The sequence below is a fragment of the Kiloniellales bacterium genome, from assembly GCA_030066685.1.
Classification (GTDB): Bacteria; Pseudomonadota; Alphaproteobacteria; order Kiloniellales; family JAKSBE01; genus JAKSBE01.
This window is the reverse complement of the sequence record JASJBF010000009.1, coordinates 1-51,892: the sequence shown is the minus strand read 5'-3', so window position 1 is coordinate 51,892 and position 51,892 is coordinate 1. Positions and strand designations below refer to the sequence as shown.

General features: G+C 65.6%; 37 protein-coding genes. 12 read left to right on the top strand and 25 right to left on the bottom strand.

The features are described from left to right. The first annotated feature begins 804 nt into the window (after positions 1 to 804). From QNJ30_07780 to QNJ30_07770, 3 genes are all read left to right on the top strand, one after another. Positions 805 to 2,403 (top strand): protein kinase, encoded by a 1,599-nt coding sequence (locus QNJ30_07780; protein ID MDJ0943348.1) that lies wholly within the window; start codon positions 805 to 807, stop codon positions 2,401 to 2,403. Positions 2,404 to 2,542: 139 nt separating this feature from the next. Beyond that, positions 2,543 to 3,517 (top strand): polysaccharide deacetylase family protein, encoded by a 975-nt coding sequence (locus QNJ30_07775; GenBank protein MDJ0943347.1) that lies wholly within the window; start codon positions 2,543 to 2,545, stop codon positions 3,515 to 3,517. After that, positions 3,514 to 4,644: a hypothetical protein gene (locus QNJ30_07770; GenBank protein MDJ0943346.1), complete on the top strand. Its 1,131-nt coding sequence runs from the start codon at positions 3,514 to 3,516 to the stop codon at positions 4,642 to 4,644. The genes QNJ30_07775 and QNJ30_07770 overlap by 4 nt, the downstream gene beginning before the upstream one ends. 220 nt (positions 4,645 to 4,864) lie before the next feature. On the opposite strand, the gene QNJ30_07765 is transcribed toward QNJ30_07770, so the two are convergent. Then, positions 4,865 to 6,283: a LysM peptidoglycan-binding domain-containing protein gene (locus QNJ30_07765; GenBank protein MDJ0943345.1), complete on the bottom strand. Its 1,419-nt coding sequence runs from the start codon at positions 6,281 to 6,283 to the stop codon at positions 4,865 to 4,867. Positions 6,284 to 6,897: 614 nt separating this feature from the next. On the opposite strand from QNJ30_07765, the gene tagH reads away from it, so the two are divergent. The 6 genes from tagH to tagF all read left to right on the top strand — a co-directional run bounded on the left by tagH (position 6,898) and on the right by tagF (position 16,204). Next, positions 6,898 to 8,442 carry a type VI secretion system-associated FHA domain protein TagH gene (gene tagH / locus QNJ30_07760; protein MDJ0943344.1) on the top strand — a complete coding sequence of 515 codons (1,545 nt, stop codon included), beginning with the start codon at positions 6,898 to 6,900 and terminating at the stop codon, positions 8,440 to 8,442. A gap of 4 nt (positions 8,443 to 8,446) precedes the next feature. Further along, entirely contained in the window at positions 8,447 to 8,929 is a 483-nt protein-coding gene (tssJ, locus tag QNJ30_07755; protein MDJ0943343.1) for a type VI secretion system lipoprotein TssJ, read from the top strand. A gap of 104 nt (positions 8,930 to 9,033) precedes the next feature. Further along, positions 9,034 to 10,368 carry a type VI secretion system baseplate subunit TssK gene (tssK, locus tag QNJ30_07750; GenBank protein MDJ0943342.1) on the top strand — a complete coding sequence of 445 codons (1,335 nt, stop codon included), beginning with the start codon at positions 9,034 to 9,036 and terminating at the stop codon, positions 10,366 to 10,368. Between the two features lie 5 nt (positions 10,369 to 10,373). Further along, positions 10,374 to 11,735, top strand: coding sequence for a type VI secretion system protein TssL, long form (gene tssL, locus QNJ30_07745; GenBank protein MDJ0943341.1), 1,362 nt, complete (start codon positions 10,374 to 10,376; stop codon positions 11,733 to 11,735). 165 nt (positions 11,736 to 11,900) lie between these two features. Further along, a complete protein-coding gene (tssM, locus tag QNJ30_07740; GenBank protein MDJ0943340.1) occupies positions 11,901 to 15,470 on the top strand; it encodes a type VI secretion system membrane subunit TssM in 3,570 nt (1,189 codons plus the stop codon). Further along, positions 15,452 to 16,204 carry a type VI secretion system-associated protein TagF gene (tagF, locus tag QNJ30_07735; GenBank protein ID MDJ0943339.1) on the top strand — a complete coding sequence of 251 codons (753 nt, stop codon included), beginning with the start codon at positions 15,452 to 15,454 and terminating at the stop codon, positions 16,202 to 16,204. The genes tssM and tagF overlap by 19 nt, the downstream gene beginning before the upstream one ends. 41 nt (positions 16,205 to 16,245) lie before the next feature. On the opposite strand, the gene QNJ30_07730 is transcribed toward tagF, so the two are convergent. Then, entirely contained in the window at positions 16,246 to 17,088 is an 843-nt protein-coding gene (locus tag QNJ30_07730; GenBank protein ID MDJ0943338.1) for a protein phosphatase 2C domain-containing protein, read from the bottom strand. 272 nt (positions 17,089 to 17,360) lie between these two features. Between QNJ30_07730 and QNJ30_07725 the strand changes: the two genes are divergently transcribed. Continuing rightward, positions 17,361 to 18,146: a hypothetical protein gene (locus QNJ30_07725; protein MDJ0943337.1), complete on the top strand. Its 786-nt coding sequence runs from the start codon at positions 17,361 to 17,363 to the stop codon at positions 18,144 to 18,146. A 29-nt stretch (positions 18,147 to 18,175) separates the two neighbouring features. Here the strand turns inward: QNJ30_07725 and QNJ30_07720 are convergent, their stop codons facing one another. The 18 genes from QNJ30_07720 to tssA form a co-directional block, all read right to left on the bottom strand. Further along, entirely contained in the window at positions 18,176 to 18,961 is a 786-nt protein-coding gene (locus tag QNJ30_07720; GenBank protein MDJ0943336.1) for a hypothetical protein, read from the bottom strand. A gap of 337 nt (positions 18,962 to 19,298) precedes the next feature. Continuing rightward, positions 19,299 to 20,354: a hypothetical protein gene (locus tag QNJ30_07715; GenBank protein ID MDJ0943335.1), complete on the bottom strand. Its 1,056-nt coding sequence runs from the start codon at positions 20,352 to 20,354 to the stop codon at positions 19,299 to 19,301. Position 20,355: 1 nt separating this feature from the next. Next, positions 20,356 to 23,892 carry an RHS repeat-associated core domain-containing protein gene (locus QNJ30_07710; protein MDJ0943334.1) on the bottom strand — a complete coding sequence of 1,179 codons (3,537 nt, stop codon included), beginning with the start codon at positions 23,890 to 23,892 and terminating at the stop codon, positions 20,356 to 20,358. 62 nt (positions 23,893 to 23,954) lie between these two features. Next, positions 23,955 to 24,743 carry a hypothetical protein gene (locus QNJ30_07705; GenBank protein ID MDJ0943333.1) on the bottom strand — a complete coding sequence of 263 codons (789 nt, stop codon included), beginning with the start codon at positions 24,741 to 24,743 and terminating at the stop codon, positions 23,955 to 23,957. 18 nt (positions 24,744 to 24,761) lie between these two features. Then, a complete protein-coding gene (locus QNJ30_07700) occupies positions 24,762 to 25,157 on the bottom strand; it encodes a hypothetical protein (GenBank protein MDJ0943332.1) in 396 nt (131 codons plus the stop codon). Then, on the bottom strand, positions 25,154 to 26,293 hold the full coding sequence (locus QNJ30_07695) for a DUF2169 domain-containing protein (GenBank protein MDJ0943331.1): 1,140 nt from the start codon (positions 26,291 to 26,293) through the stop codon (positions 25,154 to 25,156). The genes QNJ30_07700 and QNJ30_07695 overlap by 4 nt, the downstream gene beginning before the upstream one ends. A gap of 3 nt (positions 26,294 to 26,296) precedes the next feature. After that, positions 26,297 to 27,421 carry a DUF2169 domain-containing protein gene (locus tag QNJ30_07690; GenBank protein MDJ0943330.1) on the bottom strand — a complete coding sequence of 375 codons (1,125 nt, stop codon included), beginning with the start codon at positions 27,419 to 27,421 and terminating at the stop codon, positions 26,297 to 26,299. A gap of 10 nt (positions 27,422 to 27,431) precedes the next feature. Continuing rightward, a complete protein-coding gene (tssI, locus tag QNJ30_07685) occupies positions 27,432 to 29,450 on the bottom strand; it encodes a type VI secretion system tip protein TssI/VgrG (protein MDJ0943329.1) in 2,019 nt (672 codons plus the stop codon). Positions 29,451 to 29,566: 116 nt separating this feature from the next. Then, complete coding sequence (locus tag QNJ30_07680; protein MDJ0943328.1) at positions 29,567 to 30,919, bottom strand: tetratricopeptide repeat protein; 1,353 nt, start codon at positions 30,917 to 30,919, stop codon at positions 29,567 to 29,569. A 30-nt stretch (positions 30,920 to 30,949) separates the two neighbouring features. Continuing rightward, positions 30,950 to 33,709, bottom strand: coding sequence for a type VI secretion system ATPase TssH (gene tssH / locus QNJ30_07675; GenBank protein ID MDJ0943327.1), 2,760 nt, complete (start codon positions 33,707 to 33,709; stop codon positions 30,950 to 30,952). 92 nt (positions 33,710 to 33,801) lie between these two features. Then, a complete protein-coding gene (tssG, locus tag QNJ30_07670) occupies positions 33,802 to 34,836 on the bottom strand; it encodes a type VI secretion system baseplate subunit TssG (protein MDJ0943326.1) in 1,035 nt (344 codons plus the stop codon). After that, entirely contained in the window at positions 34,800 to 36,677 is a 1,878-nt protein-coding gene (tssF, locus tag QNJ30_07665) for a type VI secretion system baseplate subunit TssF (protein MDJ0943325.1), read from the bottom strand. Before tssF ends, tssG begins: the two co-directional genes overlap by 37 nt. Positions 36,678 to 36,681: 4 nt before the next feature. Further along, on the bottom strand, positions 36,682 to 37,191 hold the full coding sequence (tssE, locus tag QNJ30_07660) for a type VI secretion system baseplate subunit TssE (GenBank protein MDJ0943324.1): 510 nt from the start codon (positions 37,189 to 37,191) through the stop codon (positions 36,682 to 36,684). Positions 37,192 to 37,211: 20 nt separating this feature from the next. Next, complete coding sequence (locus tag QNJ30_07655; GenBank protein MDJ0943323.1) at positions 37,212 to 38,042, bottom strand: type VI secretion system accessory protein TagJ; 831 nt, start codon at positions 38,040 to 38,042, stop codon at positions 37,212 to 37,214. A 133-nt stretch (positions 38,043 to 38,175) separates the two neighbouring features. After that, positions 38,176 to 38,676 (bottom strand): type VI secretion system tube protein Hcp, encoded by a 501-nt coding sequence (locus tag QNJ30_07650; protein ID MDJ0943322.1) that lies wholly within the window; start codon positions 38,674 to 38,676, stop codon positions 38,176 to 38,178. A 120-nt stretch (positions 38,677 to 38,796) separates the two neighbouring features. After that, a complete protein-coding gene (gene tssC / locus QNJ30_07645) occupies positions 38,797 to 40,293 on the bottom strand; it encodes a type VI secretion system contractile sheath large subunit (protein MDJ0943321.1) in 1,497 nt (498 codons plus the stop codon). Further along, the gene (tssB, locus tag QNJ30_07640; protein MDJ0943320.1) at positions 40,286 to 40,825 is read right to left on the bottom strand and encodes a type VI secretion system contractile sheath small subunit; all 540 of its coding nucleotides are present in this window, start codon (positions 40,823 to 40,825) and stop codon (positions 40,286 to 40,288) included. Before tssB ends, tssC begins: the two co-directional genes overlap by 8 nt. A 122-nt stretch (positions 40,826 to 40,947) precedes the next feature. Continuing rightward, a complete protein-coding gene (gene tssA, locus QNJ30_07635; GenBank protein ID MDJ0943319.1) occupies positions 40,948 to 42,000 on the bottom strand; it encodes a type VI secretion system protein TssA in 1,053 nt (350 codons plus the stop codon). 369 nt (positions 42,001 to 42,369) lie between these two features. On the opposite strand from tssA, the gene QNJ30_07630 reads away from it, so the two are divergent. Then, on the top strand, positions 42,370 to 43,734 hold the full coding sequence (locus QNJ30_07630) for a tetratricopeptide repeat protein (GenBank protein MDJ0943318.1): 1,365 nt from the start codon (positions 42,370 to 42,372) through the stop codon (positions 43,732 to 43,734). Positions 43,735 to 43,805: 71 nt separating this feature from the next. On the opposite strand, the gene QNJ30_07625 is transcribed toward QNJ30_07630, so the two are convergent. Beyond that, positions 43,806 to 45,893, bottom strand: a complete 2,088-nt coding sequence (locus QNJ30_07625; protein ID MDJ0943317.1) for a protein kinase — start codon at positions 45,891 to 45,893, stop codon at positions 43,806 to 43,808. A gap of 472 nt (positions 45,894 to 46,365) precedes the next feature. On the opposite strand from QNJ30_07625, the gene QNJ30_07620 reads away from it, so the two are divergent. Beyond that, entirely contained in the window at positions 46,366 to 47,187 is an 822-nt protein-coding gene (locus tag QNJ30_07620; GenBank protein ID MDJ0943316.1) for a hypothetical protein, read from the top strand. Positions 47,188 to 47,327: 140 nt separating this feature from the next. Here the strand turns inward: QNJ30_07620 and QNJ30_07615 are convergent, their stop codons facing one another. The 4 genes from QNJ30_07615 to QNJ30_07600 all read right to left on the bottom strand — a co-directional run. After that, positions 47,328 to 48,296: a tetratricopeptide repeat protein gene (locus QNJ30_07615; protein MDJ0943315.1), complete on the bottom strand. Its 969-nt coding sequence runs from the start codon at positions 48,294 to 48,296 to the stop codon at positions 47,328 to 47,330. Then, positions 48,293 to 49,153 (bottom strand): dienelactone hydrolase family protein, encoded by an 861-nt coding sequence (locus tag QNJ30_07610; GenBank protein MDJ0943314.1) that lies wholly within the window; start codon positions 49,151 to 49,153, stop codon positions 48,293 to 48,295. Before QNJ30_07610 ends, QNJ30_07615 begins: the two co-directional genes overlap by 4 nt. A gap of 26 nt (positions 49,154 to 49,179) precedes the next feature. Further along, a complete protein-coding gene (locus tag QNJ30_07605) occupies positions 49,180 to 50,640 on the bottom strand; it encodes a tetratricopeptide repeat protein (protein ID MDJ0943313.1) in 1,461 nt (486 codons plus the stop codon). Between the two features lie 101 nt (positions 50,641 to 50,741). Beyond that, positions 50,742 to 51,892 (bottom strand): SUMF1/EgtB/PvdO family nonheme iron enzyme (locus QNJ30_07600; protein ID MDJ0943312.1); only part of this gene is annotated, 1,151 nt, incomplete at its 5' end.

Here is a 51,892-nt window from a genome sequence, read left to right as displayed (position 1 = left end):
TTATCCGATCAGATGGAATCGCTCTGCGATCCATCTGGTCGGATGTAATGCCCGAACTTCAAGGTATTAGCGCACTACTCCCGGCCAGACGCGAACGCGTCTGATCGGGAAGTGCGCTAGGCTGTTGCCGCCACCGAAATCGCATAGCGAGCCGAATGTTTCAGCCCACGCGGGGTCTTGCGCCTGCACGCATAGCGCACACGCCAAACCCGATCCAACCGATAGATCGAACGAGTGGCGTGACCCCGTCATGGGCCCAAGGCACAATCGATCCGGCTGATACTGCGTCATTTTCCCAGGAGACTCAGAAGCATAAAATGTGAACTTGCGCCCTCAAACTTATCCGAGTTCACGCTTTATCCCGGACCTTCAGTCTGCGACTGCACAAATGGCGCAAACCAAGGCGCTGGTCTCGGCGCAGCGGAAAGGGAACCGGCACCGGAGCCGCCGGCTGGCGATGCGACCGGCTCTTGGCTGGCTCGTGAGCGATGCCGTGGCCGCGGCGTGATCGACAGGTCGGAGACGGTGAGCGCGGTCCTCGCCCGGGCTTTCGACGCCGTCGCCTCGGCCCGGAAGCCCGGCGCGCCCACCGCTGCCTGGCGGGGCGGGCCCGTGCCGCCGGCGGCTCTCCGGCGCTCAGGATGTCCTGGAAATCAATCCGTTAACCTTTTCCGCCGGGGGCCGAACTGGGGTTCCGGGGGCGTCTTTCCTGTTGGAGTTGTGTGTCAAGGACGCTAGGGTACCGACGCCGTCCTTGGCAGGAAACGCAGCTCTTGCCGGCACCGGGGAACGGAGGCCTTTGCGGTGAAGCAAGTCGGCAGGTACGAGGTCGTGGACCGCCTCGGAGAGGGGTCGATGGCCCAGGTCTTCAAGGCCTACGATCCCGAGATAGACCGTTCCCTGGCCCTGAAGGTCCTGAGGGAGGAATGGTGCGCCAACAAGGAGTACGTCCGGCGATTTCTTCGTGAAGCCCGCGCCGCCGGAAACTTTTCGCACCGCAACATCGTCACCGTCTACGACGCCGGGCAGATCGAGGACCGCCCCTACATCGTCATGGAGCTGCTGGAAGGCCGGTCCCTCGCCGAGGTCATGGAGGCCGGCAAGCCGCTGCCCCTGGAACAGATCCTTTCCCTCGGCATGCAGCTGGCCGAGGCCCTGAGCTATGCGCACCGGCACGGGGTGATCCATCGCGACATCAAGCCCAGCAACATCATGCTGCTGGCCGACGGCACCACGATCAAGATCACCGACTTCGGGATCGCCCGGGTCGATGACCCGAGCAGCGATGAACAGACGGTCATGGGCACCGTCCTGGGGACCCCCCAGTACATGTCGCCGGAGCAGGTCAAGGGCCAATCGGTCGACGAGAGGTCCGACCTCTTCTCGGTCGGCGTCGTCCTCTATCAGCTGACCACCGGCCAGAAGCCCTTCGAGGGCGACAGCATCGCGAGCCTGCTCTACAAGATCACCGAGGAGGATCCGCCGCAGCTCACGTCGTTGAGACCGGATCTGCCTCCGGGCCTGCGTCAGATCATCAACAAACTGCTCGCCAAGGCGCCCGACCAGCGCCTCCAGTCTGGCGAAGAGCTGCTCCTCGCCCTGCGGCACGAGGCTCAGATCCTGAGCGAACACGCCAAGGACCGGGAACGACAGCGCTATGTCCCGATCAAGGTGAAGTGGACCGCGCTGATGGCCGGCTTCATCGCCGTGATCATGGCCGTCAGCATCTTCCTGATCGATGCCAAGCAAAGCGACACGCTGAAGCGCTACGCGATGGACTCCGGCTCGTCCTTTGCAAAGTTCATCGCCTCCGAGACCGCGATCCCCCTGCTGAGCGAGGATTGGATTGCCATCGAGATCTTCGTCGAGGACGCAGTCCAGGGGCAGTCCTTCGAATACCTGATCATCACGGATCACGATGGGATGGTGCGCGGCGCCAGCGATAAGGCGCTCATCGGAGAGGCGTTCGGCTTGCGGCCGGACGCCGAGCTGGTCGTCGATCATGAGGGCGTGCGGGCTTCCCTGGTCCGCCAGACCGGGCAGGACGCGATCCTGGATTTCAAGGCGCCGGTCGTCTTCCAGAACCGGCAGGTCGGCCAGGTGCATCTGGGCCTGGCGCAGACCGCTCTGCGCGATGTGATCGATACCACCCGCCTGCTCCTGATCGCCCTCGGCCTCGCGACCGTGGTCGCGGTCGGCGTGGTTTCCTATGTCCTTGGCCGGCTGTTGTCGGGACCGCTGCGCTTGCTCAGGACCTCGATCGCCGAGATCGCGAAGGGCAACTTCAACTGCCGGATACCGGAGGAACGGCGCGACGACCTGGGGGAGGTCTTCGCTGCCTTCAACAAGATGGCGATCGCCCTGGACACGCGCAGCAGAGAGGATGGAGCCAAAGATGCCTGAAGTCTTTCGGACCGACGGCGAGCCAAGCATCGATCCATGGCCGGCCTCCCCGGAATCCACAAGCCCGGGACGACCACGGGAAGCCAGGAGGCGAGGCGGACCGGCGGCTGCCCGGTCGCGCGCTTTCGTTCTCTTGATCGTGTTTCCGCTGGCGGCCCTGCTTCTGTCGGGCTGCGGCGCGGCCTTCCGCGTGTCGGATCCGGCCGTGATCAGTCAAGACCGGGACTTTCTGCTGGTTGCGGCCGGCAGGTCGGACACTTTGCGGTCCCTGGCAGAGAGGTACCTGGACGACCCCTCCCTGGACTGGGTGATCGCGGAGGCCAATCACATCAAGCGGGTCAAGCCCGGCCAGAAGGTCGTCATCCCGCGCCGGCCCTTCAATCGCTCCGCGGTCTTCGGCGACGGCTACCAGACAGTTCCGATCCTGACCTACCACCGCTTCGCGTCCTCCGACAGGAACTGCGGCAAGCTCTCGGTGTCGAAGGCGGCCTTCAGGGCTCAGATGGCCTACCTTCGGGACCGGGGCTTCGAGGTCATCAGCTTCGCCGACTTGGCGGCTTTCATGGCCGGCGATCGGAGCCTTCCCAAAAAGTCCGTCATCATCACCATCGACGACGGCTACCGCTCGACCTACGAGATCGCCTATCCGGTGCTGCGCGAGTTCGGTTTCAAGGCCACCGTCTTCATCTACGCCGACTTCATCGGCGCGCCGGCCGGGCTGACCTGGGATCATATGAGGAAGATGGTGGCTTCCGGCCTGATCGACATCCAGCCCCACTCGAAGACCCATGCCGACCTGACGAAAAAGCTGGAGGGGGAAGGCCAGTCCGCCTACGAGAAGCGGGTCCTGAGGGAGATCCGCTACTCGACGAAGGTCCTCCGCCGTCTCGGCCTTCCGATGCACACCTTCTCCTATCCCTATGGTGCGGAGAACGACTTGGTTGTCGACTTGGTCAAGTCGGAAGGCTTCAAGATGGGAGTCACCGTGACCCGCGGCGGCAATCCGTCTTTCGCCAACCCCTTCATGCTTCGGCGCACACAGATCTACTGCAGCAACAACGTGAAGACCTTCGCGAAGCGTTTGGAGGTCTTCAAGCGAGTCGCTCTTAGATGACCACCAAGGCGCCTCTGCACGGCGTGGCCCTCCTCGGTGCCCTGCTGCTGCTCGGGGCCTGCGGCCTGGCATCGAGGTCCGGGACCGAGGGGCTGGACGAAGGCGCCCTGCAGGACCGCAAGCAGTTGGCGCAGAACCTCGCAAAGCAGGGCGACCTCCACGCAGCGCTGCTGCAGTGGCGAATCGTCCAATCCTTCGGCGCCGATTCCGGAGATGCCGACGCCGCGAGCCGCGCGCTCGAGGCGAAGATCCGAAAGAAGGCCGAGGCGGAATTCCGGCTTGGATCCAGGGCGCTGGAACGGGGCAAGTTGAAGGAGGCGCAACGCCGCTTCCTGGTCGTCCTGAGCCTCGACCCCGAGCACGACGAAGCACAGGAGGGGCTGCGGGCCCTGGAAGCCGAGAAGATCCGACAGACCCGCCGTCGGCTCCTCGGATCGGGCAGCAAGCTCGACAGCCGCAGGGCCTCGACGCCCGCGCCGGACACGGCGGCGTCAGAGCCCCCGCTGCCGCGAACGTCTCCGCGTGCGGATCGGGCAGCCCGGAAGGTGGCCGAGGACGCCCCCAAACCCGTCGCCGCGCCCGGTGGCGATGGCAGCGGCAAGGCGGCGCCGAAGGCCGAGGCCCTGACCGCGATCGCGCAACCGCTGGCGCCGCCTCCGGAGGAAAAGGACGAGAAGCAGGCGGCGTCCTTGTCGCGGTCCGAGGCCCTGATCGAAAAGGCGGCCTACCGGGATTCGATCAAGACCTTGGAATCACATCTCAAGGCCTACCCAAGCGACCGCCAGGCTTTCGAGCTGCTGGCGGTGTCTCATGGCCGGGTCGGCATCGACCTCTACGATCGTGGGAAGCTTCGGGAGGCGCTGCCGCACCTGCAGTCTTCGAGCGACTACGCCTTGCTCTCCGGTCTCAGCGACAACGCCGCGGTCGACTCCCTGCTCCTGCAGACGAGGCGCTCGCTGGCGCAGGACCGCTTCAAGAAGGGCCAGCGCGTCTTCAGCGTGGACCTCGATCAGGCCATCGCCTATTGGGAAGAGGCCTTGACCTATGAGCCCGATCACGAGAGAGCCCAGCTCTTCCTGGAGCGGGCCCGCAGAATCAAGAAGAAGCTGCAAGCGGTTAGCGAGTGAGCCCAGTGGGGGCACGTCGCGCTCACGCCAACCCGTGGCGCGAGGCCGCAGCCTTCCCGGATGGTAGACGTGGCGGGTGAACTCGGGCGATCCCTAGAGCGGGATGATTCGAAGTCTTCTGGACTTCAAATCTGAATCCCGCTCCACTTCAACAGTTTAGAGCACGATTCAGACGTGAGGTCGACTCGACCTCATGTCATCGTGCTCTAGCGGCGCCCCGTCATTCGGTCTCGGAGAGGGTTTCGAGCCGTTTCATCAGATCGATCGCCTGAGCCCGGTTCAGCTTCGCCTGGCTGTGCTCGGGATCGACGTCCTGAAGCACCCGATCCCAGAGCTCGACCGCCTTGGCGAGATCCTCCTGGCGGAAGGCGATCAGCGCCTGGCGATGGTAGGCCTCGGCCACGATGGGCTTCAGGCTGGCAAGTTCCTGCTGCGCGGCCTCGTTCTCCGGCTCCAGCTCGACGATCCGGCCGTAGGCCTGGAAGGCTTCGATCGGCAGGTTCTGGTTCCGGAACCGCGCGGCCTCCGCCATCAGGCTGTCGACCTGCCGGCGCCGCTCGAGACGGGCCAGCCGATTGCTGGCCCCGGCATCGCCCGGCGCCAGCTCCGTCGCCCGGCGCAGCGCCGACTCTGCTTCGTTCAACTGCCCCTGCTGATCGAGCTGATCGGCGAAACTGACGTAGGCGACAACCGCCTTTTCCTTCAACTCTGCCGAATCCGGATATTCGAGCAGACCCTCCTCCAGGTGGTTGATCGCGCCGCTGAAATCCTCGCTGTCCGCGTAGCTGTCGGCCTTCAGGATCGCCAACTTGATGGTCTGCTCCCTGATTTCCGTCGCCGCAGCCTCGGCGGCCTCCTCTGCGGCCGCCTCGGCAGCCGCCGCCTGCTTCTCCGCTTCCGCGGCGGCGGCCCGTTCGGCCGCCTCCGCCTCGGCAGCCTTCTTGGCCGCCTCGGCCGCAGCGGCCTTCTTGGCCTCTTCTTCGGCGGCGGCCTTCTTTGCCGCCTCGGCCGCTGCCGCTCTGGCCGCCGCTTCCTCGGCCGCAGCCTTCCTGGCCGCCTCTGCGGCCGCAGCCTTCGAGGCCGCCTCGGCCGCGGCGGCCTCCGTACCGGCTTGGTCGCTGCTCGGCGAGGGCGTCGCACGCTCGGGCTCGGGCGCCTGCGGCGTCACGGCGGCCGCCGTGGCCGGCTGGCTCGGCTTCCTAGCCGCCAGTGGCACGGTCTTGGGCTGGGCGGTCGGCCGATCGACCTGTCGCTTCCCGGGCACCTTGATGACCTGTCCCACCGTGATCTCGCTCGGGTTCGCAAGATCGTTGTAGCGGGCCAGGATATGGAATTTCAGAGGATCTCCCAGCATCTTCTTGGAGATCGAGGAGATCGAGTCACCGCGCCGTATCGAGTAAAGGAAATGCTCGCTCCCCAGAACCTCAACGGGATCGGCGTCGATCTGCGAGAGCAGGTCCTGCGCCCTTCGGCTGTCTGGCACCTCGGCCAGATAAGCGTTCAGCTCGACCCTGGCGTGCTCGGAGGCCCCCACCTGGAGCAATCCGAGCGCTTTCTTCATCCTTTCGCGCGGCGTGAGGCCGGGCTCGGGCGTGAAAAGGGGCACGGCCGGCGCCGGCTCCAGCGCGGGCTGAGCCACCTCTTCTTCTGGTGTTCCCTGCTGCAACAGCGTGTCGCAAGCGCTCAGAACCACAATGCCGGAAACAAGTAAGACAGCTAACCTAAGACGCATATCGCTCTCGACTCTCGCCCTCGCCCGACGTCTTAGGCCTACGTGACCCTATGTCGGCGACCTTGCCAAACGTCAGTTGCCTGATCCACCCCAGGTGCAGAGCCAAGCTGGTTCTGCGAGACCAGTTGGGTTGATTTTATCATAACAGTTTCCAAAGGCTAGCAGGACGGTCGAGGCCGGTTCGGCGCAAGGTCGGGGCCGGCTGTGCCTTGGAACCGGGACGTCGGGCCCGGCAAGCCGTCAGGCCCCCTGTTGCCCTGGAAACCCGCAAGGAGCCGGGCTTTTGCGAGGGCGTATAACCAAGGGTTCATAGTTGCGTCTTTTTTGGGGCAGAAATGGGGCGTGAACGACCCCTCGCCCCAAGGGCCGAATTCGCGCCAAGGGGCCGGCCACGACATCGGCTTGGCAGGGGCGATGGCGATCCGACGGCCCTAGTCCCTCGATGAAGAACGGCGGCAGCTTCACAGCCTAGACTTGTCCATCACAGGCCGGGCCCGGATTTCGCCTGATTGAGCATTTGGATGCAAGAGGTTACCAGTTACGCTATAGTTTGTTGGTCAAGAGCCTGGACGAGTTGCCGGGCGGTCGAGGATAGCGACTTGCTGATAGTCGAGGTGAAGACCAAGGGCGGTGCAGCCGCCGTTCGGGGCGAAAGGGTCACCCTCGAAGAGGGCGCCCTCGACGTCGGGCGCAGCAGCGACAATGACGTCGTTCTGCCCGACCCGACCGGCGCGATATCCCGGCACCACTGCAGGATCGAGCAGCAGGGCGACCGCTACCGGCTGACCGACACCAGCACCAACGGAGTGTTCCTGAATGCCGCCACGGACAAGGTCGGCCGGGGCAATTCGGTGATTCTCACGGATGGCGACGAGGTCTCGGTCGGCCACTATCGGCTCTCGATCCAGGTGGTCGGCGGCAGCGAGGCGAGAACCACCGCCGGCCCGACCGGTGGTCTGACCGACATCCCGGATTCCGACGACGACCCCTTCGCCGTTCTGTCCGAGGAGGGAGCCTTGGAAGCCGAGGACTGGCTGATCGACGAGCCGGCCGCAGAAAGCGGCGACGATCTGACTCAGGCCGCGAAAGACTTCTCCGACATCAACCAGATCGGCTGTGAGCAGGATTCGCTCGACCCCTTTCAAGCCGTGCCGGACGAACAGATCCCGGAGGACTGGGACGAGAACTTGGCGCCTTCTGCGCCAGCGGCACCCAAGCTTGCCGACTTGGAACCATTGGCGGGCACCGCCGGCGCGGATCCCTTTGCCGACGCCCCCGTGACCCCGCTGGCCGCTGCCGCGCCCGCCACGAGCGCGCCGCCCCAGGGTGACGCAGGCCCGACATCGCCCGCGCGTCCCGGCGGCCCCGCCGCCGGGCCCGAGGGCGTGCGCCCGAGCCGGGCCGTGACGCCGCCGCCGCAACCCGACGATCTCGCCGCCTTGCAGGCTTTCCTTGCCGGCGCCGGACTGAGTCAGGCCGATCTGGGCGATGCCGACGTCGCCGAAACCATGGAGCGCCTCGGCAAGATCTATCGCGACGTGGTGGCCGGACTTCGGAAGCTGCTGGAGGCCCGGCGCGTCATCAAGGGCGAGCTCCGGATGTCGCAGACGATCATTCAGCAGAGCGGCAACAACCCGCTCAAATGGTCCTTGAATGACGAAAAGGCGATGATCGAGCTGCTGGAGAAGGAGCAGCCGGGCTGCCTGACGGCGCAGCAGGCGATAGATGAGGCTTTCGAGGACCTGAAGGCCCACCAGATCGCGATGGTCGTGGGCATGGAGCGTGCGATCGCAACCCTCTTGAAGCGGTTCGATCCCGAGGCGCTCGAGGAACGGATCGATGCGACCAGCCCGATCGGCAAGCTGATGCCCGGCGCCAAGTCCCGATACTGGGAGCAGTTCACTCAGCTCTACGCCGAAATCGCCCGGGAGGCGGAAGAGGACTTCGACAACCTCTTCGGCCGCGAATTCGGCAAGGCCTATGAGGAGCAGGTCCGCCAGATGACCGGCAAGTCCGGCAGGGCGGCCCCACCCCGCATCGGCAGCAGCGAACGCAGGAAGGCTTAGGCTCATGTGGGGGGGCGCCACCCGTTGGATCGGACGAAGCAGCTGCGCCGCCTTGGCGGCGGCATTGGCCTTGGCCCTGGCCGGCTGCGGTTCGAGCCCGACACGGATCGAGGTCACCCTTATCGGTGCCGAGGACTTGAACCCGGATCCCGACGGCCGTCCCAAGCCCTTGGTCGTGCGGATGTACGAGTTGAAGTCCGATACCGCCTTCAAGGGCGCGTCCTTCGACGATTTGATCGAGGGCGACGTCGCCCGGCTCGGCACGGACCTCCAGGACAAGGAGGAAGTCCTGCTCACGCCCGGCCAGGTCCTGGAGTTCGAGCGGGAGCTTAAACCCGAAACGCGCGTCGTCGGCTTTACCGGCAACTATCGTCTCTACGAGCGAGGCGGGCTCTGGCGCGCGGCGGTGGCCGTCCCCGAGGGCGAGACGACGGAGCTTAAGGTCGACTTCAAGCGGTCGGAGATCGTGGTCGAGGCCTATGATTGAGCTTCCCGTGCAGCGCCTGGCGTCCAGAACGTGGCGGATCGTGGCGGCGCCCATCACGGCGCCCGGCCCGCCCCCGACCTGAACGCGCCCGGAGGCCGGCATCTATGACACTTACCAACAAGGTCGTGTGGTCCGAGGGTTTGTTCTTGCGGCCCCAGCACTTCCAGCAGCAGGACCGCTACCTGGAGAGCCTGGTTCGACGGTGCTCCGGCGCGCTCAGGCCCTTCGGCTGGGGGTTCAAGGAGCTGCAGATCGACCAGGACTTGCTGAAGACCGGGAAGCTGGCCATCACCCGCTGCGCGGGCATCATGCCCGACGGCACCTACTTCAATGCACCGGACGAAGCCGACACGCCGCTGCCCCTCGAGCTCAGCGAGGACATGGAGAATCTCCAGGTCCACCTTGTGATGCCGATCCAGGATCCCAGGGGGCTAGACGTCGGGCTCAACGGCGCTTCCCCGGCGGTGACGCGCTTCGGTGTCGACGAGATCGAGGTGCGCGACAACTGCGGCAGCTCGGATGCGCCGGCGCAGCTCCAGGTGGCGCGCCTGCGGCTCGAGTTGAAGCTGGACAACGAAGAGCGCAGCGGGTTCCTCCCCCTCGGCATCGCCAGGATCATCCAGGTCGGCGCAGACAAGGTCGCGCTGTTCGATGACGGCTTCATCCCGCCTGGCCTCGATTGCCGGAACGACAGGAGGCTCGCGGGCTTCATCAGCGAGATCGAAGGCCTCTTGAATCAGCGCGGCGAGAGCCTGGCCGGGCTGGTCTCCGAGTCCGGGCGCGGCGGTGCGGCGGAAATCGCCGACTTTCTCATGCTCCAGACGGTGAACCGCTATCAGCCGGTCGTTGCCCACCTCAGGCAGACCCCGGACCTGCATCCCGAAGCCCTCTACCGGCTCCTGCTGTCCCTGGCCGGCGAACTCTCCACCTTTACCAGCGAGGGCAAGCGACCGCCGGCCTTTCCGGAGTACCGCCACGATCAGCTGAAGGAGACCTTCGAGCCCTTGATGGCCTCGCTCAGACAGTCGCTGAGCATGGTGATCGACAGGCGCGCCATCGCCATTCCGCTGCAGGAGCGCAAGTACGGCATCAGGGTTGCCGTGGTTCCCGACCCTGCCCTGCTGACGGACGCCATGTTCGTTCTGGCCGTCAATGCCGATCTCCCGGCAGAGGCTCTGCGGACCCGCTTTCCCGCCCAGGTCAAGATCGGGCCCGTCGAGAAGATCCGTGACCTGGTCAACCGGGCTCTCCCGGGAGTCGACGTGCACGCCCTGCCGGTCGCGCCGCGTCAGATTCCCTTCCACAGCGGCGTCACGTACTTCGCGCTGGACACGAAGAACGCCTTCTGGAAGGAGATGGACAGGTCCGGCGGACTCGCGGTTCACGTCGGCGGCAAGTTCCCGGGCCTCGAGATGCAGTTCTGGGCAATCAGGCAGTAGGCACGATGTCCGGTCGCGACCCCTTCGAAGACTTTGACCTGGGCGAAGAGGACTTCGAACGGACGATCATCCTGCCAACCCCGGGCGGGAGCCGGCGCGGTACCGAGCAGACCGATGCGCCGTCGACGGCGTTCCAAGGGCGCTTCGACCCGGGCGAGGCCATGGTGGCCAGCGGCAAGAACCCATTGCTGAGCGGCGCCGCGACCGCCTTCGCGCTGGCCCGGCAGCTGCGCAGGACGCCCCATCACGACGACCCGGAGGGACTGCGTGAAGCCGCGCTGCGCATGATCAAGGGCTTCGAGACCTCGGCGCGGCAGGGCGGTGCGAGCGATCAGGCGGTCCACGCCGGCCGCTACGCGCTCTGCGCTCTGGTGGACGAGGCGGTGCTCTCGACGCCCTGGGGCAGCGGATCCATCTGGAGCAAGCAAAGCCTGCTGGGAACCCTGCACAACGAGACCAGGGGCGGTGCCAAGTTCTTCAACATCCTCTCGAAGATGATGCAGAACCCGGCCCACAACCTCGACCTTCTCGAGCTCCTCTACGTGTGTCTGGCGCTGGGCTTCCAGGGCAAGTTCGGGGTCCAGGACCGAGGCGAAGCGCAGCTCGGCGAGATCACGCGGAACCTCAACGAGACGATCCGGCAGATCCGCGGCGAGCCCGAGCGGGAGCTCTCGCCGTCGTGGCAGGGGATCGTCGACCGACGCCCCAAGGCGGCCAGATACATCCCGCTATGGGTGGTCCCGGTTGCCGTCTGCGCGCTGGCCGTGATCGGCTATCTGACCTTCAATCACTATCTGAACCGTTCCTCCGACGCGGTCTTCGTGGAACTCAACGGACTGGTCCGTGCCGCCCCGCCGCTGTCGGAAAGCCAAGCCGCCGTCATCAGGCAGCTGGTGCCCGATCCCCCGCAGCGCGATGCGGCGGCCGAGCCGGGCCTCTACGAGCAGGTCTACGAAGCCATGGCCGCGGAGCGGCGGGAGGGTCTCATGGACGTCATCGACGAAGGGGCGCGGATCAAGATCGTCATCCACAATCAGGGCCTCTTCGGCTCCGGCAGCGCGCGAGTCTCCGGCAGCCACGCACCGGTTCTCAGGAAGCTGGCCCAGGTCCTCCGGGGCGCGCCCAGCCCGATCCACGTGATCGGCCATACCGACAGCCAGCCCATCCGCACCGTGAGGTTCCCGTCCAATTGGCACCTGTCCTCATCGCGGGCGGAAGCCGTGGCGCGGCTGATGGCGGAGACCCTCAGAGCACCGATGGAGCTGGTCACGGAAGGCCGCGCGGACACGGAACCCATCGCAAGCAACGACACGCCGGAGGGGCGGCGGCAGAACCGACGCATCGAGATCAGGGTTCCGATCAGCTAGGAGCCTGTCCGAGATCGCAGAGGTCCCTTTGATGAGAGGCATAGGACGACAGGTGTTCATGACCGAGGCAGGACGGGCGATCCGGCCGTGGTCCGTGGTCCATGACCGGCACGAGGACCGGCTGGGATCGGCGTGCCGCCGGCCGCGGGCGCAAAGGGCCGGGCAATGAGGTTCCTGAAGGCCTGCTTCGGGTGGCTGGTGAGCCGGACCGCGATCTCCCTCTACGGGATCATCCTGCTGGCCCTCCTCATCTGGTTCGTCGCGCCGCTGGTCGCCATCGCTGGCTGGGAGCCTTTCGCCGCCGAAGACACGCGCCTGGTGACGATCTGCCTGATCGCCTTCGCCTGGATCGGAAGCCGTGTCTGGAGCTTCTTTCGAAGCCGGCGCATGGACAGCCAGATCGGCGAGGCGTTGCTGGGCACGGGCGAGCCCGAGATCTCCCCCGAGATGGCGGCCTCCAGAGAGGAATACGAGGTCCTGCGGCAGCGTTTCCGGGAGGCCCTGAAGACCCTCAAGGACACCAAGCTCGGTGGGCGCGGCACCCGGCGCCTGCTCTACCAGCTGCCCTGGTACGTCATCATCGGCCCGCCTGGGGCCGGCAAGACCACGGCGCTGAAGAACTCCGGCCTGCGCTTTCCGCTGATGCAGGCCTTCGGCGACGCGGCGATCCGCGGCGTCGGCGGAACCCGAAACTGCGACTGGTGGTTCACCGAGGATGCCGTGCTCCTGGATACGGCCGGGCGCTACACCACCCAGGACAGCGACCAGATGGTGGACAGCTCGGCCTGGCGGAACTTCCTGGCGCTGCTGAAGAAGTACCGGCGCCGCTGTCCGGTCAACGGCGTCCTGGTGGCGGTCGGCGTCGACGACCTGACCAGAGGCGACCGCGACACGATTCGGCACCATGCGCTGGCCGTCAGAAAGCGGCTTCAGGAGCTGACCGAGGATCTCAAGGTCAGCGTCCCGGTCTACGTCATTTTCACCAAATGCGACCTAGTCGCCGGCTTCATCGAGTTCTTCGACGACCTGGGCCGCGAGGGCCGCGGACAGGTCTGGGGCACGACCTTTCCGCTGGCGCGGAACGCCGAGCGGGGCCGGCCCCTCGATACATTTCCCCAGGAGTTCGATCGCCTGATCGAACGTCTCGACGAACGGATCTTCGACCGCCTCGGCGAGGAGCGGGACCTCCAGCGGCGCGGCCTGATCCTCGGGTTCCCGCAACAGATGGCCTCGATCAAGGCCTCGCTTCAGGAATTCCTGAACGAGGCCTTTCAGCCCAGCCGCTACGACCAGCCGGGCCTGCTGCGGGGCGTCTACTTCACCAGCGGTACGCAGGAGGGGACGCCGATCGACCGCGCGGTCAGCGCGATGTCCGGCCTCTTCGGCCTCAGGCGCGAGGAAATGCCGGCCCGAAGCGGGCAGGGCCGGAGCTACTTTCTGACCCGGCTGCTTCAGGATGTCGTGTTCCGGGAATCCGAGCTGGTCGGTCGCACGGGCTTCATGGCCCGCTACGGATCTTGGGTGCACCGCTCCGCCTATGCCGGCGGGGTCCTGGCCCTTGCCGGCCTGCTCGGGATCTGGACGACCAGCTATCTTAGCAACGAAGCCCATATCGCGGACGCCGCCGAGCAGGTCACAGATTACCAGCGCCTGGCGGCCGACTCGGCCCCGGGCGACGAGGCCTGGGACGTCCTGCCGCAGCTCGACGCCCTGCGGTCCCTTCCGAACGGCTACGACCAGAGAGGGGAGAGTCCTCCGCTGGCCATGACCTTCGGCCTGTATCAGGGTGACAAGCTGGGCGATGCGGCGAATGCGGCCTACCGGCGCGGCCTGAACGCGCTGCTGCTGACCCGGCTGATGCGGCGCCTCGAGCTGCAGATCGCCGACAGCCCCGACAACTACGACCTGCTCTACACCGCCTTGAAGACCTACCTGATGCTCGCGGATCCCAAGCAGCTGGATCCCGAGTTCGTCGCCCTATGGTTTTCGGTGGATTGGGCTGCCCGCCTGCCCGGCGAGACCGGTCTGCCGTTCCGAGACGCGCTGTCGGGCCACCTTTCGGCGCTGCTGGAAAACGAGCTCCGGCCGCCGCCCGTCAATGCCGCCTTGGTGACCCAGGCCCGCACGATCCTGGCCCGGCGACCACTGGCCGAACGGGTCTATGCCCAGGTCAAGAACTCCGCCGCGGCACGCAAGCTCGAGACCTGGCGGCTGGCCGACAAGGCCGGGCCGGATGCCAAGGTCTTCGCGGTCGCGTCGGAAGGCGGGCCGACCGACGGCATTCCGGGCCTCTTCACGGCCGAGGGCTACAAGCAGGTGTTCCGGGTGAAGGGCCCGGAGCTCGCGAGCACCGCGGCCTCGGAGCGCTGGGTCATCGGTTCCGGGGAGACCGCCTTGCTTGACGAGGCCGGGCTCGCGGTCCTCACCACCGAAATCACGGCCTTCTACTTCGAGGAGTACGTCCGCCGCTGGGCGGATTACCTGGACCGCATCGAGCTGGCGCGGATCGGCGGCTTCGGGCAGGCCATCGAGGTTTCGAGGACGCTGTCGGGTCCCACCTCGCCGATCGTGACCCTGCTCACGGCAATCCGGCGGGAGACGGATCTGTCGATTGCCGGCCAGCTTCCGGTCGATACCGGCAAGATTTCGGGCCGGCTCCAGGAAATGCGCGAGCAACTGGAAGGCCTCCTGGGCGATACGGCACCGGAAGCGCAAGCGCTGGAGATCGGGGACCCGGCCAATCGGGTCACGCAGCGCTTCGCGAGGCTGAATGCGCTGGTCGAAGCCGAGGAAGGGCAGCCGCGCCCCGTCGATCGGGTCCTGGGATTGATCGCCGATCTCCATTTCCAGCTCAACACGATCGATTCCTCGGCCAACCGAGCCGAGGCCTCCAAGGGATTGCTGTCCGGCAGCGGCTCGGAAATCGTGCAGCGGGTGAGGAACGAAGCGGGCCGCCAACCCGCTCCCGTCGACCGCTGGCTGCGCAGCCTGGCCCTGCAGAGCGTCGCGGTCGCCGCCGGCTCGGTGCGCAACCAGCTCGACCGGGCCTGGCGGGAGCAGATCGTTCGCCATTGCCAGGAGGCCCTGGGCGATCGCTACCCCCTCGCCAAGGGCAGTCGGACCGACGTGAACCTGGACGACTTCGCGCGCTTCTTCGGGCCCGGCGGCCGCACGGACAGCTTCTTCAAGCAGTACCTGGCGCCCTTCGTCGACAAGTCGGTGCGTCCCTGGCGGCCCAGAGCGGCCGGCGATGCCCGCCTCGAGATCTCGCCTGCGGCCCTGCGCCAGCTGGAGGCCGCGGATACCATCAAGGAAGCCTTCTTCCCGGGCGGCAGCGACCGCCCCTCGATCACCTTCCTGATCAAGCCCGTCAAGCTCGACGAGGCCGTGGGCCAGGTCGTGCTGGAACTCGGCGACCAAAGGCTGACCTATCGCCATGGCCCGCCGCGCCAGGCGACGATGACCTGGCCGCCGCCGAGCGGGTCCACGGTGGCCCGGATCGTCTTCACGCCCTTGATCGAGGCCGCCCCCGCAAGCTACAGCGCGGAGGGGCCCTGGGCGCTGTTCCGGCTTCTCGACCGCGGCAGGCTCGCGCCGCGGTCCTCGGCCGACACCTTCAATCTGTCCTTCGATATCGAAGGCTTCGAAGCCGCCTTCCAGCTGCAGGCCGGCAGCGTGAACAACCCCTTCCGCCGCGGCTTGCTTGAGGAATTCAGATGCCGGGAGAGACTCTAGCCGGAGCGGGCCCGGACGCGGTCCTGGGCTACTTCGGGAAGGTGCCGACCCACGGGGACTTCGTCCGGCGCGCCCTGCCGAAGGATTTCCTGGATCCCTGGGACGACTGGCTGCAATCGGCCGTCGCCTTCAGCAAGCAGGAACTCTCGGAGTCCTGGCTCGAGATCTACCTGACCAGCCCGGTCTGGCGCTTCGCCCTGGCGGCCGGCCTCTGCGGCGACGCGGTCGTCGCCGGGGTTCTGATGCCGAGCGTCGACGCCGTGGGCCGCTACTTCCCCATGACCATCGCGGGCATCTTTCGCAGCGGCGCTTCGCCCTTCCATGTCGCCGACGCCGGCTGGCTGGCCGAGGCGCAGGAAGCGACCCTGTCCTGCCTCGAGAAGGACTTCACGCTCGAGAGCTTCGACAGCAGGCTGGACGAGATCGCGGCGGAGATCGCCTCGCAAGCGAAGGGAGCAGTGACCGGCGGCCTGGGGGTCAGGCCCTGGCCGGTGTGTGCGAAGGGCTTGGCCTGGACGATGGACGCGGCGGACCTGGAACGCCTGGGCACAGAGGTCTATCCGGCCCTCCTGGATGCCACGGCCCGGTCGCGCCTCGGCGCCTACAGCATCTGGTGGAGCGACGGCTCCGACAGGATCCCGCCCTGCCTAAGGCTTTTCGAGGGCCTGCCGGCGCCCTCGGCCTTCATCGAATTCCTGACCAGCGCGGCCCCTGCCGAAGCCTCGCTGCCGTGACCTGACTCGCGCGTGATATCGCCGCGCGGCCGGGCTGCCGCTCAGGTCGCCGGCCCCGGACCCCGCTTCTCGGCCCTGGCGACGACGACCGTGACGTTGTCGCTGGCGCCGTGGTTCAGGGCACGCCGGATCAGCTCCTCGGCCGCCTCCTCATAGCTCGCCGCGCTCAGGACCTCGGCGATCTCGGCTTCCGGCACGGCCTTGTTCAAGCCGTCGCTGCAGATCAGGTAGGTGTCGCGGTCCAGGACCCGCCGAGTGACGACGTCCACGGCCAGCTCCTCGTCGGCGCCGACGGCGCGGGTGATGACGTTTCCGGCCGGATGGGTCTCCGCGTCGGCGCGCTCGACCAAGCCCAGGCTGATCAGCTCCTCGACCTGGGAATGGTCCCGGGTGATCTGCTTGAAGGCGCCGCCCCGCAGCAGGTAGACGCGGCTGTCGCCGGCCCAGAGGCAGGCGCAGCGGCCCTCGAAGCCGATCAAGGCCGCCACGGTGGTGCCGACCACGCCCGAGCGGCTGTGCTGCTGGGCATAGGCCCTGAGCTCGGCGTTGGCCGATTGCAGCCGTTCCAGGATAAGCCGGAGCGTGGTGTTCATGTCCTCGACCGGCGGCAGGTCGCGCAGGCGGTCGACGACCAGCCGGCTGGCGACATCGCCAGCCTCGTGCCCGCCCATGCCGTCGGCGACGACGAAGAGGCTGCGATCGACGAGTTGGAGATGGGCGTCCTCGTTGACCCGGCGGCGCGTGCCCACGTGGCTGATTCCGGCGGCGCGCCAAAGGAAGCTCTCCACCGGGCCCGAAGGGTCTTGCAGGTCGCTGTGCAGGACGGATTCCTCCCGTTCCGGTCCGAGGGCTCCATCGATTCGCGCCCGCAGGGCACCCTGCAATAAGAGCCTGTTTAGAATTTCGTTGCAATCCGGCATTGACCCCCGCCGCAGGTTTTCTCCCGGCGAAGCTGCCGCCGGAAGCAAGGCCAAGCCTTTGTTTTACCGCTTGGTGGCGCCTTGCTTTCCGGCCTAAAATAATCGCGAAGTCTTGCCTGCGGTCTTCCAGATCAATATCGAAGAGGTGGAGTTAGGCGTAGGAAACACCGCCTTGCTCACCTGTCATGATCGGGCCGGGCGGGACGCGATGGCGCGGCCTGGAGGAAGGGGACTCGATGGACGATCGAATCGACATGGAGCGGCTTCTGCTCCTGCGCAAGCTGACCACGGCCGTCGCAGAGACCCTGCAGGCGCGGCTTGGCGGCTACCTTGCGACCCTGCAGCCGCTGTTCCAGCCGCAGCGGGTCTTCGGCGACCACGTGCGCCCCGGCGCCGGCACCACGGTCAAGGGCGCGAAGCAGGCCTTCGAGGAGCTGGAGGCGAGCTATCTGAAGCTGGCCCGCAGCAAGCTCTACAACCTGCCGCGCTCGCTGGAGCCGCCGATCACCTTCGCGACCGGGCGGCCGGCCTTCGTCCGCGTCGAGTACCCCTACGAGGCCGGCGCCGCGGGAAAGACCAAGAACCTGACCGCGGTCTCGCCGCTGCGCTGGGTGCTGACCTATGCCGGCTTCACCCCCGCGCGCCTCGCCGGGCTGCTGGCCCAGGGCGACCAGGTCCACGAGCGCGACCTCAAGGAGGCCCTGATCCACATCCTGCTGATGACGGTGGCGATGCGGCGCCAGCCCGATCTCGGCCGCCTGCTGGGCGACCTCGGCTTCGCGGTCAGCACCGGCACCCTGCCCGGCCTGGGCGAGCTGCCGCTGACCCTGCTCAGCGCCCCGGTCGGCACCCAGCGCGCGCCGGACGATCTGATGATCCAGATCTCCGAGGTCTCCGGCAGCCCCGTCTTCGAGGAGGTGGTCCGCCTCAAGGACATCGTCGAGATGAAGACCCCCTTGAAGGACGAGCTCCTGGCCCAGGCCAGGGAGCACGCCGCCGCCCTGCTGCCGGCCGCGGAGTGACCCGGCTCGCAGGGGCGCCAGGCCGGGGCTCAGGTCCGGCCGGCCACGGTCGATCCCGCCACCGCCCCGCGGCTCCGGCGCTCCTGTCCGGGCCGGGCGAGTTCGGCCAGCAGTGCGTCGCGAAGCCGGGCCGGGGCCCGCGACCAGTCGAGACTCTCGGCGATGGCGATTACCGCAGTACGCGCGCCCTCGTCATCCAGCCCTTCCATGGCGGCCCGCAGGCCGCGCCGATAGCGTCGCCGCACGACGCGGTCCCAGAAGGGGTGGAGGACGAGCAGCGGGACCGCCAGTCCGGCACCGGCGAGCGGCAGCCACGACAGGCCCCAAACCGCGGCCACGACCGAGAGCGCCACGCAGCTGGCGGCAAGGCCGGGGATCAGGCTGCGCCCCGCCTCCGCCGCCCGCAGCGCGTCCGACAATCGAGCCAGCGCCGACCGGCCCCGCGGCGGGATCCGCGCCTCGTCCTGCGGCGATGCGGGAACTGGGAGGCCGACGAACATGCCCCGCAAGGTCGACTGCGGCAGGACCCGGACCTCCCCCAGGGCCTGGGCGAAGGCACGGAGCTCGAGCCCTCCCTCGACCCAGGCCGCCAGGAGCTCCGTCCGCCAGCGCCCGACCGCGAGCCCGTCGAGGACCAGAAACCCGGTCCAGGCCGGCACCAACAGCAGCAAGCCGGCCAAGGGCCGCGCCGAGCCCATGACACCCGCCGCCGCCAGCGCGCCGAGGACGCCCAAGGCCACGACGACCACGAGCACGCGGTACTGGACCTTCCGGCGGTGGATGGTCGCGGTCGTGTGTTCGAATGGCTCGTTCATCGACGCTGAATCTACTCCAAATGGCTGTGGCGCCTAAGCCGACTCCCTTGTTGCTTCGATTTTCCCTTCGGTCTGACTGCGACAAAGTTGCCGCTCCCTTGTCGACGACGAAGCACTTCATGAACAACGGGCTGCCCAAGACACAAGAAACCGCCTGGCCATCCCAGCCACGAGCACCGTAAGAGACTCTAGACAATGCCCGGCACCTAACCCACTTCGCGTCAGTGGACTCCAGCACTCGTCGAGATACTCACCTCGAAGGTTGGGGCTTACCCGAACCAGCGGCGCATCCAAGGGCTGAGTGCCTAAACGTTTGCAGAGAAATTTCGAAGGCAGACTATCGAACAATCTCAATAAACTCAACGCCACCAGATCGAAGACCAGCACAGAGCAGCCCCTTTGATGAAAACGCCAGCGTCGACACAGGTGAGACGCATTGGAAAATTTCTTCCGCCGGCGACCCGTCAAGTCGAACAAGGAGAAGTTTACCGTCAGGATCGGAAACAACGATCTCATCTTCGCGCAGAAACACCGGGTTGCTTGGGAATTGCACAAGCTCCTTGCGATCGCCCCCTTGCCCGGAGAGTATCCTTCGAAATCTCTCATGTTTCAGCGGCACACTGACAACAACTTCCTTGTCAATGCAGGAAACGACATCCAGCCGTCCGTATTCGTCCTGGTCGAGCTGGTCAATTTTGGCCCTTACAAAAGCCTCGTCGTACCGGATCATGACAGCAACGCATGACCGACCGGGCGAGCGCGCGATCCCGCCGACCGTCTCATTTCCAAAACTTAGAGGCCTAAAGCTAGATTTGCTAATACTGCCGCTATCGGAAAGCTCATAGAATTCAAGCCACGACCCGCCCTGGCTGCACCAGACGACGAATATCTCAGCCGTGCTGTCATTAAACTGAATGCCGTGGCGAGCAACGTAGCAATCCTCGTCTACTAGATCTTTCTCCACGAGCGTCGCAGCCTCTACACTCCTCAATTTGTCGTCTGCCAATAATAGATATTTTAGATCGACCGTAAATACAATGTCACTAAACGGTGCGTAAGACGGGCCAAATGCATGCTGCTGGAGCTGATCAAGTTTCGAATCAAATAGCAGAATAAAGAGGGCGTAAGAATCGTCGAAACGCTCTAGATCGCTCGGAAAGGCTTCCGGAGGCAAAACACCGCAAACCGCCAATCGCTCCCCATTGTTTGTTAGGTCCAATGATGAAACCTGTAGGTTCGTCTCAACGCTTTGCCTGACGGAAAAACCATTTAAATCTACACAGCTCACCACTCCTATTTGATCGAGTACATAGCAAAGATCTTCAGCTGGATTTAAGATAATCTTATTGATATCGTGGCTGATTGGAAGATGTCCAAGTGAGCGAGCGATCATTCTAACCTCCACACATCTCGCACTCCTGACCTGGCCGGAATGTCATCGGCGAATCATCATCGGGGTGATGAACTGTGATCGTCATTTGGGTACGATTGGAAATAGTTTGCAGCGCACATTGACAGTATGGGCATGGCCTCCCAGTCGAGACCATTGTTACATTGCTCCCCCGCACATTCTGCATGCCGCCCGCAGCCCGAGCCATGCGGGCGAGCGCTCGGACCTCAGCATGTTTCCAGGAGATCCTCATGTTCCTCGCTGCCGGGTCTTGGGTACGCGGGTCGAACGCTCCTTGCATGGAGCTATGGCCAACGGGCGGCCATCGACCCCGTTCCGACGGATTCCTGCTATTGGCACCAGTCCCCACACTGCCAGGCGCTTGGTCGCTTACACACGCGGCACCTACGTTCGGGGTCTGACCGTCAGACTGAACCGGCGCACCTCTTGCGGCGAGTGCTCTGCTCTCAAGATCCGCCCGGTCTCCTGTCGTCAGGCCAAGCGGATCTGTGAACATTGTTGGCGCTAGTGAATAGATGTAGGTATTGGCACCTCCATATAAGCCAATTGGATCAGGACTGATGTATCGTGCCGTCTCGGGATCGTAATAGCGAAAATAATTGTAGTGGTATCCAGTCTCTACATCGAAGTACTGACCGGCAAATCGAATGTTGTTCGGAGCGGTATCGCACCGCTCGATCTTGGCGGCTCCAAAGGCATCATAGCTGGCTCGCCACACCTCCCGGCCGGCCTCGTCAGTGAGCGACAAGGGTGTCCCGAGATGGTCCGTATGGAAAAATTCGGGGCGGCCCTCTATAACCCTTAAAAGAGGCGTGAACTGATCCGGCTCAAAAACATAAGAGATCTGCTTTGATTCTCTCCCATCGACGTCGATCGTCCTCTCGGCGGCCAGGGTATACTGATCCCACAGATATTCTGTCACCTGACCGCCGCATCTTTTCTCTATCCGCCTGCCGAATGGATCATAGCGATATTGAACGGCCTCACCTCGTGACGCCTCGGTAGACACCAATAGGCCGCTCTGATCAAAGTCATGTGTACGCCAGCCCGCCTCGCCCTCGACCCGATCAAGGCGTCCTTCCGAATCAAAACTATACTTCTTTCCAGAAGCACCCCTTCCTAAAGCCGAAACAAGGCGGTTGCCCTCACCATAGCCGAGCTCCAGGTCCGAACCGTTTCTAGAGCGTTTTGTAAGGTTGTCAGCCAAGTCGAAATCAAATGATTCCCTTCCGTGCTGAGAGTCAGCGGCGACCCTCAACCGGCCGATGGAATCGTATTGAAAGGTCTTGACCTGACCGTGCGACATCTCGATCCGATCAACGAGCCCGGCTGCACGAAAGTAAGTCGTCGTCTCTTGGAAAACCGAGCCGCCGGAGTAGCCGGTTCGAGCTACGCAGTTCTCCTTCTCGTCGACTTGAAAGACTTCTTCAACCCGGTTTGATCGGCGGATCCCACTGATGCGTCCAAAAGCAATGCGTTCGAAATCAATTTGAGCGACCTCCCCATGGGCCACGGCGCGCAATACTCCGCGGTCATAATCATATCGCGTGACGCCGCCCCAGGACGTACGCCGCTCCTTTCGATACAAACCGTCATAAGTCGTGGAAATGACGTTATCTCCGCGGCGCTCAGATATGACCCTGCCGAGGGCATCATAAGTGGTAGATATTGAGCAGAAGCGGTTCTCCGCTTGAATGATGTTTCCGACACCGTCATATTCATACAAACACTGACCATCTTTATCGGAAACGGCGACGACCCTACCAAGCGCGTTCCGTTCAATAAAGGTTGCCCCCCCTGCCCCCTCCATCACCGCGACAACGTGTCCACCCGGATCCAACTCGTACCTAGTCTCTTTACCTGAGAAGTCTCTCTCGCCGCACAAACGCCCAGCATCATCATAATAAAAGTTGTGTTCTTCCCCCTTGGGGTTTACGATCGTGAGAAGCTGGCAGGGTTCTGTTCCCCAAATATAACTAAATGTACGGCCTTCAGAATCTGATCGCTTTGCGAGGTTACCGCAGGCGGTATACTGATACTCTCGTTTAAGACTATTTGGGCCGGTCTCTCTGTGTAGTCTGCCATCCCCAGTGAAATTAAAGGTGTAAACATCGCCACTCGACAATTCTATGGAGCTGAAATTTCCCAGTGCATCATATTGATAACGTGTTACTCTGCCGTCATGATTCGTTTCCTGAATCAGATAACCTTCATCATCGTGCAGAAAATCTACCGAACCGCCCTCGAACAAGATAGATTTAGGGTTCCCGAAAGAGTCAACTTCAACTTCAGCTGTACGGCCATCAGCGAAACGCCGCCGAACAAGATCACCACGCGAATCGTAGTCGAAGTACTCTGTATTTTCGAGAGCATCCTTTACCCAGATCAGCTTTCCCGCTGCATTATAGCCCATGCTTGTCTTGGCGCCGTTTGAATCCTCATACTCTGTTAGCTGTCGCTCCAGGTCCCAAACGAACGTCGTCGAGTTTCCCAGGGGATCTGTTAGAGAGCCAACATTGCCATTTGAATCGTAGGCAATCTGCCACCTGGCATCATTCTCATCGGCGGATTCAATAATCCTCCCAAATTCATCGAAGACTGTAGAGCTTGTATGACCTAGTGGCGATACTATGCTCGTGACCTGCCCTTCTGTGTTGTAACGATAGATCCATTCCTTATCATGGCTATCGGAGACGATTGTCATGCCTAGCGGAAAGTAACGAAGCCGTCGTTCTCCCAGCCTTCCTTCGGTACTACACGTGTAAACGCAGCGATCCTCATCATCGTATTGGAACTTTATCCCGCAGCCACTCTGGAACAATTCTGTCTCGAGAAGGCCCTTATCATTGTAAGAGTAATTGACGCGTTCTCCCGCAGCGTTATCGGCCCATATCAGGTCTTGACCTTGATATCCATAGGCAGAGATCTTCCGGGTACGGCCGGATGAGAGCTCTAGGAACGCCTCCGCAATCAGATCATTTTCGTTGTAGCGCAGCGACACTTGTCGCTGCTCACGACGCTGAAAGATACCAATCAAACGATCGAATTTGTCATATTTTAGCTCAAGAAAATTTCCGTGGTTATCACTGATGCTGTGCGGCCGGGTCACTTCCCTTAACGAAGACGGCTTGAAGTAAAATCTGCTTACCTCGTCCTTTTCAGTGCCCCAAGTCATGACGCAGATTTCGCCGTGGCGATCCCTTCGGATCTCGGCGAAAGCGGCCAGGTTTATTAAATGCGTGTCTTCGTGAGGCGCCTGATCGTGATTCTGGAACCTAATTTCGGTTCCATCCGGAGCGCGGAAAAGGACTTCGTCTTCGGTCTGCTCCAGGCCGGCATAGTAGGGTGTCAGCCACCCTCGACCAAAGGCGCTGATACCGTCGGCAAGCGCCGCTGTGCTGTAACACCTCTTCCACAGAACAGGGATGCGACCTTGCACAAAGCAATCCAGATAGGTCGTAAATACAGTTCCAGTGGCAACGTCAACCGGATGACCAACTGTCCTTGCTCCCTGTCGCACTCAAGTCACCTCCCTTGATTTCCAGGCGCTCCAGCCCTCAGGATACAAATCCGTTGACCAAGTCAACGTCCGCATCCACAGCTCTGCCTCCCCGAGCCACGATTCTGGAAAGCAGAAACGCCTCGTTGGACCCCCGCCGAGACGCCGGCCTGGGCCGTGCTGACGGCGATGGCGCGGGCGAGGTCGGCGAAGCTTACGCCGACCAGGACGTTGCTGAAGCCCAGGGTCATGGCGTTTGGCACCACCGGGATGTCGCTGCAGGAGGTCGCCACCAAAGGCGCCACGAAGGCCAGCGGGCCGCCGTTGACCGTGACGTTGGGGCTGCCGACGGCGCAGGAGCCCTGGGCGCCGATGTAGGGCAGCGGCGGCATCAAGAGCTTGGCCCAGGTCATCCACTGGGTGAAGGAGGAAAAGGCGGCCTTGGTCGACTCCCAGGTGGTCGCCGTGTTGCTGGTGTTGATCCCGGTCACGTCCTGGATGAAGCTCTCCGCCTCCGGGGGCTTGGGAATCAGTGCGGCGATCCCGGCGATGGCGATGTTGGCCAAGGTGGTCAGCCCCATCAGCACCGCGCCCATGGCGATGTTGGACAGGTAGCGCTTCCAGTAGGGCGTGTTGGTCGGCGTCGGCGGCACCGGCACCCCCTGGGGCACATGGGCGAAGTAGCCCATGCTGCCGACCGTCATCGCCGGCATGCCGTTGATGAAGACGTTCATCTTCGGAAAGGCGGGATCGGTCCAGAGATAGACCGGGCCGGCGTAGGGATGCACCGGCACCCCTGGTATAGGCGCGACCGCGTGCACGTCGACACCCACCACCATGTCCATCAGCTTGACCGCCGGCCAGTTCGGCATGGCGCTCGGCTCCCTCCTCTAGCGCGCGATCTCAACCACTTGCAGGGCACCGGTCAGGCGCGTCCGGCGGTAGACCACCGGAAGCCGGTCGCCCTCGCCGATGCGTTGGTAGGCGCCGCGATCGACCGCGAAGACGGTCTCGTCGTCGCCGACCTTGAGGGCGAGCAGATGCTGCTCGCCCGTCGCCTGGGGCACGACGCGGTTCTGGCCGCCGATCATGACGCTGCGATAGGTGGTTCCCGCCGGCAGGTACTCCTTGCCGACCACGGTGGCCGTGCCCCGCTGCTCCGCCAGGCCGAAGCTGTCCAGGCCGAGAAAACCGAAGTAGCCGACAAAGCCCAAAACGATGAGGCCGCCCAGAGCCACGATCCAGCGCGGCGGCCCGGCGGCCACCTGAGAGCCGGCATCTGTCATGTGACCAAAACCTCCATTCTTTTCATCTCGGGGAGCCAGTCCGGCCCCGGATAGGGCACGGCGCCGCGCCAGACCAAGTCGACCTGGCGCTCCTCCATGCGGATCATGACCGTCTGCAGGACGACGTCCGGTTCCTGCACGCCGGACCCGATATCGAGGCCGATCTCCGGCCGCTCCTTCGGCAGCCCGAAGACCACGTCGCCTTCGGCCGCCAGACCGCTCAGACGGATGCCTTCGTCGCCCTTCAGGTAGGGCAGCGCGAGGCCCTGAGAGGCGCCGTTGAAGAAGCGGAAATCCATGTCCGGCAGCTCGGTCTGATCGTACAGCTCCAGCTGCTCGGGCGGCACCGCCTGCCGGTAGATCTTGCGCAGCTCCTGTTCGGTCTCGCGGTCGGCCGGCATGACGCCGGCGAGGAGGGCCCGTGGCCGCCAGTACTTCAGAAACCAGCCGAAGCCCTGCGGCATGGGCAGCTTGTCCATGTGGATGAAGTGGTCGATGCAGAGCCGCTCCGGTGTCAGCCGGTCCTGCGGATCCTCGATGTTCGGCAAGGGCAGCCCCTCGACCGCCTCCTTGATGTTGCGGATGGCAAAGCCGCGGCCGAGGTGGTTGCGGGCGTAGGGACAGGCAAGCTTGCGGTCGGAGTAGATGTCGATGCCGCCAAAGGCACGTTCGTAGCGCAGCTCGATCTCGGTGAAGGGCTCGGGATCGGTGAACAGGGGCGTCTGGCCCTTGCGATGGCGGGCCATCCGGTCGCCGATCACGACGATGTCCTTGCGATGCTGGCCCACTGCGAGGCTCGCGGTCAGCTCCGTCACCGCTTCTCCCTTCGGGGCGAAGGCGCGGCCGTTGAGAACCACGTCGGTGGCGAGCTTGAAGGGGACGAAGTCGGACTCGAACTCCACGGTGGAGTTCATGGGGTCGCCGAAGTGCTGGTCTCCGGCGATCAGGGGCCGATCCCCTTCGGCGCGGGCGCAGCGCTTGCCGTGGACGACGTCGTAGCTGCGCTTCACGAGCACCCCGAGAATGTACTCGCCCTCCGGCGTCTGGCCGGGCAGGACAATCCTGCAAGCGGAGGGATCCGCGACCGTCGGCGGCGGCTCGGCGGGGATGAAGATCGCTGGCGCGTCGTCCGGCATGGCTCAGCGCACCTCTGCCCGCATCCGCTTCATGTTGGGCAGCCACTGCGGCCCGGGGTAGGCGTGGGCGCCGCGCCAGATCAGATCGGCCTCTCCGTCGTCGACCCGGATAGAGACCGTGTGCAAGACGACCGGCAGCTCGTTTTCACCCAGGCCGATGTCCAGCATGATGCGCGGCCAATCGTCCGGCAGGGTGAAGGACAGATTGCCACCGGGAGTCAAGCGGGCCAGCCGAAGCAGGGTTTCGGGCTCCAGGAAGGGAAAGACGAGCCCTAGTGAAGCCCCGTTGTTGAAGCGGACGTCAAAGCTCGGAAGCTTGAACTGCCGCGCCAGGGCGATCTGCCGTTTCGGGACCAGACCCAAACGCTCCTCACGCATCACCTCGTCCGGGTCGGCTGTGCCCGGAACCGCCCCTACGAAGGAGCAGCGCGGGTACCAGGTCTTTTGGAACCATCCGAGGCCCTGCGGCAGCGGCTGATCGTTCCAACGCTCCGCGTCCTCGAGCACCAGGCGCTCGGGCGTCAGCAAATCCTCCGGGTCTTCCAAGTTGGGCAGCGCCGTACCTTCGATCGCTTCCCGGACGTTTTTGAGAACGAAGCCGACCCCCACGTGATTGCGCGGGTAGAAGGCCGGCGCCTCCGGCAGACTCTTGGTATCCCGCCCGCCGTAGGCCCGCTCATAGCGGATCTCCATGGCTTCGAAGGGCTCGGGATCGGTGAAATCGGGCGGCGCGTTCGGGCGGTAGCGGCAATGGCGATCGCCGATCACCCGAATGATCTTGCGCCGGCCTCCGACTTCCGCGCCGACGGTCATCTGCTGCACGGCCTTTCCGCCGGGCGCATAGGCGCGGCCGATGACGACCACGTCGGTGCCAAGCTTGTAGGGTGCCAAATCGCTTTCGTGCCTGACGCTGCAGACCTCCGGGTCGCCGTGATCGTAGTAGAGGTCCGTGAGCTGGAAGGGCGCTGCCGGCTCCCGTCGGACCAGCGGTCGTTCGTTTTCGATCCGGTAGCTTCGCTTGACGAGAACCGAGAATACCGGCTGCCGGTCCTCGGCCATGCCCGCTACCACGAGATGCGCGGTTGCGTCCCGTTCTGCCGCAGCCTCCAGCACCTTCGCTTCCGCCATCATCGCGGGCTCACGGGTTCAACATGACCATGCCACCCTTGACGGTGTTCGATGTCGTTCCCTCCGAAACCACGATTCCGCCCTTGGTATTGTGATCCGATGTCGCCTCGGAGGTGATCGAGGCGCCCGCGATGGAAACAGAGGTGCTGCCGTTGATCGCGAGACTGACACCGCTCAGCTCGATCGATCCGTCCGCCTTCATCAGCAACTTGCTCGAACCCACCTCGAGCTTGATCTCCGTGGCAGCCGTGACGTGGATGTGGGCCTCTGCAGACGTGATGGCGATCAGTCCGGTCACGTCGGTGGTCTGCGTGTCGCTGAAGGTCTCCTGGACCGCACCGGTCACCGCGATGGTCGCCGTCCCGGTCGAAACCGTCCGGCTGTAGTTGCCCTCGCTGACCGTGACGCTGGTATCGCCGACGACCGTCTCCGTGTGCGTGCCGTTAACGTTGATCGTCCGGTTGTTGTTGACCGTCTGTCTGTCGTCGTTCTCGACGGTCGAATCCTTGTCGAACTGCGCGTGTTCGCGGACCAGCTCGTTGTCCTTGGTGTCGTCCATCACGTATTCGTTGTAGCCGCCGCCGCCCTTTGTGCTGTTCGTCTTCATGCCGCTCACGCTTGCCTGGTCGGGCAGGCCGTAGGGCGGCATGTTGTCGGCGTTGTAGAACCGGCCGGTGATGATCGGGGCATCCGGGTTACCCTCCAGGAAGTCGACGATCACCTCCTGGCCGATGCGCGGGATCGAGATCCCGCCCCAGCCCTTGCCGGCCCAGGGCGAGGACACGCGGATCCAGCAGGAGCTGTCCTGGTTGTACTCGCCCTCCCGGTCCCAGTGGAACTGGCACTTCACCCGGCCGTACTCGTCGGTGTAGATCTCCTCGCCCTCCGGGCCGACGACGGTCGCGGTCTGCGGGCCCTGGACGAAGGGCCGGGGCGTGATCCGCGCCGGGCGGAAGGGCTGCCGGCTGTCGATGGCGGTGAAGCGGCAGGCGCAGTGCAGCCCGCCGCCCGCGGCCTCCCCCGATTCATAGCCGTCGATCTCGAGATGCAGGTCCGTGCGAACGGCGAGGTACTCCGCGTTCTGCTCGTCGCGGGTGCAGTTGGTCAGGCTGAAGACCGCGCCGGGGCCGAGCCCGCCGACATCGCCCTGGCCGGTCAGCTCGCCATAGGCCGTCTGCAGCTCCTCCAGCCTCAGCCCCACGATCGTGCCGCCCCGGTCGGCCTCCAGGTAGCAGCCCGGGTAATCGTAGACCTCGAAATCCGACTGCTGATGGTCCCGCGGATCGCTGCGCCGCGCCTCCAGGTTCGCCCTGGGCTTAGTGAAATCGAAGTCGCGCAGGGTGAAGCGCCCCGGCTGCACTTGGCGGCCCAGGGCGACGTGCTGGACGTGATCCCGCTCGCGATGGGCGCCCTGGGTCGGCGGGTAGTAGGGGATCTCATCGTAGTTCTGGATGGTCTCGTTGGTCTGCGTCGAGTCGTCGCCCAGCACCAGGGTGTGCTTGCCGTTCTCGTGCTTGAAGTAATAGAAGATCCCCTCGTGCTCCATCAGGCGGCTGCAGAAGTCGAAGTCGCTCTCGCGGTATTGGACGCAGTAATCGCGCGGCTCGTAGCTCGCGCTGTAGCGCTCTTCGAAGTCGGTGAAGCCGTAGTCCTCGAAGATCTCCTTCAGGATCACCGGCACGGTCTTGTGCTGGAAGATCCGGCAGTCGGCGGTGCGGGTCAGCATCCAGAGCCAGGGCCGGAGGACGACCTCGTAGCGGGCGAAGCGGTGCTGGGTCCCGACGTAATGGAACTGGGCAACGACCCCGTTGAAATGCCGGGTGTCGCCCTCGGGAAGCACGAAGCGGACCGTCATCGACTGCCCGAGCAGGTCTTCGATGCGCAGGTCGTGGTTCTCGCTCAAGAGGTCGAGCCGGAACTCGAAGAGGCGGCTCATCTCCTCGCGGGCATCCATGCGCCAGAACAGCAGTACGTCGTCACCGAGAGGGCTGGAGACCGATGCTCCCCGATACTCTTGCCGTGGTGTCATAGCTGTCTTCCCGGTCCAGGATTTCCAAGATATCGCAACGGGCTAGGCTTGCCTAGCGAGGCCGTGCCACCGCGCCGCGCCGGCCGTTCGCCGCCGGGGTCCCGGGCGGGCGCCCGCTAGCGCGGCAGCGACGCCGAGGGCTTGCACGCCATCACCAGGAGGCCGACCACCGGCCGGTGGTTTTCCAGGCGCAGGACCTCCCGCCCCAGGCTCCCCAGCTCGAGCCCGGCTTCGCCGAGCGTGCTGCGGACATAGTCCTCCTCGTGACTGTAGCGGCCATGCACCTCCAATCGGAAGCCCTCCGCCGGCACCTCGCCCTCGGCCGCCTCGAGGGTGAAGACCAGCCGACCCTCCGGACGCAAGGCTCCGGCCGCCGCGGCCAGGACCGGAGTCAGGTCGCCGAAGTAACAGAGGCTGTCCGCCGCGGCGATCAGGTCGAAGCGGGCGTCGCAGTCGCCGAGGTAGTCGGTCAGCTCGGCCGCGACCAGTTCGTCATAGACCTCGCGCTCCCGCGCCTTCTCGATCATCGCCGGAGAGAGGTCGACGCCCGTCAGATGCCGCGCATGGGGCCGGAGCAGCGGTCCGCAAAGCCCGGTGCCGCAGCCGGCATCCAGGACCACCAAGCGGTCGGACCCGGCCTCGATCAGGCCGGCGACCAGGCCGGGCGCGCGGTACTCGAGACGCTCGAGAACCTTGTCGAAGCTCTCCGCGAAACGCTCGAAGGTGCTCTTCACGAAGGCTTCCGAGGCGCGCTCGGGGACGGCTTCCTTGGCCGCGGCCGCCAGCATGTGCTGCGCGGTCGCGTTGTCCGGCTGGTGTTCGAGCCACTTGCGGTAGACCTCCGCCGCCTGCCCGTTCTGGCCGGTGGCGTAATAGAGGCGGGCCAGGTTTCGGTAGCTGTCCTCCTGAAACGGCAGGCTGTCGATCGCCTTGTGATAGGCCTCGGCGGCCTCTGCGTACTTGCCCTGCCGACGCAGGACATTGCCGAGGTTGTGCAGGGTCTGCAGGTTGTCGGCGGTCATCTCCAGCGCCTTCGACAGGACCGCGGCCGCTTCCTCGAGCTTGTCCAGGTCCTTCAGGACGACTCCGAGGTTGTTGTAGGCCTCGGCGAAGTCCGGCCTCAGGGCGACCGCGCGCCGGTATGCGGCTTCGGCCTCTTCAAGGCGCCCGGTCTGGCTCAGGACATTGCCGAGGCTGTTGCAGGCGTCCGCGTAGTCGGGCGCACGATCGACGGCCGCGCGCAGCAGGTCGACCGCGGCGTCGTTGTCGCCCCGGCGGTGCTTCAGCACGCCGAGAAAGTGCAGGCAGTCCGGCTGGCCGGGCTCGGCTTCCAGAATGCGCCCGTAGAGAGCTTCGGCCTCGGTGAGGTGCCCTCGCCGCAGCATCTCGGTCGCGATCGCCAGCGCCGCGGGCACCGTGAGCTCGGTGACCGGGGCGCCGGGGCCCAGATCGTCCAACTCATCCTGCATCGCTCGTCCAGACATCGCCGCAAAGCCCGATCAGTCAAAGGCGTAGACGAACTCGCCGTCTTCGACGCCGACATGGACCCGACGCACCGCTTCGCCCTCGAGCATCCGCGTCAGGAATTCGCCGCTGACCCGGGGCAGCACCGTGTTGGTCAGGATGGCGTCGATCATCCGGCCGCCGCTCTCCAGCTCCGTGCAGCGCCTGATGATCTGCTGAATCACGTCGTCGTCGTAGCTGAAGGGCACCTCGTGGGTAGCCGCGAGGCGGCTCTGGATCCGGCCGAGTTGAAGCTTGACGATCTCGGCCATGATCTCGTCGCTCAGCGGATAATAGGGAAGGACGACGAGCCGGCCGAGCAAGGCGGCCGGAAAGACCTTGCGCAAGGGCTCGTGGAGGGCACGGGCCAATCCCTCCGGGTCCGGTCGCAGCTCGGGATCCTCGCACATCTTGACGATCAGGTCGGTGCCGACGTTCGAGGTCAGGAGGATGAGGGTGTTCTTGAAGTTGATCAGCCTGCCCTCGCCGTCCTCCATCATTCCCTTATCGAAGACCTGGAAGAAGACCTCGTGGACATCGGGGTGCGCCTTCTCCACCTCGTCGAGCAGCACCACGCTGTAGGGCCTGCGCCGCACCGCCTCGGTCAGGACGCCGCCTTCGCCGTAGCCGACGTAGCCCGGCGGCGCGCCCTTCAGGGTCGAGACCGTATGCGCCTCCTGGAACTCGCTCATGTTGAGAGTGATGACGTTCTGCTCGCCGCCGTAGAGCGCTTCGGCCAGGGTCAGCGCGGTCTCGGTCTTGCCGACGCCGCTGGGCCCGCAGAGCAGGAAGACCCCGATCGGCCGCCCCGGGTGATCCAGGCCGGCGCGCGAGGTCTGAACTCGCTTGGAGATGGCTTCCAGGGCATGGTCCTGACCGACGACCCGCCGGCCCATCGTCTCGGGCAGGTGAATCACCGCCTCGACCTCGTTCCGGACCATGCGCCCGACAGGTATCCCGGTCCAGTCCCCGACCACCGAGGCGACCGCCTGCTCGTCGACGCTCGGCAGGATCAGCGGCGCTTCGCCCTGGGCCTCCAGAAGTTCGCCGTGCAGTGTCTTTAGCTCAGCGAGGCCGGCTTCGCGCTCTGCTGGGTCCATCTCCGCCGCGTCCGCTTGCGCGGACTCGCCGTCCTCCGCCTCCGGGTCCGCGGCGCGCTCGGCGGCCGCCTCGAGCTCGCTGCCGGTGCCTTCGATCGTCCCCAGGTCGCCCCGAAGCTTCGATCGCAGCTCGAGGATCTTGCCGACGAGTTCCCTCTCCGTCGCCCAACGCGCTTCCAAGTCCTCGAGGCGCATTCGCTCCGCGTCGAGCAGCTTCGCCGCGTCATCCTCGCGCGCGCCGATGTCGATCCCGATCGCCTTTTCCCGCTCGATGATCTCAAGCTCCGTCTCCTGGGCCTGAATCTTCCGCCGGCAGTCTTCGACGGCGGCCGGGACGGCGTGCTGGCTGACGGCGACCCGGGCACTCGTCGTGTCGAGCAGGCTCACCGCCTTGTCCGGCAGCTGCCGGTCGGGAATGTAGCGATGGGATAGCCTGACTGCGGCTTCCAGGGCCTCGTCGAGGATCTGCACGCGATGATGCGCTTCCAACTTGGACGCGACGCCCCGCATCATCAGGATCGCCCTGCCCTCGTCCGGCTCGTCGATCAGCACCGGTTGAAAGCGCCGCGTCAGGGCCGGATCCTTCTCGATGTACTTCTTGTACTCGGACCAGGTCGTGGCCGCGACCGTCCGAAGCGTGCCCCGGGCAAGGGCGGGCTTCAGCAGGTTCGCCGCGTCGCCCGTGCCCGCCGCGCCCCCGGCGCCGACCAGGGTGTGGGCCTCGTCGATGAACAAGACGATGGGGCTGGGCGAGGACTGGACTTCCTCGATCACCTGGCGCAGCCGGTCCTCGAACTCGCCCTTCATGCTGGCACCGGCCTGCAGCAAGCCGACGTCGAGGACGCGCAGGGTGACGTCGCGCAGCGGCGGCGGGACGTCTCCCTCGACCAGGCGGAGCGCGAAACCCTCCACCGCGGCGGTCTTGCCGACTCCCGCCTCGCCGGTGAGGATCGGGTTGTTCTGCCGGCGCCGCATCAGGATGTCGATGACCTGCCTGATCTCACTGTCCCGGCCGACCACCGGATCGATCTCGCCCTGGCGTGCCCGCTCCGTCAGGTCGACGGAGAAACGCGCGAGCGCCTCCTGCTTGCCCAGCTGAGCCGGCGGCATGGCACCGCTTGCCTCGCCCGGCCGCCCGGCGCTGCCCAGGCGTGAGCCGTCCGTCGCCGTCATCGCCGCCTCGGGCGAATCCCCCAGCACCTCGCCGACCTGCGCCGCCAGGACGTCCGGCTGAACCTTCTCGAACTCCTTGGACAGGCTGAACAGGGCGTTCCGCAGTCCCGCGGTCTTGAGGATCCCGAAGATCAGGTAGGCGGTGCGGACCTGGGATTCTCCGAAAAGCAGCGTGCCATACACCCAGCCGCGCTCGACGCTTTCCTCGACGTGGGCCGAGAGATCGGAAACCGAGGTCGCGCCCCGCGGCAGCCGGTCCAGGCTGTTCGTCACGTCCTCTGCCAAGCGCGCGGGATTGAGGCCGAAATGGCGAACGATACGATGCAGATCGGAATCCTGAAGTTGGAGTATCTGCTGTATCCAGTGCGCCAGCTCGACATAAGGGTTGCCCCGCAGCTTGCAGAAGACCGTTGCGCTTTCGATCGACTTGTACGCCAGGGAGTTCAACTTGCCGAATAGTGCGGCTCGGCCAATTTCCGCCATTTTCCTGTTCCCGACTATTCAGAGGCTAAGCTCATGTTTCGTAGATCAAATGTCCGCCCATCGTCCCGGCCTTCACCTCTCGACCAACCGCCCTATTGCGCGGCACGAAGCGACGGCGTGAGCGAAAGGTCGTCGGCGTCGCGGTCGAAGGACCAGTCGCCGAGCCATGTCGTCCAACCGAGGCGGCCCGACTGCCCGAGATTGATTTCCGGAACCTCATCCTTCTTCAAAACCAGTTTCAGGTCCCAGGCCAGCTCGTCACCGATGTAGTTTCGGACCAGCGCCACCAGCCGGGCCAGGCTCTCCCCGCCCGGAAGGAAGCGCTGAAAATCACCGTAGGCCAGCGGCCCCAGGACGATGCCGATCTTGTGCTGTCCGCTCCAGGCCTGCGCTCCCGCGACCGCAGTGCGACCAAGCTGGCCGCTCTCAGGCGACCGGCCGAGGAAGCAGCGGCTGCTTTCCGGGATGACGATCCATTCGCCCAGGAACTCCCGTATCTCAACCGCGACGCGGAAGAACTCCCCTATCATCGCCTGCAATCCGTCCGGATGCCGCGCCTGGCAGGCCAGCCGGCCCGTGAAGTGGAGCTTGGCCAGATCGGGCATGGCGTCGCGATCGCGCAGCGACGCCGTGCCCAGCCCGAAGAGCGAGCCGAGGTAGGTCCCGAAACGATCGGCCCGCGGACGGTCGAAGCTGACCGTCGGGCTGGAGTTGGCCCAGGCCCGATAGAACAGGGACAGCATGCGGTGATGGAAGAGGTCGAGAAAGCTAGACAGGGTCGTGTCCCGCGCGTTGCGCGCACGGTCATAGACATGCTCGGTCAGGTGCAGCGGCAGGGGGCCGTTCGGGCCCAGCAGGCCGAAATAGTAGCCGAGGAGGCGCGGCCTGCGGTTTCCGCCGTCCGTATCGAACCTGGCGAGGGCGGCGCCGGCGAAGTTCAGCGAGGGCTCTTGCCCGAGACGGACCGGATCGTCCTTGGGTCGCGCGGACTCTCCGAGGCGCGGCTGATCCGCGTTGACGCACTCGATGCGGCGCAGCGCCTGAAAGACGTCGAAGGCGTAGGGCTGTTCCTTCAGAGACAGGTACAGCCTTACGCGATGTGCCGCTGACCGATCCTCGCTGGCCATGTGTTGATCCTGCCTCGTTGTTCGGTCTCGAGGACCATCTCGGTGAAGCCGTTGAGCGAAACGTATCGTGCGAAGAACTGTTCCATAACCGCGCCGAGCAAAAACACGCTGCTGCCTTCGAAGGCCGCTTCGTCCAGCTTGAGGGTGATCTGCAGTCCTCGTCCGAAGGCGATCAGGCCCGGCGCCGGAAGGCGCCGATGGACCGGCTGCGAGCTGACCGAAACCACGCCCTCCAACTGCTTTCGCATGGCCGCGTCGCTGCCCGAGGCGTAGAGCCCGAGGAGCTCCCGCAGGGCGGCGGCGCCCTGGTCCGGATCAGCGTCCATCAGCGAAAGGTAGTTCAGCGAAAGATGGCTGATGACCTGCCAGGCAACATCCTTCTCGGCCCGGGAGGGCCGGGGCCGAGTCGGCCCGACGAGGCACCTGACGGAGCTGACCGGTGCGCCGATCTCGAGCGTGAAATCCGTCTTGCCAACGCCGACCGGCATATGGAGCGGAAGGTCCCGGTTCGTGCAGAGGGCGCCGACCGCGAGCTGTGTCAAATCGCCGCGATAGGGCGCTTCCGTGGCGTCCACCAGGGAGACGAAGACCTCGTTGCCGGCGTAGCTGGACCGGCGACCGCGCAAGCGCTGCCGCGACGACAGCACGCGCGGCCTGCGCTGCACCGTGTAGTAGGCGGCGTGTTCCGGATAGTTCTGCAGATCGTTGAGCGCATAGAACGGCAGGAACTCCTCTTCGACGTCCGAGCCCTGACCGATGCCTTGCATCGACGTCAGCGCATAGACCTCGAAGTCGAGGGGACGGCTCCGGTCGGGCAGCACATGGTGTTCGGTCGCGCTGTCCGACAGGTGCACACGGTCGGCCCGCTTCGGGAAGAGGTTGATCGCAGGCGAGCAAAACAGCGCAAAATGGGTCTGATCGATGACATCGGCCAAGACCGGATCGCTGTGGTCCAGGAGCACGACGATGTCGAGCTGCTCGCAATCCGCGGCGGCGCCGACACTGCGCAGGCCGCTCAGCTCGACCTGCATATATCGGGTGGGAAAGGCGAAGTACTCTTGAAGGAGGCGATAGCCCTGGAAGGACCGCGGCCCCAGCGGCAAGAGCGCTTCGGACTCGCCGAAGCCGAGGGCCCGGATCTCGGCACCCGGAGAGATGCCCGACCAGGCGCCGGTTCCTTCACCCGGGCGCAGAGCGATACCGACGCTGTTCGCCAGCAACTGCTCGTAGAGGTGGGTCGGCACCTGGTCGACCCCGTGGAGAAAGATCGGAAGGCGATCGAGGGCGAGCTTGTCGAAACCCAGCGCGGAGGTGCTGCGCAAGCGCAAGCGGACCGCGGCCTTGACGCCTTTCAGGTCGGACAGCCCCAAGGCCGCGACGGCGGCGGTGCTCGCCAGGTACTCCGCCTCGGTCAGCTCTATCGGCCAGAGGGTGACATCGTGGGCGGTGCGGTACTCGCAGGCCGTCTGGTCGCCCTTGCCCATGATGCTGCGCAACGCCGTGCCGCGGGGAACCAGAAAGCCCTCGTCGGAGATCGCCTCGGAGAGATCGGGAGCGAACTGCACCATGGCCATCGACGGCATCGGCGCCAGATAGTGCGGGTAGACGATCTCAAGCAGGTGCTGAGAGAAGCGGGGGAACTCGGCATCGACCTTGAGCTGGACGCGCGCCGCCATGAAGGCGAAGCCTTCGAGCAGCCTCTCCACGTAGGGGTCGGCACACTCGATGCCCTCCATCCCGAGCCGGCCCGCGATCTTCGGGTACTCCCTGGCGAACTCGGCGCCCATCTCGCGGATGTGCTGGAGCTCCCGGTTGTAGTAGTCGAGAAGACGCGGGTCCATGGGCTCAGCCGCCGGGCGCCGTCTCGGACAGCGCCACGTTGCCGGTCTCGAGATCGATCTCCGTCCGAAGATAGAGGTGCTGGGGAAGCGGCTCTCCCCACAAGTCGCCCTCAATCACGAAGGCCAAGGCGTTTCGATTCATCAGTTCCTCCGACATGAAGGCTTGCACCTTGACGGTGTTTCGAAGGATACGCGGCTCGAAACTCCAGATCGCCTGGCGGACCATGCGCTCGAGGGCGGCGCGGTCGAGGCCGGACGCGGTTGCGCCGGCCAGATCGGCAAGGCCGTAGTTGACGACCGATTCGGCGACGAGCGGGTGTGCGCTGAGGTCCTGGACGGAGGCGAGGTTGCCCGCGTTGAAAAGCCACGCGATATCGCGCATCACGCACTTGCGCAGCTCTTCCATGGAAAGCACCCGCTTGTCCCGCGCCTCCGTTCGCTCCTCCGGTGCGTCATCCGTAAGGCGATCCAGCAGGGACGGCTGGAGGCGATCCTTCGGTGTCAGTTCCGGCATCGCCAGCCCCCGACGACGGTTCAGCCCTCGGGCGTCGGATCACCCGGCTCGGCCATGTCCTCCGACCCCAGGGTAATCAGGCGCACATCCATGATCGCATACTCGCCCGCATCGGTCGCGAACATGCGCTGGCCCAGTCCGACGACCCCGCCGGAGCCGTCGTCGATCCATTCGGTCCGGCGAGCGAGCTGAATCCGGGGATTATCGCTGCTTTCCGAACCGGGGTAGCGCGACGGCACCAGGCCGACCGCTTGGCCGCCATTGGACCAGGTCAGCTGCACCGGGGTCCACACCACGTCTCGCAGATCCGCTGGCGCCTCGATCCGAATCTCCCGAAGGCGCTCGAAGGGCACCCAATAGTAAGCACCGTTGACGATGGTCTCGAGGACCGGTCCCAGGCGCGGATCGCAATCGGCGATCCACTCGAAGGCTTCGCCATCGATCCTGCCGGCGGTCGCGGGCGCCAGCTCGAAGGCCTCGGCGCGCAACTCTTCGGCACGCCCCCGCGCACCTTCGCCCAGCAGGCGCAGTGATTCGAGAAGCAGGGCCACCCAGCGCTCCGGCTCGCCGAACACCAGGGGCGTCTGCGCGCCGGCAAAGACCCGCGCGCGCAGGGCTTCGCAGCTCAAGGCCGCACGGTAGGTCTGGACCATCGGCAGGGCCGCCGCATCCAGCTCTCCCAGTACGTCGAGCTGCTTAAGGCTGCGCTCCCATTCGCCGGTTACCGCCAGCAGCTGAGACAGGAACACCCGAAGCTTCGGATCAGCGGGATTCTGCCTGACCTGATCCTGCAGTTGCGCCAACGATGCCGAGACATCGCTGCCCCGGAGCCCTTCTACCGCGCCATCCACGGCCGATTCTCCCGCGAGGACCTGTCCCGTGAGCCGGTCGGTCGGATCCCATCTACAAAGCGGACCGCGTCCATCGAAGTTCGAGCCCGCCGTCAGATCCAGCCCCGGGACCCGACGGCACCGCCGCGCAGGCCTATCCCGTGCTCGCGTCGTAGGTCTTGTTCGCCGCGACATCCCAGCCGGACGGGATCGAGGCCCCAGCCGAACCGTCGGCCGCCTGCGGCGTGTACTCGTGAACGACCTTTGCGAAGCCCAGGGTCACGTTCTCGATGATACGATCGTCGCTGCCGGAGCCGCCCGTGCTGACGCTGGTCACCAGAACTTCTTCGATCTTGATCTTGACGTACTCGACCGGAGCGTCGCCGCCGGCCTTGCGCACCGTCAGCAGCGCCTGGGGGAAGTGCTTGCCGCTGCAGCAGTAGGCCATGAGGTTCGGCGATGAGGTATCCACGTACTTGGTTATATGGATGTCCTGCACATCGACCTTGCCGGATCCGCCGCCGCCGCCGGCATGCATGCTGCCGGACTGCGACATGCCCCAGCTCCACGACAGGATATCGATCTGATCCTTGTACTGGTGGTCTTTGGATTCCCCCTTCACGCCATCGAGCTTCAGAAACATGTCATGGGCCATCTCTTCGGTCTCCCTGTTGCGAGTATTCTAACAGCCACCAAAATCTTCGTGCTCGACTCTGCACAGTCCTGAAGTCTGGCCCCATCGCTATTTTTTTTTGCGCCAGGATCGCTGAGGTCGCTACGATCCCTTGACCGATGGCAGTTTTGAGACGAGTCGCAGTGAAACGGTCAGGCCTTCAAGCTGATAATGCGGCCTGAGGTAGAAATTCGAACGGTAGTAGCCGGGATTGCCCTCGACCTCTTCCACGACCACCTCGGCCGCAGCCAAGGGCTTTCGTGCCTTTGTCTCCTCCGTCGAGTTCGCCGGATCGCCGTCGACGTATTGCATGATCCAGCGGTTGAGCCAGCGCTCCATGTCCTCCCGCTCCTTGAAGGAGCCGATCTTGTCGCGGACGATGCACTTGAGGTAATGGGCGAAGCGGCAGATGGCGAACATGTAGGGCAGACGCGCCGAAAGGTTGGCGTTCGCGGTCGCGTCGGGATCGTCGTACTCGGCCGGCTTCTGCAGCGATTGCGCACCGATGAAGGCCGCAAAGTCGCTGTTCTTCTTGTGGATGAGCGGCATGAAGCCGTTCTTGGCCAGCTCGGCCTCGCGCCGGTCCGAGATCGCGATCTCGGTCGGGCATTTCATGTCGACGCCGCCGTCGTCGGTCGGAAAGGTGTGCGCCGGGAGGCCTTCGACGGCGCCGCCGGACTCCACGCCGCGGATCCGCGAGCACCAGCCGAAGAACTTGTAGGACCGGGTGATGTTGGTCGCCATCGCAAAGGCGGAATTCGCCCAGCAGTACTTCTGGTGGTCCGAGCCGTCCGTCGACTCCTCGAAATCGAACTCGTCGACCGGGTCGGTCTTGGCGCCATAGGGCAGGCGCGCAAGAAACCTCGGCATGGCAAGACCGACGTAGCGCGAATCCTCGGACTCCCGGAGCGAACGCCAACCGGCATATTCCGCGGTCTGAAAGATCTTGGTCAGGTCCCTCGGATTGGTCAGCTCCTGCCAGGTATCCATCTGCATGACCATCGGATCCGCCCCGGCGATGAAGGGCGTGTGCGCCGCGGCGCAGACCTTGGACATCTCGCCCAGGAACTCGACGTCCATGGGCGAGTGGCCGAAGCTGTAGTCGCCGACGATGCAGCCGTAAGGCTCGCCGCCGAACTGCCCGTATTCCTCCTCGTAGACCTTCTTGAAGACGGGACTCTGGTCCCAGGCGGTGCCCTTGAACTTCTTGAGCGTGCTGTGCAGATCCTTCTTCGAGATGTCCATCACGCGGATCTTCAGCATCTCGTCGGTCTCGGTGTTGTTTACCAAGTAGTGCAGGCCGCGCCAGGAGCCTTCGAGCTTCTGGAAATCCTCATTGTGAATGATCAGGTTGATCTGTTCGGTCAGCTTGCGGTCGATCTCGGCGATGATCCCTTCGATCGAATGGACCACGTCGGCCGAAATGACGGCCTCGTCGCGGAGGACGTATTCCGCGAGGGTTTGGACCGCGGTCTCCACCGCCTCGCGCGCCCGGTCCGACTTGGGCCGGAATTCCTTGCTGAGCAGGCTGGTGAAGTCGTCCGTGCTGAGCGCTTCCGCACCTGGCTGGGCTTCAGTCTCGACCTTCGCTTCAGCCATCTTTTGCCTCCTCTGACGAGCCCTCGTCGTCCTCGCCTTCAGGCTTTGGAGCGGCGACAAGAGACTGCAGCAACGTGGGATCCTGGACGGCCTTGGCGATCAGCTGCTCTGCACCGGTCTTGCCATCCATGTAAGTGATGAGGTTCGAGAGCTGGGTCCGCGCATCGAGAAGCTTGCGGAGCGCGCCGACCTTCTTGGCCACGGCGGCCGGGGAGAAATCGTCCAGGCTCTCGAACGTGATGTCCACGCTGAGGTTGCCGTCGCCGGTCAAGGTGTTCGGCACCTGAAAGGCGACCCGCGGCTTCGCGGCCTTCAGCCTGTCGTTGAAATTGTCGACGTCGATCTCGAGGAACTTGCGCTCCGCGACCGCGGGCAGCGCCTCCTCGGGCTTGCCGGATAGGTCCGCCATCACGCCCATGACGAAGGGGATCTGGACCTTCTTCTCGGCGCCGTAGACTTCGACGTCGTATTCGATCTGGACGCGCGGCGCCCTGTTGCGCGCGATGAATTTCTGGCTGCTTTGCGACGCCATGGCTGGAACCCTCCTCCGTTCCAAGAACCCCCATTCGAGGAAAGCTCGGCTCCCTGCCTCAGCCCTCTTCTTGTAGCCTTATCATGCCCGAGCAAAAGAGTAATGTTAAGCAACTTAAACAGCTACTGGCTTCCGTCTGTGCCTTCGGAGCCGCGAATCCGTTCGGCTTCGCCGACCGCGTCCGGCACCAGATCGCGCAGAATATCAATAAATTCCTTTGCCACCAGGCCCTTAGCCCTCTTGAGAAGGAGCGGCACCGGGCTGGAAGGCTCGTTGCGCGCATAATATTCGCAGATCATGTCCAATAGACGGACGACGTCTTGCCGGGTTTTTACTACGCCAATTGGCCCCGCTGCGGGTGCTGTTGGAACGTCCGGGCCCTGATCCGCCTCCCCGGCCGCGGCCGCCTCCCGAGCGCCGTCATCGCCCCCGCGCGCGGAGAGCTTCTCGGCGAGCAGACCTCGGATCGGCAGCAGGCTTGCCCTCAAACTCTCGAAGTTCGGCGCATTCTGGGCGCCCACCTGTTCGGCGACCTTCGCTTCGATGTCCTCGACGATCTGCACCAGCGCACCGCCCGCCTCGGCCGCGAGCCGCAGCTCCTCCAGATCGCATTCGAGGAAGGCGGCGTTGATCTCCGCGGCGCCGAGCGCACCGGAGTCGTCCTCGCCGGTCGGCGAGATCTCGCCGTTCGCGATCGCGACCTCGCGATAGCTCACCGGCCCGAAGGTGGGCGAGACCACGAGACGGGAGGCCTTCAGATCGTGCAGGAAGGTGTCCGGATTGCTTAGGCCTTCCAGGATGTTGAGGCGGACGGTCGGATCCAGGTCGTCGGCCGGATCCAGCTGCGGGTGCACCGGCTCCCAATAGCGGTCTAAACAGCCGTGGATCAGTCTGAGGCTCTCCAGGAACCCCGGCAGTCCCCTGAGGTTGAGCGCCGCCCTGGCCAGGTGCAGGGCGACCCGCAGGTCCTTGGTCCTGGCGAAGAGGGAAGTCGCCTGCTCCTCGACCGCGGCCCAGTCCACCGCTTCGGCTGAGCCCTCCCCCAGCATGGGCGCCGCCTTGTCCCTTGCGGCCTCGTCGAGCGCGATGAAATCGGGATCGTATTCGAGATTCTCTCCGCAGGGTTGGTCCGCGGAAACCTCCTGCAGCAGGTCGTCAACCTTCAGTTCAGGCATCCACCGCTCCCCCTGCGGCTTGCCGCCCGGATCCCGCCGGCACCGCGGTCCGCGGCCCCTCGGCATGGGCGGCCTTGAGTCCCCTTCGGCTTGAAGGCTTCTTAGCAAAAAAAGCGCGCCCTGAGAACGTCGTCGGATCCCGCAGCTCGAAACGAAGCGAGGGCCCCCCGAAGGGTCCGCGCCTTGGCCCTGTCGCCGCGCGCCCGCCTTCAGGCGAAGGCCGATTGGGCTTTCTGAACGATAGAGCGATCGATTTGCCTCCTACGGGTCGATTCCATTCGAGCGGCGTTTGATCTAGCCTGACGCTCTGAGCGGGACGGCCAAACGACGGGGCTCGGGGGCGCGTTCCGGGCGGCGCCGGGGGCAGGAATGGCAGCCGAGACATCGGGCGAAGGACCGGGCAGCGAGCAGCGAGGGGCCGTGACGATCCGGGACGCCCTACAGCTCGGGCGCTCCATCCACAAAACGGGCGATCTGGCTGCCGCCGCCGAAGTGTACCACCGAATCCTCCGGGTCGCGCCAGACAATGCCGACGCCCTCCACCTGCTCGGGATGGTTCACTATCAGACGGGCGACACGAAAAGGGCCATCGGCCTCCTGCGCCGGAGCATCGCCAGCGCTCCGGACTTCGCGGACGTCCGAAACAACCTGGCAAACATCCTGAAGATCGAGGGACGAAGGGAAGAGGCGATCGACCACTACCGCAAGGCCTTGGAGCTGGACCCTTCGAATGCCAACGCCTACAACAACTTGGGCATCATCTACCGCGACCAGGGCCGGCCGGAAGATGCCGCGCGGGCCTACGAGGAAGCTCTCGCCCGCGATCCGGAGCTCGTCGACGCGGCCTACAACCTGGGCAACCTTCGCCTGGCCCAGGATCGCCCGAAGGAGGCCGCCGAGCTCTTTCAGGGGGTCATCGCGGCGCATCGCGGCTACACGCTGGCCTACCGACCGCTGAGCGAGAGCTTCTGGCGCCTGGGTCGAAAGGACGACGCGCTGAAGGCCCTCGAGAGCTGGCTCGAGCTCGAGCCCGCGCACCCGGTCGCGACCCATCTGCTCACCGCCTACAAAGGAGAGACGCCGCCGTCCCGGGCCTCGGACGACTATGTCCGGGGGCTCTTCGCCGCCTTCGCCGACAATTTCGACGGCCAGCTCAAGCGCCTGCGCTACCAAGCCCCGGACTTGGTGGTCCGGGCCCTCGGTGCGCAGCTCGAGCCCGACGCCAGCCTCGACGTCCTGGACGCCGGTTGCGGTACCGGCCTTTGCGGCCCGCTTCTCCGCCCCTACGCGCGGCGCCTCATCGGGCTCGATCTCTCGCCCGAGATGCTGGCCAAGGCCCGAAGGCGGAAAATCTACGACGAACTGGTCGAGGCCGAGCTGGCCGGCTATCTGCCGACCCGCCCGGCCGCCTACGACCTCGCCGTCTGCGTCGATACCCTCGTCTACTTCGGCGATCTCGAGGCCGCGTTGAGCGGCTTTGCGGCGTCGCTCCGCCCCGGGGGCCTGGTCGCCTTCACCGTCGAGCGGGCCGGGGCGGGCGCAGAGGAACTCGGCTACCGGCTGACTCCGAGCGGACGTTATGCCCATGCCGACGACTACGTCCGAGCCGGTCTGAACCGCGCCGGCTTGGCGCTCCGCTCTCTGGACTGCGCCGAGCTTCGGATGGAACACGGCCAAGCGGTCGAAGGCCTCGTGGTCCTCGCCGCCAAGCGGCCTTGTACCACGGAGCGCTGACAAAAACTCATTTGACCGGGTTTGCTCGAATGTCCGTCAGTTCCGCCTCGCGCGGCGGGCCGACGCTGGCGTCAGAGGATGGTCCGAAACAGCAGTTTGCCGTCTTCCAGGCGGACCGCGAAACGCGACTGTCGTGAGGTCGTCTGGCAGCCGCCGCGCTCGGTCCGGCAGTAGGTGTAATGCACGTCCAAACGGTACTCGGAGTTCTCGAAGACGATATCGCCGAAGGAAAGGACCCGGCCGAAGCGCTCTCTGAATTCGAGCACCTTCCCCTCGGCGACGAAGGCTTTGAACTGGCGTTCGGCCATCGTCCTGTTCTGTTCCACATAGGTCCGCAGTTCTGCGATCCGGCGCTCAATGTCCGCTTCTGCGGCTTCCGCCCGAAGCCGTGCCTCCTGCGCTGCGTTTTCGCCCGGCTCTGCCCTCTCTTGCGTCGCCTCCGGCTGCTGGGCCTCGGCGTAGCGCTGGGCCTCCTCTTGGGCCGCGAGGCGGAGCTGCTCCTTCGCCTTCAGCCGCGCCGCCGCCGCCGCCGCATCCCGGCGCGCCTGTTCCTCCGCCTGCTGCCGGGCTTCCGTCTCACGACGGGCCTGTTCCTCTGCTGCACGCTGCGCTTCCTGCCGTGCCAGCTCCTCCTCCCGGCGGGCCTGCGCCTCGGCTTCCCGTCGAGCCTGCTCTTCCGCTTGCCGCTGGGCTTCCTCCAGACGCGCCTGCTCCTCGGCTCGTCGCCGGGCCTCTTCCTCCGCCTCGCGCTGGGCCTCGGCCTGTCGCCGGGCCTCCGCCTCCCGGCGGGCCTGCTCCTGCGCCCGGCGCTGGGCTTCCTCAAGGCGGGCGCGCTCCTCGGCTTGCCGCTGGGCCTCGGCTTGCCGCCGGGCCTCCGCCTCCCAGCGGGCACGGTCCGCCGCCAGGCGGGCCTGTTCCTGCGCCTGCCGCTCCGCCTCCTGCGCGGCCTGCCGGGCCGCCGGCGTCTCCTGCTCCTCGGCCTGGGGTGGCTCGCCCGCGCCCCAGCCTCCGAACTGGTAGGCGCCGAGCGCCGCGCCCAGCGCCACCACCAAGGCGCCGATCCCCAAGGCCGCCGCCAGCGTGCGCCGCCGCGGCACCGCGGTCCCGCCTTCACCCCCCGACACCGGACCCGGGCCCGCCGCCGGGGCGCCCGCCCCCAGCACCACCGTGCGCTCGCTCGCCGATACACCCGGCGCCGCCATCAGGGCCCGCCACTGCGAGACCGACTGCGGCCGATCCTCCGCACGCAGCGCCAGCGCCGCGTCGATCGCCCGCAACAGACCCGCCGTGTAGCCCGCTCCCGCCAGCTCCGAAGCCGGAAGATGGCCCTCCTCCACAAGACGCTCCACCGCTGGCTGCGGCAGACGACCCGTCGCCGCACGGTAGAGCGTCGCCCCCAGCCCGTAGAGGTCGGTCCAGGGACCAACCTTCTCCGAGCCCATCAGCTGCTCCGGCGCCGCATAGGCCGGAGACACCGCGTTGAAGCTCGACTGCGTCCGCTCCCCCAGCGCCAGACGCGCCGCCCCGAAGTCCAGCAGAACCGGCGTCCCGTCCGCCCGCACCAGGATGTTGCTCGGCTTGATGTCCCGGTGCGTGATCCCGGCTGCGTGCACCGTCTCAAGACCGTCCAGCAGCGCCTCGGTCAGCGCTGCAAGATGCGCCTCCTCCAGGCAGCCCTCGCGCTCCAGAAGAACCGACAGCGCCTCCCCCTGCTCGTAGTCCATCACCAGGTAGGCGGTCCCGTGAAGCTCGAAGAAGCGCCGCACCGCGACGATGTTCGGATGCGGCCGCGGGCTGCTCAGCTGCGAGAGCATCCGCGCCTCCTCCAGGAACTTCTGACGCCCCCAGCTGAAAAACTCCTGGTTCGCCGACGACGTCGGCGTGATCGTCGTCCCGTCCACACGCGTCGCAAGCTGCGCCGGCAGGTACTCCTTGATCGCAACCAGATCGTCCAGGTAGCGACCCTTCGTCAGGTACACAATCCCGAAGCCGCCCTCGCCCAGAACACGAAGGACCTCGTACTCCTGGAGCATCGTCCCAGGCGGCAGCGCGTTCAGATGATAGGCTTCAACCATGGCTTCGACTGCGCGACGGCCTCCAAAGCGCGTGCGTCGCCGGGCCCCGAACGGCCCACACAAAGGGCCTTTTTCCGGATCCAATGGATCTCCGGTCAAGATCTTCCAGAGTGGGCCGAGCGGCTGGCGTGAGAATTAGCACAGGCCGGCGAGAAACTGAACGCTACGATCATCCGGTGAAGCGGTGTCTGTCGGAGCGAGGCTCGGACAGGCCTCTGCCTGCGGCCCGGACCTCGCAGCAAGAGCGATCCGCGATCGCGTCGCCGCAAGGGGTGCCGTGAAATGGCTCTTCCGATTGCGAGGGGACCATCGACCGGCTCCACCGAAGGCGACGCCGAGCCATTGCGTGGTCGTTTCTGCCCGGCGAAGACCGGCAAACGGCAGTATCACGAAGGGCGCAAGTCCGAGGTTAAACCGATGGTCTCATGGCCTGACACAGCGCATTCCTGTATACTTTCAGGTGAGGTGCGAAAGACGGTTTCGCCTCGTTTCGGTTTTGCCGTCGTTCAAGGGAGAGCGAGCGAGCGACACCGCTTTGCAAGCCACTCATCTCTAGATGAAAATTCGGGGGGAAACGATGAAAAGACCGCGTGTTGCGCGCTGGATCGCGTTTGGCCAGTCAGGCGTCGTCCTTGCCGGCTTGGCACTGACCAGCTGTTCCCAGTTTAGCTCCCACGACAGCGCCTCTTCGCAAGCTTTTGTCGAGGAGGACGTCGAGGTCGTGGCGATCGAAAGATACGTCCTCATCGAGCCGGACGGCAGACTGACCACCTACCTGGATGCCATCGGCGGACAGCGGAACCTGCCGCTCGATGCCGAGGGACTTCCGATCTATCCCGTCAATGTCTCCGATCTGAGCGACGACCTGGAATGGGTCGAGGACTACGACTCCAACGGCGACGGCATCATCGCGCCCAGCGAGTTCACGCATGCCTGGATGGTGCGCGCCGCCGAACGGGTCACATTGAAGTTCTATTCCGCCGACTCGCTGGCCTACTTCCCAAGGGTCGCTCAGATCAGCCGCGGCATCCCGGATCCGCTTCCCGCCGCCGGCACAACTCTGAGCGACGCCGACCAAAGGCTCGTCCGGCGGGTCCTCGACGTGCCGGACCAAGACCAGGTCGGCACCGACCCGGATCCGGTCGTCGAGGCCGCGCTCGATCTCAGGGCGCGTCTGGATGCGTCCCTGCGCTCGGCCGGTCTCGGTGCTGGCTCTGCGGCCACCGGATACGACGACACCTATCGCGGCGGTAGCGATGGTGGTGGCGGCGACGGCGGCGGCGGCGGCGGAGGCGATGCCGGTGCCGGCGGCGGCAGCGGCGGTGCCGGCGGTTCGGACGGTGGCGACGACGGGGGCGACGACGGCGGCCCCTGGTAAGACGGCCCTGACGGCATCGGGCCGTCGCAAGCAAGCTTCCGAAGCGCAAAGCCCCGGTGGGTAAGATCAGGCTGTCGGCGCCGGTCGATGCGCGCGCCGGGGTGTCTGCTCGAAGGCAGTTCGACCCGGCCGGTGATCGACTATTGCATGGGCGGTAAGATCAGCTTTTGCCGCCATTTGGCGGCCAAGGCGCGCACCTCTTTGCGCTCTTGAGACGTCAGGCCGGATCTCAGGTCCATCCTGCCCGCCTGACCCGCGGCGCTGACCTTCTCGGAGCGGTGCCTGGACGCGATCGTGTACCAGAAGTAGGCCATCTTGAGGTCTCCCGGCCCAGCCCGGGAGGCCAGGAGTTCCGCCAAGGCCAGCTGCGCGTTGCCGAATCCCTGGTCGGCCGCGCGTTGCAGCCAGTCGGCGGCCTGCTCCTCGTCCTTCGGCACCCCCTTTCCGGCGAGATAGAGCAGGCCCAGGGCATGCTGGGCCCGCGGCAGGTCCTGCTCCGCCCCGCGGCGGTACCAGGCCGCGGCGCTGCGCGCATCCTTCGACAGCCCGATGCCGCGTTCGTAGAGCTCTCCGATCTTGCTGTAGGCAAGCGGATAGCCTCCATCCGCCGCCTTGCGATACCAGGCGAGAGCCGCCTTCGGGTCCTTCTCTATCCCGCGACCCCTTCGATAAAGGTCACCCAGAAGCACCTGGGCCGACGGCGATCCGAGCTCCGCTCCTTGCCGATACCAGCTTGCCGCCTCGGCATAGTCCAAGGTCACGAAGTGGAATATGGCACCCAGGGTCGTGTAGGCGATGAGATATCCCGCTTCGGCCGCTTGGGACAGATAAGCGATGGCTTCGTCGTTGCGGTCGAGCCTCGCAAGCGCCCGACCGTACTGGTAGACGAAACGAACTTCAGTGGGGTCCTGCTCAAGCGCCCGGCGGCAAGCCGCCTCGGCGGCGTTGCCGTCGAGAACCGACCAGTAGACGCCCGGCGACACGCGGCTGGGATCATCGGGATTTGCGCCCAGGCGGTCGCACTCCGAGGACGGTGCCGCCCTGGCGCCGGTCAGCGAAGCCATCATGCCTGCGGCAAGGCAGAGGGAGACCGAAAGGAGCTTCTTCATTTTGATCCCTCGAGGCCATCTGTGGCCGGAGCCAAGCGTGCTGTCGCCGTGTCCCTCAGGAATCCGAGGATCGCCTGCTTCGCCGCCCGCGAGGCCTCGACCCCCGACCCGCTCAATACGGCGTGTCCGTTGCCGGCCAAAGTGATCGACTTCGAGCCGCGGCGCTTGCCGAACACCTGGCCGCAATGCCGGCCGCGAAAGGCGCCGTACCAGGGGTCGTTCTCCATGATCAGGGCCAGGACCGGGGTGCTTTCCGGCGATCTCAGGCCATGGAGCACCCCGTCGCCCTGGCAGTGCCAGCCGACGATCACCAGGCCGGCGGCCGCGCTGCCCTGGTATTTGGCGACGGCGACACCCCCCTCGCTGAAGCCTATGAGGTAGATCCGCCGGCGATCCACCCACGTCAATGCGCCGACCTGCCGCAGGGCGAATTCCAGCTCCTCGAGCCGGTAGGCGTAGACCTGCGGATCGATCCGCGCGGACTTCCCTTCGACGTCGCAGAGGGCCCGCCGCCCGCGCCGCTTGAAGCTGTCGGGCATCACGACCGCGTAGCCTTCCAGGGTCAGCAGATAGAGGAAGTTGTCCTCTTCATTCATGATCCCCGAGCAGCCGTGGAGAAGCACGACCATCGGCACCTTCGAGGCGGCGCGGGCCGTCCTCCAGGCCGCCCCGACGCGCGCCTCGTCCATCCTGCCGATCACCGCGAAGTCGCCGGCGATGCCGTTGGGCAAGCCGACGCGGGCCGCGCGCCAGGTCATCTCGACCGCGGCGGCGCCCGGCTTCGCCCCCGTGCCGGTCTCGGCAAGGCTTGCGTCGATGGCAAGAGCGCAGAAAAGACACGCGAGGAGGCCGCGCAAGGCCGCCCTCTTAGGCCTGGTCCGCATCACTCTGCGCCGCGTCGGAAGGCTCTGATCCTGCCTTCCGCCTGCGCGACTTCGTCGGGTTTCATCAGGGCTTCCAAGGCTGACTTGTTCGCCGCCGCCTCCGCGTGGCCTTCCGCTGCAGAAAGACTGTACCACTTGTAGGCCTCGACGAAATCGATCTCACCCCCCAGGCCGGAGGCCAGCATCGTGGCCAGGTTGTTCTGGGCGTAGACTTCTCCCTGCCGGGCCGCGGTGAGGTACCAGTAGCGTGCGAGGCCGTCGTCCCTCTCGACTCCGAGCCCGTTCGCATAGAGGAATCCGAGATTGGTCTGGGCCTTGATGAAGCCCGCTTGCGCGAGTCTCTCGAACAGCGGCTGGGCCGTTGCGTAGTCGCGGCCTTCGAAGGCGCTCATGGCGCGCTGGAACAAGGTGGTGTAGAGCCCTGGCCCCGGGGCTTCCTTCGTCCCGAGGGGCGCCTGGTCCCCGGGGCGGCCGGCCGAGGGAGAAGCGCGGGCCAGGGCGCGCTCGACGCGCTCGACGTTCTCTTGCCAGCGTGGATCGCTGCCGGCCGCCAGCCGATACCAGCGAAGTGCTTCCTCGAGGTCGCGGTCGGCACCTTGGCCGTTCTCCAGCAGCCAGCCGAGGTTGTTCTGCGCGTCGGGAACGCCGCGCTCGGCCAGGGCCAGCCAGATCCTGTAGGCCTCGGCGTGGTCGCCCCGGTCGTAGGCCGCCAGCCCGTCGTCGAAGCCCGACCCTCCCGGTTTGGTGACGTCCTGCGGCGGGTCGCCGATCGGGACCCGGGCCTGCGCCCCGGCCGGCTGTGGCCGGGGTGGACGCGCGGCGGGCCGCGGGACGGCCTCCTGCGAGTTCGGGACTTCCTTTCCCGCCTGGCGATACAACTGGGCCGATCGATCCGGATCCCGCTCGCCGCCCAAGCCCGTCTCGTAGAGCCAGGCGAGATTGGCTTGCGCCTCGCCGTGGCCTTGCGCCGCGGCGTCCTCCCACGTCGCCCGGGCCTGCCGGAAGTCGCCCGCGTTGAAAGCCGCTAGGCCTTCACGGAAGGCCTCTTCCGCCGGATCGCGCGGGGCGGCCCCGGACCCGGTGACCGCGGAGGCCGGGGCAGCGTGGTCGCCCGGCGCCGCCTCCATCGCTGGGTCAGGCTGCGCCTGCGCCGCGGCGCGAAGCCTTTCCAGGTTCTTTTCGCCGAGCGGACTGGCTTTCGCGGCCTGACCGTACCAGTAGAGCGCCTTGGCAGGGTCCGCGTCCACGCCCTGCCCGTGCTCGTACATCCAGCCCAGGTTGTTCTGGGCGTCGACATTGCCCGCCCGGGCCAGGGGAAGCCAGAGCGCCATCGCGCCGCCGTAGTCGCCCCGGTCATAGGCCGCGAGACCCTCGGCGAAGTCGTCGGCCAGGGCCCCGGACCAGATCAGGACGGCCATCAGCATCGACACGACAGCCGGCCAACAAGAACGCTTGGTCATCAGCCCTCCCCCAGGGCCTGCTGAAACTCCTGCGGATCTCTCGGAACCGGCGGGACGAAGCCCTCCAGGCGTCGTTCCGGGCCCTCTACCCTGCACTCCAGCTAGTCGATCGCACGCACAACCCTGAAGCCGACGAAATCCTTCTTGAAGCGGGTGTTCTGCTTGTTCCGGTTGGCCACCCGGATCGAGTCGGGGTCCGTCATCCACGCGCCGCCCTTCAGGACCCGCAGGTTGCAGTTGCCCGTCGCCCAGGAGCTCCCGTCCCCCGGGGCGCCGTCGTAGGACTTGTTCCAGCAATCCTGGGTCCACTCCCACACATTACCCGCCACGTCGTGCAGACCAAAGGGGTTCGGTTCAAAGCGGCCGACCGGGGCGGTCCGCTTGTTGCCCCAGTTGCTACCGCACTTCCAGCAGTTCGCCTTGTTGAGCACCAGCTCGCTGCCCCAGGGGTAGGTCGTCCCCTGTCCGCTCCCGGCCGCGTACTCCCACTCGGCCTCCGACGGCAGCCGGTACTCGGCGCCGGTCCTTCCGGACAACCAGGCGACATAGGCCTGCGCATGCTCCCAGGACACATCGACCACCGGCCGCCTGCCCCGGCCCCAGCCGGAATCCTTCGGCCGATGCGCGCAGCCGCCGTCTGCGACACAGGCGTCCCATTCCTCGAAGGTGACCTCGAACCTGCCGATCGCGAAGGACCGTCCGATCTGCACTTCGTGAACCGGTCCCTCGTAGCGATTGTAGCCGCCCTGATCGGGGCTGCTGCCCATTCTGAACCTGCCGGGCGGCAGGACGACCATCTCCGGGCAGAGGTCGCAGTCACTAAAGGTCTCACCGGGCTTGAACGCCCGAGCGGGTCTGTCCTTCGGGGGGGTGAGAGGGAGGGCCGGCGCCAGTGGCCGCGCAGCGGTCTGAAGCGGATTGGCCGGTGCGGGGTTCATGGTGAGTGACGGCGGACGACGATCCAGCGCCGGCGGAGACTGCGGTTTCGTCCTCGGCCTCGGCGTCTCGGGCTCGATGCGCGCCACCGCCGGAGGTGCCGCCTGCGCTTCCCGCCTTTTCCTTTCCTCCGCCTCCCGCCTTGCCTGCTCCGCCTCCCGCCGAGCCTCCTCCCGGCGCGCCTCCTCCCGGCGCGCCTGTTCCTCCGCCTGCTGCCGGGCTTCCGTCTCACGACGGGCCTGTTCCTCTGCTGCACGCTGCGCTTCCTGCCGTGCCAGCTCCTCCTCCCGGCGGGCCTGCGCCTCGGCTTCCCGTC

Excerpts from the sequence above, each read along its gene's own strand:
- QNJ30_07700 (MDJ0943332.1), bottom strand. The coding sequence starts at position 25,157 with ATGACAGATGCCGGCTCTCAGGTGGCCGCCGGGCCGCCGCGCTGGATC.
- QNJ30_07620 (MDJ0943316.1), top strand. The coding sequence starts at position 46,366 with ATGAAAATTCGGGGGGAAACGATGAAAAGACCGCGTGTTGCGCGCTGG.
- tssE (MDJ0943324.1), bottom strand. The coding sequence starts at position 37,191 with ATGCCGGAACTGACACCGAAGGATCGCCTCCAGCCGTCCCTGCTGGAT.
- tssJ (MDJ0943343.1), top strand. The coding sequence starts at position 8,447 with ATGTGGGGGGGCGCCACCCGTTGGATCGGACGAAGCAGCTGCGCCGCC.
- tssL (MDJ0943341.1), top strand. The coding sequence starts at position 10,374 with ATGTCCGGTCGCGACCCCTTCGAAGACTTTGACCTGGGCGAAGAGGAC.
- QNJ30_07720 (MDJ0943336.1), bottom strand. The coding sequence starts at position 18,961 with ATGAACGAGCCATTCGAACACACGACCGCGACCATCCACCGCCGGAAG.
- QNJ30_07725 (MDJ0943337.1), top strand. The coding sequence starts at position 17,361 with ATGGACGATCGAATCGACATGGAGCGGCTTCTGCTCCTGCGCAAGCTG.
- QNJ30_07770 (MDJ0943346.1), top strand. The coding sequence starts at position 3,514 with ATGACCACCAAGGCGCCTCTGCACGGCGTGGCCCTCCTCGGTGCCCTG.
- tssI (MDJ0943329.1), bottom strand. The coding sequence starts at position 29,450 with ATGACACCACGGCAAGAGTATCGGGGAGCATCGGTCTCCAGCCCTCTC.
- tagF (MDJ0943339.1), top strand. The coding sequence starts at position 15,452 with ATGCCGGGAGAGACTCTAGCCGGAGCGGGCCCGGACGCGGTCCTGGGC.
- QNJ30_07680 (MDJ0943328.1), bottom strand. The coding sequence starts at position 30,919 with ATGCAGGATGAGTTGGACGATCTGGGCCCCGGCGCCCCGGTCACCGAG.
- QNJ30_07650 (MDJ0943322.1), bottom strand. The coding sequence starts at position 38,676 with ATGGCCCATGACATGTTTCTGAAGCTCGATGGCGTGAAGGGGGAATCC.
- QNJ30_07715 (MDJ0943335.1), bottom strand. The coding sequence starts at position 20,354 with ATGATCGCTCGCTCACTTGGACATCTTCCAATCAGCCACGATATCAAT.
- QNJ30_07615 (MDJ0943315.1), bottom strand. The coding sequence starts at position 48,296 with ATGAAGAAGCTCCTTTCGGTCTCCCTCTGCCTTGCCGCAGGCATGATG.
- QNJ30_07695 (MDJ0943331.1), bottom strand. The coding sequence starts at position 26,293 with ATGCCGGACGACGCGCCAGCGATCTTCATCCCCGCCGAGCCGCCGCCG.
- QNJ30_07630 (MDJ0943318.1), top strand. The coding sequence starts at position 42,370 with ATGGCAGCCGAGACATCGGGCGAAGGACCGGGCAGCGAGCAGCGAGGG.
- QNJ30_07690 (MDJ0943330.1), bottom strand. The coding sequence starts at position 27,421 with ATGGCGGAAGCGAAGGTGCTGGAGGCTGCGGCAGAACGGGACGCAACC.
- tssM (MDJ0943340.1), top strand. The coding sequence starts at position 11,901 with ATGAGGTTCCTGAAGGCCTGCTTCGGGTGGCTGGTGAGCCGGACCGCG.
- tssF (MDJ0943325.1), bottom strand. The coding sequence starts at position 36,677 with ATGGACCCGCGTCTTCTCGACTACTACAACCGGGAGCTCCAGCACATC.
- tssG (MDJ0943326.1), bottom strand. The coding sequence starts at position 34,836 with ATGGCCAGCGAGGATCGGTCAGCGGCACATCGCGTAAGGCTGTACCTG.
- tssC (MDJ0943321.1), bottom strand. The coding sequence starts at position 40,293 with ATGGCTGAAGCGAAGGTCGAGACTGAAGCCCAGCCAGGTGCGGAAGCG.
- QNJ30_07605 (MDJ0943313.1), bottom strand. The coding sequence starts at position 50,640 with ATGACCAAGCGTTCTTGTTGGCCGGCTGTCGTGTCGATGCTGATGGCC.
- tssA (MDJ0943319.1), bottom strand. The coding sequence starts at position 42,000 with ATGCCTGAACTGAAGGTTGACGACCTGCTGCAGGAGGTTTCCGCGGAC.
- tssH (MDJ0943327.1), bottom strand. The coding sequence starts at position 33,709 with ATGGCGGAAATTGGCCGAGCCGCACTATTCGGCAAGTTGAACTCCCTG.
- tssK (MDJ0943342.1), top strand. The coding sequence starts at position 9,034 with ATGACACTTACCAACAAGGTCGTGTGGTCCGAGGGTTTGTTCTTGCGG.
- tssB (MDJ0943320.1), bottom strand. The coding sequence starts at position 40,825 with ATGGCGTCGCAAAGCAGCCAGAAATTCATCGCGCGCAACAGGGCGCCG.
- tagH (MDJ0943344.1), top strand. The coding sequence starts at position 6,898 with ATGCAAGAGGTTACCAGTTACGCTATAGTTTGTTGGTCAAGAGCCTGG.
- QNJ30_07705 (MDJ0943333.1), bottom strand. The coding sequence starts at position 24,743 with ATGCCGAACTGGCCGGCGGTCAAGCTGATGGACATGGTGGTGGGTGTC.